This is a genomic window from Paenibacillus sp. FSL H8-0122, assembly GCF_038005345.1.
Lineage (GTDB): Bacteria > Bacillota > Bacilli > Paenibacillales > Paenibacillaceae > Paenibacillus_AQ.
In genome coordinates this window covers 4,324,249-4,381,919 of record NZ_JBBOTB010000001.1, presented here as the reverse complement: position 1 = coordinate 4,381,919, position 57,671 = coordinate 4,324,249, and the positions used below count along the sequence as shown (strand labels likewise).

Here is a 57,671-nt window from a genome sequence, read left to right as displayed (position 1 = left end):
CTTCAAGCTGGAGCATCGCTATACGCATTGGCGGAAATTGGGTGCATCGACAAGGAAGCTCAGGTCATGCGTGAACTGAACCTAGTGATTCATAAGGATCTGATGTGGGTGCTGAAGCGTGAACCGGAAGAGGAAATTACTAGAGACAGAGTAACATTGTCAGCGGCTATGGAGGAGTTATGCCTATGGCTGCAAGCCGTGTAATGATCAGGGGGATCAGGAGATGTCAACAGCGGTTACCACAGTAATATTTAATGGAGCGCACAAGAAAACAATGGATTTGGATATCACCCTATCAATGACCGCAGGGCAATGTCTTGAATGGCTGAAGCAGGCGGGCTGGCTCCCCGGTGACTGGGAATTCAAATGTGAGGTTAGCAGCACTGGAGAAGAGTGGACAGAGCTTGGCCACCAAGTGGTATTGGCGGATGTGATTCAGGGGGACGGGGCGCTTATCCGGATTTGGCCCTATTGAACGGGAGGATTATAGAGGAGGTTACATATGAAAAGCGTACATCTGGTCTGCTCGCCTGATCTCATCATGCTTTTGTCACGGTCACTGGAGCATGAAGGGTATGTGATCTCAGGCAAACATTCTACACTTCACAGCTTTATACGGGGCTTCAGCAGTAAAGAGGTAGATTCTTCTTCCATAGTCATTATAGAAGGCGGAGCAGGTCTTAGCACACCTGTGAAGTCAGCCGAAATTGCCTCGCTCATGACACTGATCCGGAAGTATCTCAAAACTACCCGGCTGATTGTTCAATTAGATCCGGCGCTGAAAACGGATATTGAGTTCATCCGGACGATGGTCAATATGAATATTCACGATTTGCAGTTCACCACGGAATTCCGGGGCGAGGAGCTTCTGAACTGGATCAGGGAGAAAAAAACGACAAGAGATTATTATAGCATCCTTGGCAAAAAGAAGCGCCTGTTCTCATTCAAGGGCTCAACCGCAGCCCCTGCTCCTGTTCAGCCTGTGGAAGAATCTGAACAAGCTGCTGCAAGAACCGTAGATTCGCTTGCCCGTCCACAGCCGGCTGCAAGTCCAAGAACAGCAGCGGCACCGGCTGGTGTCAGGCAGGCTCCTTCCTCAGGCGCTGGCGGAGGAGGGGTAACTCCCCGGCCGAGACCATCAGCCAGGACTGAAGCACCGGCAACTGATGCTGGAACGTTAGAGAGTCTGGAACGGTCTATACCAGTAGAAAGCCAGCAACAACCTTCCTTAGCAGGGAATGAGAGAATACTAGGCAGCCATGTGCCGCTGGTGATTGGCATCTGCGGTGCCGGGGGAGAAGAAGATGTTGGTGCTGCGGCCTTTTTGCTGGCTGCTGGTCTGGCAGATCTCGGCTGGAAGCCGCTGGTATGCGGAGATAACCGGCCGGAGATCAGTTCGCTGGAGCAGATTGTATTTGAGGGCGAGCAAGAGGATTCCACATCGACCATGTTTGAATATGAGGGGGTTACCTTCTATCGCAGGGGTTATACGTGGGATATCTCAGAGCTCTTGGCCAGTGAGTTCACCCATATTATTCTATGGCTGGATATTCATCAGGAGCGTAAGGGAATTAGCGGACTGGAGCTGTGGTGGAATTCGCAGATTCCCATCCTGATCGGTAATGGAGCCATGTGGAAATACGAGCTGCTCAAAGAGAAGCTGAACACGCTTAACCCGTATGAACGCAAGCGCTGCAGACTGCTGCTGGAGAACGGGCATCAGGAGGTGCTGCACATGCTGAAGAAGGACCTCCCGGAGATCCAGGCGATGCTGATGCCTGCACATCAAGATCCGCTATACCCGGATAAGGCGGCTGTGGAATGGGTCATGAAGCTGCTGAGTGTCCAGAAAAAACTCATCCGCAAGCAAACCATGCTCTGGGCCATTGCAGGCACTGTTCTGCTTGTGACTTTACTATTAATAGGCATTGGATTTTCGTTTGTTCCGCAGAGCCGCTAGATTTGCAACAGCAGGATACCTTACCAACTTATAAGGAGGCTGAATATGGATTCAGGTACGGTTAGAGGGCTCGCATTCAATTGTCACCGGCTGTTGTCTCCTGCCCAGGAATGCAAGGATAAAATGACCGCTGCCATAACCGGACTTCCGGGTTATTGGGTGGATCTGGGCGGGGAAGAGTTCAAGAATCATTGCACAGATTGGATCAGAAAGATGGAGACCTTCAAGCAGGCGATTAGCAGCCTGGAGACGGATATGCTGAGATATGCGGATACCCTTCAGGCAGAAGAAAAGGCCGCTGCTGACAGGGCTAAAGAAGCCGCAACAAAGATGACGGGGAAAATGAAATAGCCTTAGAAAAGAGGTCATGAAGTGGCAGTACGCAAACGCAAAAAGATTCTACGATACACGATGATTTCAGGTTCTCTTGTTGCCGTTATTACATCGGGCGTATGGTTTGCAACCTATCGCCACTATAATGCCAAGCTGATTGATGAACGGGCCGCTTATGAGCAGCAGCTGCTGGATAAGGATCAGGTCTTGCAGCGTTACATGGATCAGTCCCAGACCGCTTACGTGCTGATGACCCCTAAGCTGGCGGGTGAAGTTATTGCTGAGGAGGATGTCATCCAGGAGAAGCTTCCGAAGTTCTCCTCGCCCGATAATCTGATCAGTGAGTCCAAAGCGATTGTCGGTAAATATCTCAGGATTGATGTGATGCCGGGCACAGCCGTAACGACAGAGATGGTTCGTGATGAGGCGAGACTCGACCCGTCAGAGCGTAAAGAAGAGACGGAATATATTAAGCTTCCGCTCCGCCTGACGAAGAAGGATGTCGTTGATATCCGGATTGTATTTCCTAACGGTGAAGATTACATAGTAGTGGGCAAGAAGTCGCTGAAGGACGTTGACTTGGCGAATCAGTACACCTTCTTCAATGACAATGAAGAAGAGGCACAATTGCTTAATTCTGCTCTGGTAGATGCTTATATTAACAATGCAGAGCTGTATATGAAGCAGTATGTAGAGCCGGAGCTCCAGCCTGAACCCGTGATTAACTATGTGCCCAATCTGCATGTACTGGGCGTGATCAAGAGTAATCCGTCCATTATTGAACAGGCCAAGTGGGGACTTGCCGAGAAGCTTCGTACAGAGCTGGATAAACGCCTTAAGGCTATTGACGATGGCAACCGAATCCGTATAGGTGCACAGGAACCAAGCGGAAGCGGAGTCAGCAAGCGGAAGTCTGAGCAGGGAGCGGCACTGGAGCAGGCTGCGCCAGTAGATAACTCTCAGTCGGTGAACGGAATTATAGATCAGACCCATCAGGCGCCAATCGACTCAAGTACAGATCAGAATTCAGTGGGCTTAACGGAGGATGCACCGGCAACTGAGAATCAACTGCTCGAAGGAGAGTGACAGCTTTGAATATCGTTGTGGCAGGAGATTGTGAGAAGCATGATTTCATACTTGCAGCAGCAATGCTGCTGAAGAATTATTTTAACAATGAGGTTATGATCATCACGGATAACAACAGGCATTATCAGTATTTAGATGGAGAGGCGTCCGGTATAACGATCACAGATTCCTCTGTTACCGAGAAGCCGGATATTGTGCTGTATGACTGGCATCAGGGTTACCCGGAAGGACTGGTGGATGAGGTTACTGTCTTTGCCACCACATATGAACGTCACGCTATGGAGAACGTAGATACGCTGCTTAATCAGAAGCATGTCCCGGTTGTATTGCTGGTTATTGAAGAAGAATGCGGGCTTGGCCTGAAGTATATAGATCATTACTATCCGGTGATTACTTCAAAGATTAGCTACATTAGCAGCCCAGGCCGAAGAATTGACTGGATTCATGATGGAAGAGTGAACCTGAAGGTTGATAAGGATTTCGCTGAGGCTGTAAATGACTTCTTGATTGAAGTTTGTAATATTCCAAAGCATGAGATTAAGAAGCTGTGGCAGTATGCACGGAAACGGGGGTAGTTCATTGTGCTTGTAGCTTTCTGGGGACCTGCCCAAGGGCAGGGGAGAACGACCTCGAATATGGTCGCTGTTGCGGCAACCATCGCGCTGGATCATCATATCCGGGTGTTGATGACCCATACAGATTCCGAACAAGGCATGCTGGAGTATGTCTTCTCACAGACAAGGTCCCTTGGCCAGACTGTAAGCAGCTCGGGCGGGCTGGATGCGATTCAGCGGCTGGTGCAGTGCGGGATGCTTACTCCTGAAGGAATACGGGATCATGCAGAATCTATTCTTAAGAACCGCCTGGAGCTACTAAGAGGGTCGGTGGGTACGGAGAAGCATGAGCCGGAGCTGTTGCTGCCGCATATTTTTAAAGACTATAGACGCTTTTATGATTTGCTGTTTGTAGAGATTGCTACCGGTGAAGACCCGGAGGTGGCTCAGATGGTTATGAAGCAGGCAGATTTAATTGTAGTGAATCTGAATCAGAGCCAGTCCAGTCTGAATGCCTACTTCACGCAGAAGGGCAAAGCTCCAGTGCCAGACAACAAACCGGTCCTTTATTGTCTGGGTTCTTATGAGCGTAAAGCCAGATTGAATAAAGAAAAAATTATAAAGCAATACGGATTACATAAAAATGAAGTCGGCTTTATTCCACATCATATCAATTATATGGATGCTCTGAACGAACAACGCATCATTCAGTTCCTGCTCAAGACGCGGGAAGCCAGGAAGCGGTTCCTGGACTTCAACGAGGATGTCTACTTCAATGATGCGGCACGTCAAATGGGGAAGCTGATCCTGCAGACCCTCGAGATATTCCCTGTAATGGAATTGGACGCTGCTAATGATTAATATCATCCTGATCATTGTTGTGTTGGCAGCTATTGGAGTATTCCTGTACTTGTGGGTAGGCAAAAGCAAAAAATCAGCGCCGCCTGCCGTTCAATTGAAATATGATATGAACGAAATTGTGCAGTTTCTGAGGAGAGCCTTCGAGGAGATTATTGCTTCTTCCCTCTACGAAGGAAGCCCGAGTGAGGAAGAATACAACCGCCGTAAGGCACGGCGCAGAGAATTACAGAAGGCGCTGCGCTCTTGTATGCACGGGGATTTATCGGCGAAGAGATATGTGAAGCTCTATATGAAGGATCTGCTTTTGCAGACCTATGGGCTGGATGAAGGGAACGCGGATAAAATAATCCCCTTCGGTCATGCCAACCGGCTCACTTCTCAGGACTGCTTCGACATTCTGCTCTATACCTTCAAGAAAGACTATGGGCAGGATGCCTTCAATGAAATGGTTGGCAAATACAATCTGGATACGCTGCATAGATTGCCTGATGGTTCTAAGGGCTACAAGGTCACCGAAGAGCAAATTCGCAGCATCTACAGCGCAGAGCAGCCGGGATTGTCCTTTCAGGACAAGGTTGAGGTCATTGTACAGAGAGCGTACCAAATCTATAAGGGTCTGGGTGTAATCGATGAGCTGCGGGACCAGAATATTGACGGTGTCAACGGGGGGACAAGCGGGATGCCGCCGGATGTTGTCCAGACGACAGACTTTCTGGAGTATACGAAGCAGCAGCATTTCCTTCCGCAATCCTATGATGCTGTCTGGACCTTCTACCGCGGAAAGTCACTCCATCTGGAATTCTTAAGCTTCGGTTCGGAGAAGGAGCTCAAACGGGTCTGTCAGAATATTTACGGCTTCGGAAATCCGGGACAGCTGAACGAATCCAAGGGTTACATTATTAATGACATGGCGGATGGAAGCAGAGTGGTGGTGGTCCGCCCCAAAATGGCGGAGAGCTGGGCTTTTTTTGTCCGCAAATTCAATGATTCCCTGGTAGAACTGGAGCAGCAGATTACAGATGAAGGGGCGCCGCTGGCTATAGAAATGCTGGAATTTCTGATTCTGGGTCACCAGGTTACTGCGATTACCGGCAGGCAGGGCTCGGGGAAAACAACACTGCTGAAGGCTCTGATCAAATATATTGATGCGAAGAACATCCGGATTCAGGAGACATCCTTTGAGATCTGGGCGAGAAAAATGTATCCGGGCAAAAATATTCTGTCCTTCCGGGAGACTCCTTCTGTCAGCGGACAGGACGGGCTGGATGTGCAGAAGAAAACCGATGGTGCGGTGAATATCGTTGGTGAAGCGGCCACGCACAGCGTTGTCAGTTATGTCATTCAGGCAGCCCAGGTGGCTTCCGAATATACGCTCTTTACGCATCACGGCAAAACATTACCCAATCTGATCAGCGCTTTGCGCAACAGTCTTGTCGCTTCGGGAGCCTTCAGCAATGAGAAGATTGCCGAGGTCCAGGTCGTTGAGGCGCTCGGCTTCAATGTTCATCTGGTATTGCGTGCCGGCAAACGGTATATCGAGCGCATTACTGAGATCATTCCGGCAGATTCACAGTACGAGTATCCTCAGGAATATAAGAACCAGGAGACTCCTATGGAGAAGCTGGATGCATTCATGGATACCATGTCCGAATATTTCGGACGGATGACGGACCGGCGTGCTTACAGCTATACAGATATTATCGTATGGGAAGCCGGGGAGTACGTAGCGAAGCAACCGATCAGCAGCCGGAAAAGGGAAGAGATGCTGAAGAATATGGATAAAGATGAGGCGGGACGTTTCGAAGCCTTCATCGAACAATATTGGGGGCAGTCTGCATGAATCTGCAAATGGTAATGCCCATTGTCCTGATCTCGCTGGGCCTTCTGCTGGCTATTCTGCTTATTCTGCTCAGTATCGTGCAGCGCAAATTAAAAGGAACACAGTATCAGGAGCAAAGACGCCTGAAGGCACTGCTGCCAACACGAACCAAGGAGAAAAAATGGCTCGAGCAAGCACATAAAGCCTATCCGGTATTGGATGAGCTGCCGGTGGTGAAGAAGCTTCTGCACCGGATCCGTTCACGCCTGATGATCATCCATGCCGGGAATGAGATCATGGTCAGAAGCCGTTCGGCTGCATTGACGGTCATGATCCTTGCCTGCATCCTGCTGATCTCGCTGCTGTCCTTCTTCTGGACTACCTCTTGGGTAAGCCGGGTGACCATTATGCTGGTCTCCATCTACATGGGAGGGATACTGAGTGATCTCTTCATCGGACGGTTAGTGAAGCAGATGCTGTATGACCAGTCCTCGATGATTCTGGACATCCGGCATGAATATCATCAGACGCATATGGTACAAGTCAGCCTGGAGAATTCGGCGGAGCGTTCTAAGCCGATGGTTGCTGTTCACGCCCGGCAGATTGCCGGAATTCTCGCGGCAGTAGACCCGGAGGATGAGCTGCAGAAATATTATGAAGTGGCGCCGAACCGGTACATGAAGCAATTGGCCGGAGTCAGCTACAAGATAGGCGAATACGGCGATGCGGATATTCATAAAGGAGAACGTTCCATTTACTTATCCATGCTCGGTAACATCAGAGAAGAGATCCATATGGATATTAACCGCCGGGAGCGGATTGACCGGCTGCTGTACGGCATCGTATTTGTGGCGATTTCACCAGTCTTCATGCTGGACCCGATCCGTAACTGGGCGGAGAATATGTTTCCGGTGGTATCTAATTACTATAATTCTGCGTGGGGGCTGTACTCATTAATCCTGCTGTATATCACTTTTATTGTATCTTTTATTGCATTGCGGATTCTCAAAGGTGTGGATGAAGATACCCAGGCGATCAAGGATGAAGGGAAATGGCTGAACCGGCTGCTGAAACGGAAATGGGTCTTCCGGGCAGCAGACCGCATTACTCCGGCAGAGCATGAGCCCGTTCATTTCAAGGTTGCCCGGCGATTGAAGGATGCCAACTCGGGGTTGTCCCAGCATACGTATTATCTGCAGAAAAGCTTAACGGCAGCAGCGGTTTTCCTGCTGGTTCTGGTGCTTCAATTCTCTATTCATGGAAACATCAGGCATAACCTTCTGCATCCTAATGTGCAGATTACGACAGGCGGCAATCAGACCGAATCGCAAAGGATGCTCAGCGAGGAACGGTATGCTTTTGAACAATCATTAATGGGCGAGCTGATAGCAAAGGATATTACACCGGATGAGATGCTGATCTATATTCAGGAGAAAGCGGACAACAAGCATTTTTTGCAGTTCAATACGGATCAGAATGCGTATGCGCAGCAATTGATTCATCGGGTAGACCAATATCATCAGGAATATTTCAAATGGTATGAGCTTCTGCTGGCTTTTTCACTGGCCTTTGCCGGCTTCTACGTGCCCGATCTGTTCCTGCTCATCCGCACACAGCTTCGGAAATGGGAAATGCAGAATGAGGTAGACGGCTTCAATACCCTCTCCATGATGTTATCCCAATTTCCCAATATCAGCGTGTATGAAATGATAGAGTGGCTACACCGGTACAGCTATATATTTGAACGGCAGCTGCTAAGGTGCATGCTGGATTATGAGGCTGGTGGCTGGGATGCCATAGACCGGCTGAAGGAGGATGCACGGTTCGTACCCCTCGAACGACTGGCCGACCGCTTGCAGGTTGCTGCAGATCTGATTCCGGTGAAGAAGGCTTTCGATGACATGGATGCAGAGCGGGCGTTCGCCATGGATCAGCGCAAGGAGCACTATGAGAAGGTAATCAGCAGGAAAAACACACTGGGTAAAATGTTCGGGTTCTTGCCGATGCAGGCAACGTTCACCTTATATTTACTGCTTCCCTTCGTCTATATGGCCTTCCAGCAGCTGGGTGACCTGACTGTTGTAACTGGCAAAATGTGAAGGAGATACAGGCATGGAGAATATAGCAAGCTTCTTGAAGACCACGATATCCATTCTGATTACACTAGCCATCATCTCAGCGGGGCTGTTCCTCTGGGGGAAGACACAGCCTGTAGTCGAGCTGGCCAACAGCCAGGCAGCCGCACAGGCCAGGGAGCTCTCAGAGCAGCAATATGCCGCCTTCGATAATCAGCTGGTCAGCGGATCACAGATTCTGACCGCTTATCGGCGGTATGAATCGGAGCAGAACTTCTGTCTATATGTGGAGCGGCCTTATGTCTATGGTCAGCCTGATTCTAATAGATACATTAGTATGAATCCAAGCGGAGACGGCTATTGCCGTGCCTTTGATTATTCGGCAGAAGCTTTTAAAGAAGGAACGGGGAATGATTCTAACACAGTGAATGACAAGATGATTACGGATGCTTCTGGAGGATTCTATATCAGTCCCCAGTCCAGGTTCAGGGCGACGCTAATCAAAGACCACAATGAGCGGATTGCCGCTATCTACTTCAGGGCTAATTAAAGGGAGGGCACTATGGAAAATATCTCAACAGGACTTAAATGGGTCATCGGGATCATCGTTACCATTCTGATTATCGCAGCCGGAGTCAGTATCTATCTGGTTATTAACAACTACTTCATCCGCGCCCAAGAGCAGACGCTGGCTCAGACCCAGATGATTAACCAAGCGGAATTCAACAGCTATGATAACAAGGATGTCTCCGGCCAGGATGTAATTAATGCGGCGATGCGTTATAAGGGGCGGCCGCAGTTCTCGATCAAGATATATACAGGAGAGAATAAGACAGGGTTCTATGCTGAGAATACGTACGATGTTAATTACAAAGATCTTAGTTCTGGAGTGGTGGATTTGAATGATAAGGGAAGTGAGGCGAGCAAAACTGTTTCTCAAATGCTGGATATAAAAAATGATGATTGTAACGTGAATACGCTGGGACGCTTCCACGCTCAAGTATACAGAGACAAGAACCAAGAAGTCAGACTCATTGTATTTAGACAGCCTTAAAATAACGTGAGAGGAGAGCAACTATGGAGAATATATCAACCGGACTTAAATGGGTGATTGGAATTATAGTAACTATTCTAATTGTTGCGGCGGGTGTAAGTATTTACCTGGTGATTAATAATTATTTCATCCGCGCCCAGGAGCAGACGCTGGCCCAGACCCAGATGATCAATCAGGCAGAGTTCAACAGCTATGATAATAAGGTGGTTTCCGGCCAGGATGTAATTAATGCAGCGATGAAGTTTAGAGGACGTCCGCAATTTTCCATTCTAATTAAAACAGGAGTGAATTTGGAGGGATTCTACGCAGAGAATACTTATGCAACTTATTATAGTATTCCAGCAAAACCAGGGACCACCCCCACCCCCACAGGTACCTCCACCGTTGGTTTTGTAAATAATAATTCGAGTGATCATTATAGTGTCTCCCAAATGCTGGATCAGAGTAAAGAATTAGATGATGAAGATAATTACAATGTAAATACACTTTCACTTTTTAAGGCCACCGTATATAGAGACAAGAATGATGAGGTCAGATTAATCGTATTTGATCAAAATGGAATCAATGAAAAGTAGCACCCAGTTCCTCCTAACCCTCTTTGCCTGGATTTTGTTCGCTATGGGCGGCTTTACGTTTCTGCGGCTGGAAGGGGAGAACTCTGCTGCGGAACTCCGGCAGCCGGAGCAGCGAACAGTTGCATCCGCGCTTTACAGGGGAACAGGTGATTTGAAGCGAATAAGCGGAGAGCAAGTGCTGGGCATGATCCCTGCGGCGCTCGAGGGGGACTATATTTTATATATCGACGGCACGGTTATTAATGAAGCTACAGATCTCACAGCAATTGATTTACGTGGAGTGCCGGGTGCGGCTTATCGGTTAGAGGTTACCCGGACGGATGAGATGATTAAGCAAATCTCTGCCACCCGTTGAGAAAGGAGAGCCTGTATGGCAGATGCACTTAAAGGTGTAATTATCGTAATTCTACTGGCTTTCGTGTTCGGGGTGTATCCGGCATTCCGCCAATCCGAAGTCGTCGAGAGGAATACTAAGCTTGCAGCCAATGCAGCGGTGGTGGAATTCGTCGATACGGTTCGCAGCAAAGGGTATGTGGACGTAGGCGATTATGAGCTGTTCCTTCATTCGTTGGATGCCTCCTACGGTGTATTTGACGTCAAGCTGGAATATTACAAAAAGAACCTGCAGCCCTTATACGGTAATCCGGACGATTACTCCACATTCCAGAACAGCTTCAGTGTACGGTTCGATGGCTATTTCAACAAAGATATACTGAATGTCTTGTATCCGGCTTCAAGCGATTCCATTCCAGCGGATAATCCCCAGAGAAGATTCACTATGCATGTGGGCGACTTATTCAATGTCCGGCTGGAATCCGCAGGAACAACGCTGGCCTCACGGATGCGCTCTCTGCTGTTTCATAGTGAACTGATTCCGGTCAATCTGAAGTACGGGGGGATGGTACGTAGTGAAGCCCCTTAGTGTGGTGCTTATTTTTCTGATTCTGATCATTCCGCTGGTACTTATGAATGACACGCGGGCGGAGCTTCAGTTATCCAATCAGGAGATGTACAAACGCTACTCGGATGACTTTCAGTCTGCGGTGGATGATGCGGGCGGTTATCTGGCACGGCTGGAGAAGCAGCCAACCACCACAGCGGTGCATTACGGGAGGGAACGGCAGCTGCAGATGGATCAGGATGTGCTGAGTGTATTTTACAGCAATCTGGCAATGAAGTTTGGACTGGAGAACAATCAGAGCGCAATCAATAATCTAAAAATACATATACCTGCACTGGTGCTGTTCGGTTATAACGGATATACCTTAGTGACTCTGGACGACACAGCCAGCTACAGCGGAGATAAAGAGCTTACACCCGTCTGTTGGCCTGAGCGGCCCTATTACTATATGCTCCGGAACGGTAATTTGCTCTATTTTACTTTGGATGATCACGCACGGGTGTATGATACCGGGTCTAATGAATTCTATGAGGGGGAGTATGCAGCACTGACTGCGGAGACCAATCTTGACCCGCTTACTTCGATCGATAAATTTCGTGAGGTGAGGCAGAGTACGATCACTTCACTGGTGGAAAAGGATTTGGCCACAGCCATTAACAGGCATCTGGAATTGGTGAGACGGATGGGATTATCCGTGCAGTTCACCCTCCCGCGCGGCTTACACGAGCAGTCCATACAGGACACCGGTATTATGGCATTTATCCAGGGATATCCGCTTCCGGGCGGAGAGCTGCTGGATGCTTACTCTTTGGGCAGCGGGGCGGTCATGCAGCGGAAGGGTCTGGTCGGAACCCGGAATAATGCAGGCAGGCATATCGCTTACGGAGAGAGCTGCGTACCAGCCGGAGCTACTGTGATAGAAAGCCTATTCGACCCTGAGGAGGCTGTGCGGAAGGGGTATTTTATAGAGGATTGTTCGGTTAGGTGAGTCTAATATTTTTTGAAACGAGAGGGTGTTATCTATGAATAATAATCTAGTGAAAAGCATCAAAAAAATAATGCTGGTTCTCGTACTGCTGGCTACAGGCCTAGCTTCATTCCCAGCCTCCGGAGTAAGGGCGGATTCTGTTCCATTTAGTGATATTCCGGCTAATCATTGGGCGAAAGGCGGAATTGACTCAGCAGTAAAAAAAGGCATTGTAGTTGGATATCCCAGCGGACTATTTATGCCGAACGCGAATGTAAGCCGTGCAGAATTTATTAAGATGATCGTGACTGCCACTGGTCAAAATGTGGAGACGACGGAAGGTAAATGGTATGAAGGCTACGTTAATGCTGCGGAACAGGCCAAGCTGTACGTTACCAGTGATTTTGCTAATTCGGAGCTGGAATGGAATGCGAAAATAACTCGCAAGGAGATGGCACGTATTGCTGCCCGTGCGACTGGATTAGAGACAAAAGAAGATGACAAGTGGATGTATCTGGCTACGAAGACGGGCTTAATCTCTGGACTGGGCTCAGGCAAGCTTGGAGAAAAGGAAAATACAACTAGAGCCCAAGCAGTAGTTACTGTGGAGCGCGTATTGACTGTTAAAGGCGGAGGTAAGCTGCCTATAGATAAGTACGCCGTGGGAAGCGCAGAATTGGTCTGGCACAAAACGAATATTTTTACGGTCATGCCGGAGATTATGACGACTGGTGATCCTGTGAAGGATTTAAGTGCAGCCGATCTTTGGAAAGAAGATAAGATGAAAATCACTTCTAAGGATGGTCTTTATAGCGCCGAACTAGATGAACTGCTTGTCATAGACTTAGCTGATAAAAATGATCCGAATTTAGCTCAAATTCCTGATGTAGCTACTTTAAAATGGAAAAATACTACTGATAATACACCGGATGGGATAAAAATTGCTGGGGAATATTTGAATAGTTACTTGCTCTATTCTAAAGGCCATGTAAACTTCAATAATGATACTAAACGTTATTCACCAATGGGTGATTTTACAGCCGAATTCTCAGGTCTTGATAATTATTATGAGCGAGTGGCTTTTGTCAATGGACATTTAAATGCTCAAGCACTTGTATTTCAAAAAATACCTTTCGATTTACCAATGACTATTTTACCTAAAAGTGGGTGGAAGAATACTTCAGGCATATATATTCGTGTGGCCGTTCCGTCTTATTCTGCCTTCTATTCCTTACGAAATGAAATCTTAAAAATAGCAGGCCCTAATCGTACTCAGTATTAAGAGAGGTGGAGAAGCATTGATATTAAAACGATCAAAAATCATAACAATGATAAATATAATATTGTTTATCCACGTTATTTTTTTGATCTTGTTCCTACAATTCAAACCGGTACAAATGAATGCTGCGGGTACGGGCGAAGTTTTGTTTCAAACAAAGGATCTGCAGTATCAGGCGAATAATGAAAATCTGAAACGTGCCTATCAATCCGTGTTCCATAATAATAAAGAACTAAAAACAGTTCCATTCACGCTTAATGTAGGAGCAGGCAAAATAATCACAAAGATTATACTAAAAAAAGATAATCAGGTCTTACAAACTGTTAATGTTAATGCTCAATCTTATAATCAAACTCTAACATTGAACGGAGAACCCGTTGCAGTAAAATCTGAAGGAAATATAGCCAATGGGAGTTGGTTTGCTTGGAGTAGAAGTATTGCTGGAACATCCTGGGTTCCAGGTTTAGGCGGGTCTTGGCATTATGACACACCAGAGAATAGTACTAAAGGTGAGGAAGAAATTGGGGGTATCGTAAGAGATAAATGGCCCGGAAAACGGATTGTCATGGATAATGTCCCCTTTCAGAGAAATAAAGCCTTCAATAGTGTTGGTGCAGTAGATTACGGAAGTTTTGCTACCTCATTAATAGATAATGATGCGGATAGGCTTAAAGCAGCTAATCCTATGAGTATAGGAAATAATGTTAAAATATATAATTTAAGTAAGGTGAAGGGGCCTGATATAGAGGGGTTTACTGATATTAGTACTGTGATCAAAGGTTACAAAGTGACAGATTTAGAGCATGGGCTCGTAACCTATTCGCAAGATTTTGGCCATGAGGGATACAGAGTTAATATTGCCAGCAATGGCTCCTCGGCCATGATGTATTATTTCGCGAATTATGAATTTGATATCAAATCCTTTACTTACCGTTACCCTAATATCTTTGAAGTATATGTGAAGGAGGGACCTGCAACATCGCCTACCCCTACACCGGGGCCAACCCCTGGTAACTCGTCAGTAAATTGCACTGAACCTGTTCCAGCCTCAGTCATTCCGGGTGAGTATCTAGAACCTGGAGTGACTGCCGAGATCCGGGCGGATCAGCGCGGGAATGAGCAGTTTGATGTTCTGCAGGGTATTCCAAGCTCAGAAAGTTTGTATGGGCACACTTCTACCCGAGATTATCTGTATAAGAATAACTTTGTTCAGATGAAAGGAACATGTACTTATGAAATTAAAATCAAAAAAACATATACCTTAAAATGGGACCCGACTAAACCTGCTCCTTCCGGGACAGGGACTGTACCTGCTCCAACAAGTGAACCGAAGGAAGTTGAATACTCCTACAGCATCAATCGTCCGTACTCGTATTGGACAATTGATACTCTGGAAGTCTACTCTCTGGCCAAAGCGGTATTAATGAATGATGCATTTTCCGGCGGGAAAATCATTTTGGAGCCTAATGGCTATACTGCTCCGGTTTTTTCAACGGAAACTACAGGCAAGTATTTTCCTCCAGAGGTCCCCGCGGCTATTTCTTTACCAGGCTCTACTGTGGATGGGGGGACTACCCGGCCGCAACCAAATGATGAAAAAGAAACATTCCGGTCAAAAGCCGAGGAAGCTGCAAAGAAAATCAAAGTGAAAAATGACAGTCTTATCTTCACCGGTCAAACAATAATGAATGGAAACGAAGCTGTTGAAGAGGGGACTCCGCCTACGACGATCCCGAACCCTCTGCCTATTGGGGACAATGTGTTATTTAGTCCAGGACACATCATTGAGCCCACTCATTTGAATGCTCCGTATCTTAGCAGTTCGGGGGAAGTAACCTACACTCCAATGAACGGGAATATTAAGGGCGGGACTGAGGATAAGGTATATTCCATTAGTGGCATTAACTCCGTGACAGTCCATACCCCAGTCGTCAATTACTCACAGCTTCCTGATGATAACCGGCCGTTCGACCAGCGGATGGTGCCGGACATGACACGGACGGTGCTGATTCTGGACCGGCCCTTCACTGTATATTTTACGGAGAGCGGTCAGCATCTGGGGATTCCGGGGTATGGAAACCGGGACTACAGTAAATATACGAAGGACAAACGCATTCAATTTCCGTTCGGGGTTTTTCAGGGCAGTCAATACTATCCGGACAATACCTGGATATCCATCCCGGTGGGCACTCCCGCTATGACTTTTACCCTGCCGACCTGGGTGAATGAAGGGGACTATACGGTGCGTACTCAGTCCTGGGCGATTAATGCCCCGTCAGACGGTGAGTATCTGTGTCAACAGAACCTGAATGGAGATCTTGTCAATTACTGTGCAGCGGAAAGCTTCAATGTGGGTGTGGTGGGCCGGCTGTTTGATTTTAGAATCTGGGATATTGGAGATTTCCGGTTTGAAAAGGTATTTCGCACCGGAACAGGCACTCTTGCGCATAGTACTGCAATGTACTACACCGGCGGCAATGATGAGAATGGAATTCCCACAGCTTTGAGCGGACAGCCACAATGGCAGCTGCCGATCCGCAAGGGTTCTCATCCCACGGAGCAATTAACGGTACCGCATAACGGGTATTCCTTGCTGTTTGATTTTCGGACCATCGGGAATCTGTGGCAGCCGGGCGAGGGGATAAGGATTGAACCCAGCTTCTACTTCATCCCCAAGAACGGAGGTGCTGCGGCCCCTGTAGATCTGTACTATGACATTTCCGGGTCTCAGAATAAGATGATTGGGGTGGGCTCTGCTAAGGACAAGCTTAGCTATAGCCGTACTTACCGCCTGGCAGATGGCTTACGAAATATTGCGGATGGTGAGCTATCCACTTCAGCCAGCTACGAGTATAACTATATACTCACTCAGGAGGAGCGGGAGAAGAGGCCGTGGATCAAATTCTACCCGCAATATCTGAAGCGCAAAACTAACATTGGAGCAGGCTATAATCTCGAAGTGTTGTCCTTCAAATCCCGTACCCTGGTGGGTCCAACGGACATCCCGGCAGTCGTAGATCCAATCACGGCTGTCCGTAGTGTTCAGCATTGGTATGGCGAGTATAACCTGCCCATTGCCCCATATATCCTTCCGAAAGGAACGAATCTGCTCAATCTTGCGAATCAATATGGGGGTTCACTGGACGGACATGAGCCAGAATTCATTACCGGCGGCTATATTCTTGTGAAGTTTGAAATCTACACCCTCAAGAACGGAGATGCAGATACGCGGATTCTGGGCTACAAGGCGCCGATTGCGAATATGTGGGCAATAGAGGGACAGATGACAGGCGCAACAGATGAACAGGGACAGTCCTTTTACTTTTCATCCGGGGATATTATGCTCTTCGAATCGGATTTCTCGGTGCGGAATGACTACCTGGGGCAGGGTAGATAAGTGATTCAATTAATTTCCTCAGTAGTTAAAAATAATATTTAAAGGGATTATATATAAGTTATTTGAGTCCATTGACCGATAATAATAGAAGAGCAAACTGATGCTATATTAATGAATTTGGAATTTCTCATAGACTTACAGGACTTTCCGAATTCATTTTTATATAAAACATTTATTCAAAGGAGCGGTTAATGATGGCAAGCCCTAAAGTAACATTGGACTATGAAGGATTGAAGAAGCAGGCAAGCGTTATCCTGAAGCAAAAGGCGGATTTCGACACCTTAATTAAAAACGTAAAAACTACCACGCAGAATCTTAATCAGGTATGGGATGACGCTGCTGCCAAGAATTTCACAGAAAAGGTTAATGCTATGGACAAAACGTTCAAGCAATTCTCCGAGGCACTGAAGGGTTTGGGAGATCACATGAACAATGTATCCGATAAGTACAAAGAGCTGTCGCAGGCAGTTATTAAGGCACAATCCGGCTTCTAAAAGGTTTCGTTACTACCCATACTCCATGAGCTTTACTACATAAGAAGGCAATTAGCTATGCAGAACGCTGCATAGCTAATTTTATGAGCTGCAATTGGGGAGGAAGCATATGGCTTCAGCAAAGCTTATATTTGATACAGAGCAAGTACGGCGGCTTCAGACGAAAATAGGACAGGTGAGCCAAGATACGAACCGGCTGTATCTGCAGATGAAAGGCCAGGCGGGAAGTTGGAGCGGTATTCCGGTGGGTGACCAACTAATGAAAGCTCAGATGCTGATGAACGAATTAACCGCAGAGGCAGAGAAGCTGGAGGATATCATCCGAACTGCCCTTAAAGGAGTCGAAGGACTCCAGGCGGAGAATGCACGAAATGCGGACCTGTGGGCTCAGCAATTCAGTGCATTCGCAGGGATGCTCGGGAATTATGGGACACAAGAGGTTGTCGGACAGACTCCAATCCCGCCTTTTGCACAAAAGGTAGTTACAAATCTTATTCATTCGTTTGCCTTCCTGCCGGGACGGGATGAGCTGGATAGCGATCCTGCGGTGAAGCAGCTCGGGCTGACCATCCAAACCTCAGGGCCGGGAAGCCTCGGAGCTATTGCTGCTGAGAGTAAGCTACAGGATATCTTTACAGCGTGGGATCAGATTGCGAAGGCACAAATGGCTTATAAAGTATACGAGAGCTTTGGAAACAAGAGTCAGATGAATGCGGTGCATCTGAAGGCAGATGAAGCGCGCCAGACACTGGCTTCGCTGGGGATAGAAGAAGTGCATTATACAGCGGGTAAAGACCTGAGTATGTACTTCAAGCAACCGGCGCTTCAGGCATGTGACTATGATCCATCCATCTTAACAAGGAATGTGCCGTTGCCGAAGAATGAATCCTATCTGCTGCTGCTGCGGATGGCTATGGAGCCTGGAGATAAAGGCGGGTGGGCGAAAGGGCAACTGCAGACTATTCATGCAGGAGGTATCAACCTTCTGATTATGAATCCAAGCGTGGAGGCGTGGCGGGACATCGTGAACAAGGCTTCGGTAAGGCAAGAGGTCCCAGCAGAACAGGGCAGGCCAGATTTGGCGGATTGGGAGAGCCAGCCGGCCAAAAAGGATTTTATCGATAAATACCTGGTGGATCCGCTCATTGAACTATTCACGGGAGAGAAGCCGCAGCCCAAGACGCAACTGGAGCAAGTGCTCTCCGCCCAATTCTATGGTATGCAAATCGAGCAGCAATTCGTACTCAGTGATCTCTCCAGCGAGTTCGAGTCTACCTTGCGCGGAGCAGCCAGTGCAGACCGGATCAGTGAAGTCTTCGGAACGGGAACCGTTAATGTGAAGACCGGAACGCCAAAGAACAGACAAATAGAGCCTGAGGCTGGAATAACTGGAAACTCTTTTGGTAAGATAAAAGCGTTGGATGAGTTAGAAGTTAAAAACCCCGCGAAATCTTTGCTGGATGATTTCGATCCTGGGTTTAAAGGGGTTGGGGATTTTGCTTACGTTCAAAAAGTTGAACTGTTCCAAGTGAGAACACAGGCAATTCGAAATACATTGTCAAATAAATATAAGAATTACGGTAATGTTGCGGTGGCGGATGTGAATATAACCGGGCTTAAAACAGAGTTTAAAGCACATAGTAGGATTCATCAGGATAATCATGATGGATTTTCTTCAGTAACAGGGGAAGGCCAATTTCCTGCAAAATCAGTGAACCAAAAAGGAGAAGTAGACGGGGAAGGAGCTTTTCCAAGGAATAATGATACAGAGCGAAAAATTTTAGAAGATATAGCACATCAATTAGGGAATAACAAGCAAGCTAAAGGTCAAATTGATTTATACACAGAATTACCAGCTTGTAGAAGTTGTTCCGATATTATTATAAAATTCAGACAAGAGTACCCTAATATTAAATTGAATGTTTACTCTGGTGAATTTATAAATTAGATGGGGAGCGGGATCGATGTTAAGTAATTATAAAGAACTTGAACAGTTTATTACAGAAGATTTTGAAGAATTTTTGGAGGAAGGTTTATCATTATCGCAAGTAACAGAAAAATTGCTTGTTGAATATCATCGTGGAATCGTAAGGAGTAACGTTGAAAAACTAGTTGTTTATTTGACAGTTGCTCTTCTTTCTCTTGAAAAAAATTATCTTAGAGAAGATATACAAAGTGAATTAAATAGTATTATTGATATTTCCTCCACAACATTAAAGCAAGAATTAGCAACTGAGGATGCTAAGAAGGTTTTGCAGGATATCGAAAAATATAAACAGAGATCGATGAATGGGTAGAGGAAGGGAAACACATGAAAGATTGGAGTTACAAAGAACTCAGAGAATACATTTGGAAATTTATGTAATCAAAGTTGGTGATAATCTTACAAGCGGTTACCCAACAGGCAAGATAAAAGCATCACGCCCATCAGGTTTTTAATTTATAAATTAATTGGAGACATCAAAATGTACAAAGAACTAGATAACCTTTTATGTGCTGATACAACAGTAGATTCTTGGTACGATGATGGCTGTGTCATTACAAGCGAGATACTCTCGGATTTTGATCCAAGGGATTGGGATGAATTGTCTAATCAAGTGCTTAGTAAACCAATAGATTGGCAGAGGAAATTAGCATACTGTTTGGATAATGAATGCAATGTATATGAACTTAATATTCTACTGTCATTGCTCGCTATAAATGATGAGGAATTATTCGAGATATGCATTGATACACTGCGGAGTTATACAGATCAAGACGGTAAAAAAATGATATTGGATAACCAGGAGATATTTAAACGGGTGAACGATCTATTACTCACTGCTAACCTACCAGTAAAAAAAATCCTTCAAGATTTTCTTGCAAAAATTCATTTGTGATTTTATGATAATCTGCCTATTTTTGTTGTCTTTGCAATAATCGCCTCCCAGCAAGATCACAAGCTATTTAAATTCTATGTGAAGAATTATTAATCAAATACAATCCCAATGAGTTATCAGGATTGGTCAAGAGGAGGTTCAATAGTTATCCGCTTTAAAATTTGTAAATGAGCGAGGTGACGTTAGGTGGGGGAACTACTCAATTATGCTGTAAACCGTATATCCTTAATCGACTTTGATAAGGCAGGGAATAAATTTTGTGAATCGCATCACGTATTAATTAGTGAATATTTTAGAAGGATTAATGTAGTGCTAGATACATTATCTATTAGTACTGATAACTACCCATTAATTCGTATTGCTAGCGTTCTTCAAAAAAGCATTCATATCGATATAATGAAAGCTTGTCCAATTCTCGAAGACATTAATAATTTGTACATAAAAACAATATGTTATTACCATTTGGAAATATGTTCATTAGTAGATGAGGGTGTTGATGAAGCGAACGAATATAGGGATTTGTACGAGCCGATGTTAAAATTGCTAGAACGAGGAGGGAGTTTTTATATTCGACAAGGTGAAATGCTGGTTGGTACATCGTCATATCCTCTAAAGTATTGGCGTGAGTTAGAGGTGAACTAAAGTGAAGTCTTTAATCTTATCAAAAGAAATAAGAGAAGGTAAATTAAACGATAAAGAAATTATTAAGTGTTTAGATATTCAACATAATCAGGTTTTAGTCAGTGCAATAAGTCAGATTATCAGCAGAAAGCGGTGCAATGAAGAGATTATATCTAAGCTTACTTGTATCAGCAAATTCAGAGACCCAAATGTAAATAAACTTTTTGGAATTGACACTATAGGACATTATAGTATAGCGGCACTTTTTGCTTTGGATACTCTGGAATCAAAAAGAAAATATGAGGAATTGATGGCTGATCTTGATGACTGGGATAAGGAAATTGTGAAAAGAATTGTAGAAGGAGTAGCACTTTATGGACAATTGGGAATATGAAGAGTTATTTGAAGCAGTGAATAGAAATTACAAAAATTATCTTGAACAAAGTTTAAGTGATCAACTTGCCCTTGCAAGAACATCCTATGATTTTGAGACAGTTCGAAAAGAAGGGATATTAGAGGATATTATAGTTTCTACAGCGATGGGTGAGATGATTTTGTCGCACCAAAAAGTTTTTATCGGCTATTTAAATTCTATTGAGGAATTATTAATCAAATATAATCCCAATGAGTTATCAGGACTTATATCGATTGAAGATCTTACTGATTTGACTACAAGAATTAATAATGTGTTAATTTCACTTAAAGAATTGCAAGTTGATTATAATTCAAAGATTGAGAGTTAAAGATATGCTTGAGAGTAAGACTTTGAGGTGGAAAATTTGAAAACCAATCTTGAACAAGCCAAAGAAAGAATTTTGGGAATTTACTGGAAAATTGTGTCAGTAGATAAACCGTCACATGTGATCCTGGTAACGGAATTTATCAGAAGAGGTAATATGTTTTTGGATTTTAACTCCAAAGATAATAATAGACGTGCTGTATTTAATGCTTCCGAAATCATTGATTTTAGGATGCCTGATAGCATAAAAGAGGAAAATAGTAGATTGTTAAGTGTTCAGTTAGACTGGACTACAGAATATCTTTGCGATTTTTACCTTGAATGGGCATATGCGATGGACAAAGAAGTACTTATCGCTCATCAATTTCATGATCTTTATGACCCAATTATTAAGTTGTTTGAGAGAGGGGGAAGAATTAGTTATCATCATAATGAGTTAATATGTGGAAATCATGCATGGGGGCGTAGCTCTGGAGCAATAACGCGGGATATTCCTCCACAAGACATAAGTGATGAAGCTTTAGACAGAATTGACGATGATAACGGTGAACATATGAAAGAATGGAATTATACAGAACTTAGTGAATACATACGTGAAGTTTTTAATAATTCAATAAGTGATGGACTAAATACTCTCCAAGCAGGAGGGAGATGCTTGTATGAGTTATCCAATGTTATAGAGGAGGGAGAAGTTGAGAAAATTATATTTTATGTTTGCCTAGCAGATTTACAAATTGATAAAGGTGTAGTCTCACAACGAATCCTCGATGAAGTGAATAATATTATTAAGGATTTTAATATTGATAAATTCGCCAATGAGTTAGAGACGGAAGATATTGAGGATTTGAGCAGACTTGCTCATAAAGTGAAGGGTAAGCTATGTATTTAATTGATGCAAAAAAACGAATAAATAGTATAAACTAGGATTTAGCTTAGGATAGAAATATAATAGAAATATATTTTGAATTTCCCAAAAACAGGAGGACTACCAAATGACCAAGACTGATTTCGCAACGTATCAATGGATGAATGAGGGGAACATCCGGTTTGAGGATGACAGTATTATATTACAAGCCACTGCTAACAGTGATTTTTTCTGTAACAACGGGGCGGTTGCTGAAGAAGGGCTGACGCCTGAGAGTCTGACCAATGCGCCGTTCTTCTATACTGAAGTATCCGGGGATTTCGTGCTGCGGGTGAAGGTGAGTCATGACTTCCGGGACACGTACGATTCTTCTTCCATTATGGTGATGCAGGATCTGTCGGTCTGGGCGAAGGCCTGCTTCGAGCTGACAGATTTCGATACCCATGCGGTGGTCAGCGTAGTTACGAACCAGACCTCGGATGATGCGAATGGCTGTAACATTGACGGCAATGAGGTATGGCTGCAGGCCGCCAGGTCCGGGAATGCCTTTGCTTTTCATTATTCGATTGACGGCGTACGGTTTGACATGATGCGGTTCTTTACTCTTCCGGTGGGAGACACAGTCAAGGTTGGGTTATTGGCGCAGGCCCCTACTGGCGATGGCGGGGATAGAATCTACAAGCATTTCTCACTGGAACAGCGGACGGTGAAAAATATAAGAGCCGGCGTATAAGCCGGCTTTCTTCCGTTGAACCAGCCGCTCCGGCCGGAGCTTAGCTCGAACCTTTGGCCTGTCTGGGCCAGATGAAATAGGTAACAGTGATGATCAGGTCAATACCGACCACCACGGACCATACGGTCAGGATACTTAACAGCGCCTCCGTGCGGGCGGCATCGTCGATCCACAATATCAATCCATACAGAATACCAGCAGCGAGCACAAAAGAGAGCAAGTGCTTCACCCAGCTCTTGAAATAATGCCTGGCATGGTCCATGCCGTAACGCTTGGCCGGCTTCGCCCCTTGCTTGGTAACATAGTAGCGGAAGCGTTCGTCGGCCCAGGCGATCATGCTTTTACCGAATACAAGAGACACAGAAATATACACAGCCGCAAGCGCATGTGCTGTCGTAGCGGTAGCGCCCCGTGCCAAATCCACGCCGGAGATCATTAACAGCAGGATATCGAGGACCGGAGTCATCGCCAGAAAAATCAGTCCCAGCGTAGGGCGCTTGAAGATATAACGTGCTGTAAAGCCTGCAAGAATGACCACCCAGAACAAGACCTCACAGGTAACAATTGCCCATGCAACCAGATTCATATCGCACCCCTTGTTATAGTTGATAGTAAGTATAGTCTAGTCGAAGTATAACAGCGGATTTTAAATAATACAACCGTATTATTTAAATTGTGCTTATCATTTCCGGTATGCTACAATATGGTCATGCCAAAAATTGTAGATCATTCCGAACGAAAATCGAATATTGCCGAAGCCACCTGGCGGGTCATTATCCGGCAGGGAATCAAAGGGGCTACGGTGCGTAATATTGCTGCCGAGGCGGGGGTTTCCTTGGGGGCGCTGCGCCATTATTTCTCTACCCAGCAGGAATTGCTGGAGTTTGCTATGAATCTGGTGAAGGAGCGCGTAACAGCGAGGATTGTGGACATAATGCAGTCGGAGCTTCCTCCACGGGAGCAGATTTTGAAGGTGCTGCTGGAGCTGCTCCCTACAGATGACAGCAGCATGGCTGAGATGGAGGTATGGTTCGCTTTTACCTTCCACCTCAAGACTGCCGGGGAGAAGCCTGCAGAGCTTAATGATGCGATCTATCCGCTGATTGTGCAAATTATTGACTACCTGGATCAGCATGAACTCTTCAAGCAGGGGCTGGATAAGGACGATGAAGCCGAACGGCTGTATGCTCTGGTTGACGGCCTGGCCCTTCATGCCATGCTTGAGCCTGACAGGATGAATAAACAACGTGTGACCCGGGTGCTGAATGTTCACCTGGACTCTATCAGCACAAGTGGAGTGGAACGGTAGATCCGTCCGCTCCGCTTTCTATTTCTACCAAATTGTTCTAGAATGAATAGGTGCATATAGCAACCGGTTGGCGGGACCCGCCGGATTCGGAGAGGAGCAAGGGATTAATGAAATACCGCAGATTAGGTGGAACCGGACTTAAGGTCAGTGAGATCAGCCTGGGAAGCTGGTTGACCTACGGAGGTTATGTGGAGCAGGACAATGCCGTTAAGGCCATTGAAACCGCTTACTCCCTGGGCATTAATTTTTTTGATACCGCGAATGTCTATGAGAAAGGGGCGGCGGAAAAGGTGCTGGGAGCTACCCTAAGCAGCTATCCGCGCGAATCCTACGTGCTGGCGACCAAGGTGTTCGGGGTAATGGGTGACGGTCCCAATGACCGCGGCCTGTCCCGGAAGCATATTACCGAGCAATGCCATGCCAGCCTGAAGCGGCTGGGTGCTGAATATGTAGATTTGCTCTACTGTCACCGGTATGATCCGGAGACCCCGATCGAAGAGACACTGCGGGCGCTGGATGATCTGGTCCGTCAGGGCAAGGTGCTCTATGTGGGAGTCAGTGAATGGACGGCGGCGCAGATGACCGAAGCTCTTGCGGTTGCCGACCGGTATCTGCTGGATCATATCGTGGTCAATCAGCCGGTCTATAATATGTTTGAACGTTATATCGAGAAGGAGATTATCCCGCTTGGGCAGCGCAAGGGAATCGGACAAGTCGTATTCTCCCCTCTTGCTCAAGGTCTGCTGACCGGCAAATACAGCTCGGTCTCCGAGATTCCGGCAGACAGCCGGGCTGCCCGGCTCGACTGGATGCGCAAAGGAATTACGGAGGAGAAGCTTACGAAGGTTCAGGAGCTGGGCAAGATTGCGGCTGAACTGGATATCTCTGTAGGCAATCTGGCGCTGGCCTGGATTCTGCGCCAGCCTAATGTATCCAGTGCCCTGGTCGGTGCGAGCCGCCCTGAGCAGGTGGAGGAGAATGTTAAGGCTTCCGGCATTGAGCTGAATGAGGATATACTGGCACGAATTGATGAAATTATCGGTTAAGAGAGAGGGAGGATACAGATGAAGGTTCTATTTATCGGAGGAACGGGGCTTATCAGTCAGGCGGTTTCCCGGCTGGCAGTGGAACGGGGAATAGAACTGTATCTGTTCAACCGTGGAGAGCGCAGCAGCTTCGTGCCGCAGGGCGCACAGGTGATACACGGTGATATCCGTGACAAGGAGCAGGCAGCGGAGGCGTTGAAGGGGTATGATTTCGATGTTGTAGTCGACTGGATTGCCTTTACGCCGGAGCATGTGCAGACGGATATTGACCTGTTTACAGGCAAGACGCGGCAATATATCTATATCAGCTCGGCTTCCGCGTATCAGAAGCCGCAGCGTAACTATCTGATTACCGAAGAGACTCCGCTGGTGAACCCCTACTGGCAGTATTCCCGGGACAAGATTGCTTCCGAGGAACTGCTTCTGGAAGCGTACCAGAGCAGCGGCTTCCCGGTGACGATTGTCCGTCCCTCCCATACTTACGGAGATACAGCCATTCCGGCGGCGCTGACCAGCTGGAGCCATCCATGGTCCCTGGTAGAACGCATCCGCAAGGGCCAGCCGCTCGTCATTCATGGCGATGGCACCTCGCTTTGGACATTGACGCATAATACGGATTTTGCCAAAGGCTTCGTTGGTTTGCTGGGGCTCCAGGAGGCGATTGGAGAAGCGGTTCATATTACCTCGGATGAGGTGCTGAACTGGAATCAGATCTATGCGGCCATCGGGGAGGCCGCAGGCCGTGAGCCGAAGGTTGTACACATGTCTACGGATTTCATCGCTGCGAATACTCCGGCGGGAACCGCAGACGGGCTGATCGGGGATCAGGCAGTCAGCAGTGTGTTCGACAACAGCAAGATCAAGCGTCTGGTGCCTGACTTCCAGGCTACCCTGACGTTTGCGGAAGGGGTGAAGCGGTCGGTGGCCTGGTTCGAAGCCCGGCCGGAACGCTGCACCTCAGACCATGACTGGTCCAAGATGCTGGACGGATTGATTGCTAAGCACGGAGTTGATGCGAAGCTGCTCAGCTATTATGTATAAGTAGACATTATAGATACAAGTCCTATAGATTACGCTGAGCAGGTGCTGTCCGTTAACGGATAGCGCCTGTTTCGTTTGCGGATCAATCAACCCTGAATCTTGGGGGTTGAGTAGGACGTTACGTCACAGTTTATAATAAAAAACACGGTGCTTATAAATCTGGAGCAGTAATACCTGGGGGGATTATATGGAGCTTACGGTGGGCAAATTCGCCAGCGCAGTCAACACGACGATAAGGACACTAAGATATTATGAGAAAATCGGGCTTCTTGTTCCTGGAAAGAAAAACGACGCTAATCAGAAAATTTATGCCAGAGATGACCTCAAGAAATTCTATAACATACAGTTGCTCAAGAGTATGGGCTGGCCGCTAATCGAAATCAAACAAATGCTTGAAGAGACCACATATTCTTTTGGAGAAATGGTTGAAATGCAGGAGGCTGTGCTTCTGGATAAGCGAAATACAATAAACGAATCCTTGAAAATGATAGCCCGAATTAAGAAAGTAATGAATGAAACGGGCGATTTGAGCAATGAAGATCTGATGTTGCTCATGAATACGATCCGGTTAGAAGAAGATCAAAGAATGATTTTACAACAATACTTCTCTGCAACCACGGTAGATAGAATCATGCCCCAAAACAAACGGCAACAGCTGGCATTCGATCGATTAAACAAGAGGTTATTGTCTTTTTTTCAGGCTTCCATTCACAGCGGACTGCGTCCTGATAGTCAAGAGGTACAACGAGAGCTAGAGGAACTGTTTGCCCTTATTCCGGTATCTAGGAACGAGCTATTTCATTTAGACCGGCCCTTGGACAAACCATCGGAGATTTTGAAGGCTTTGTTGCCTGATGATATGGCTGAATTTTTCGGTGAAGCGATTCAGGTCTTTTATAACAACCAGTTTGAAGGAAGGGGGGAATAGAAATTGGGTGAATTCAATGCCCGGCAGCATAATCAATGGTTGGTCCAAATGGTGTTAGGGTTAGTGCCATTTCTGGTTTTAGGCGCAACACTCATTGCAATTTTCCGGTGGGGTGAAATAACTCCCTATATAAAATCCTTATTTGTTCCAAGCGGGATGTCTTTTCTTGAAGTTACCTTGCTGGGTCTGATCGTCGGTACAATTGTAGTGCTTATCTCTGTGGGGCTTATCATAAAAACCAAAACGGTGCTTCCTCAGTCGGAAAGTACGGAGCTTATACGTAATATCATGAGAACTCCAAGCGGCATTGCCGTCAGTTCACTGGGGGGAGGAATGGTTGAAGAGTTTTTCTTCAGAGGAGTATTAATCGGATTGTTTATCGGTTATAGTCCTATCCTTGATGGAATTGTGATCTGTATAAGTACTTTTTTATTTTGGGTTATTCATGTCCCGCAGTATAAAGGAGTGTATTTGGCTTACGGATTAGTATTTATCAATGGCCTAGTATTTGCTGTATTGTTCTATTTTACGGATTCATTGATTTCTTCCATCCTCGCCCATGCTATTTATAATCTGGGTATAGGGATCTACTTTACGCAGCTTACCAAATAATCTGTATGTCAGGCTGCTGCGAGGTTATAGCATGAAACCGGGATTCGTGAATATACTCTGACTACCGAAATCCCCACGAGTAAAGGAGTCCTGGCCATGCCGACACATCCTTACGTCTCCCGTTTTTTTGTGAATACCGATGCACGCCGTGACAAGCTGGTTTATGATTTGCCGGAAGCCTGGTGGAGCCGTCCGTATGAATACGAATGGTGTACCCATTTCATCTCACCGCATGATGTGGTACTGGACGCAGCCTGCGGAATTTCACACCCGCTCAAATTCTATCTTGCCGAGCATAGCGCTGAGGTCTATGCCTGTGATAAGGATGCCCGGATTCTGTCGCATGAAGCGATGATGCAGAATATCGCCGAGGATATCGGAGCAGCTGCAGCCCGTCAGGTGGAGGCCGGACCTGTGAACAGGCTACACTTGGCCCAGGCTGATCTGACCTCACTGCCTTATGAGGATGAGAGCTTTGATACGGTTTTTTGTATCTCGGTGCTGGAGCATCTGTCTGTGCAGGAAGCGGTCCTGGCCGTCCGTGAGTTTCATAGAACGCTTAACGGAGAAGGACTGCTGGTGCTGACCTTTGATCATCCGACGGTCAACCTGCCGCGGATGAATGAGATTCTGCTCCAGGCTGGATTTCAGTATTGGGGCGAGACGGATTTCAATCTTCCGGCAGATGCCGTGCGTACAGACCAGTGGGGCGGCCTGAGCTGCTTCCGGGCAGTGCTGAAGAAGGCGCAAATCTAGCAAAATTCATCCATCATTTGGTTGTTTCCTTCCCTTGTAGTAGAATAGCTTCAAGGCAGAAGAAAGAAGGAGACAATCTCATGGGGATGATCGGCAATTACCTGGCTGTACATGCTGAATTGCTTCAGTCGATCCGGACGGAAGAAGTGAGCCTGCACGAAATCGGGCCCAAGCTGGATATCGATAAGTCCTGGCAAGCCCTGCATTATATACTGAATGGCGGACAGGAAGGCAATTCTTCGCCCCTGGGCGCTGCTGTCCCTCTGACCAGTCATTATATCGGTCACTATTCGGATGCCGAGGTGTTCGCCCTGGAACCGGATGAGGTGAAGCTGACTGCAGAGGCTCTGGAGGGAATAGAAGAAGCCTGGCTAAGGGAACACTACCCTTTCCGGCAGATGATGGAGGAAGGAGTCTACCCCCTTATGGAGGAGGATGAGGAGGAAGAATTCTTCGATTATATCTATACGTATTTCAAGGCCATCCGGGAGTTCTACCAGCAGGCAAGCGCGAGTGCATCCTGCGTTGTGTTCTATATTTCCTAGTCACAGTCATTATTATATTACATTAGAAAAAGGAGCTAGAGAACTTTGCGCAGATATGCTGTTATATTCATGATTCTGCTTCTGTTGGTCCCTGCCGCGGGGATCAGCGCCAAGGGGGCTGCCCCGCAGGAGGAGATCCGCCTTACGTTTGCCGGGGATATTCTGCTGGACGGCTTTGTCGGCGACCAGATTGCCAAGTATGGCGTGGATTTCCCGTTCGCCAAGGTAGCACCTGTGCTGCAGAAGGCCGATCTTGCTTTTGCCAATCTGGAGACTCCAGTCTCGGTGCGCGGGACTGCAGCCAGCAAGACGTTCGCCTTCCGTTCCAAGCCGGCAGCACTTGCTGGGTTAAGTAGAGCAGGGATCGACGGTGTTACCGTAGCTAATAACCATATTCTGGATTATGGACGGACCGCGATGCTGGACACGCTGATTCATCTGGATAAGAACAATATTGGACACACCGGTGCGGGTGCCAATATCGCTGAAGCCTTCAAACCGTATGTCAAGACCGTCAAGGGCAAGCGGATCGCCGTTCTGGGTACAAGCCGTGTGCTGTCTGACCCTTCCTGGTATGCAGGCAAGAACAGCCCGGGAGCAGCCTCAGCCTATACGGCGGAGCCGCTGCTCAGTGCGATTAAGAAGTCTGCCAAGGATAATGATTATACGGTTGTATATATTCACTGGAATCAGGAATTCAAGGATTACCCGGAAGCGTATGCCCGGAAGCTGGCCAAGCAGATGATCGACAGCGGGGCGGATATCATCCTTGGCGCGCATAGTCATTGTCTGATGGGTATTGAATATTACAAGCATAAGCCGATCTATTATTCACTGGGCAACTTTGTATTCAACCGTTCTACACGGGGCGGAGACAAGACCCTGCATTCCATGCTGGTTAATTTCACCATTAACCCGTCAGGGGTGACCAGCAGCATTACTCCGGTCAAAATCATTGGCGGCCAGCCGAATTTCATGGGGGATGCCTACAATAAAGAGACCATCAAGAAGCTGAACCAGCTCTCCTTCAATGCGAAGATTGCAGTGAACGGGGCAGTCAGTGAGAAGCTGTGAAATAAGCCGGCGTAACAGTTCTTATCAATGAATCTGTATGATCGATCTCTTACAGCCCGGGGAGCCGCTTCCTAATCCTCCCCGGGCTGTTTTTCGTTTTTCCGGTATTCTTCATTTTGTGCTATTCATTCTTAGCATTGTGCTAACAGCGCGGAGTGAATCTGCTCTACAATATGAATATTAGTTCTGCCAAGGGGGATGACGCAGAAGTGGTGCTGCGGTCCGTTTCGGAATAGAATAGCTATAACGAATTCCATGCAGAGGATGTCCAGTGAATGATGCCCAAGCTTAAGAAGTACATGCCTTTCACCTATAAAATGATGATTCCTTATCTGCTGCTGGTTCTCCTCACGGATGTGTTCATCGGCTATATCTCCTATTCCATGCTGACGGATTCCAGGACAGAGATGGCCGAGTCCAACATCCGCACAGGCATGGAGCAGTCGAGGAACAATATCCGCTATCAGATGGATGAAATACAGCGGATGTCGGACAACCTGTTCGGCAGCCAGCCGTTCCAGCGTGCGCTTGAGCTGAAGGGGACACCGTTTGAGATCTATCTGACGATGCTTGACGAGATTATACCCCAGATTACCGCGCCGCTGCAGTTGTTCGGGAACAAGATCCGCTTCATGCTCTACACCCCGAACCCAGATCTGAACATTGTGTCCGGGGATAATCTGGATGAGCCGATCATTACCAGCGATTACTATATACTGCCACTGGATGATATTGCCGGCAGTGAATGGTACCGGTCGCTCAAGGATTCCAAGCGTGATAATCTGTGGCTGCAGATTGATACGGACCAGAAGCTGGGCAACCTCTCACATGTGCGCAGACTCGTCAACTTCAGTGATTACAAGTCGCTGATCGGTTATGTGCGGATTACGGTATCGCTGGAGGACCTGTTCGGCGGCTTCGACACCTTCCCGCTGGAGGAAGGAATTACGCTGCGGCTGGTGGAGGAGACCACCGGGGACGTTCTGTTCCAGCGGGGGCCTGCCAATAAGAGCAGCGGAGAGGAGAATTTCCTAAGGCTGCAGGAACAGATTCCGGGCAGTAACTTCATGATTGAAGCAATGGTTCCGCATAAATATCTAACCCAGGATGCCGGACGCCTGCGCCGTGTGATTATCGCGGTCTGCAGTCTGAGCTTCCTGGTGATGACCTTGATTGGTTATGTGGTGGCACGGATATCGGGACGCAAAATGAGCCGGATCGTAGGCCTGGTGCGCTCCTTCCAGGACGGGAACTTCCAAAAGCGCATCCGCTTCTCCGGCAATGATGAATTCGTGCAGATCGCAGATTCCTTCAATGATATGGCCTCCAACATTCAGGGGCTGATCAACAGCGTGTATGTGCAGGGAATCCAGAAGAAGCAGGCGGAGCTGGAAGCCCTGCAGGCACAGATCAATCCGCATTTTCTATATAATACGCTCTCTACGATCAGCAGCCTTGCCAATCTGGGCGAGATCGGCAAGGTCACGGAGATGGTCCAGGGGCTGTCCCGGTTCTACCGGCTGACGCTCAATCAGGGCAATGTCTATATTGAACTGGAGAAGGAGCTGGACCAGGTGGCTACTTACTTGGAGATCCAGCGGGTCAAATATGCGGATGCCTTCACGCTGCACGTGGATGTGGACGAGGAGATTTTGCACATGCAGGTGATTAAGCTGCTGCTTCAGCCTTTTGTCGAGAATATATTCAAGCACGCCTGGTTCGGTGAGACCATCGCCATCCGGCTGACCGGCAAGCGGGTAGGGGACAATATTGAGCTCAAGGTAATCGATAACGGGATTGGCATGCGTCCTGAAGTGGTTAAGCGTATGATGCAGGGGCCGAGCCAGTCAGGCGGTTACGGTGTGAAAAATGTGGATGAGCGGATCAAGCTCAGATACGGCGATGCTTACGGGGTGAGCATTGCCAGCTTCTATGGAGGCGGGACAACCGTGCGGCTGCTGCTTCCCGCCGGACTTCAGGGACATGAAGAGCTGTAAGACAGACGCTGTATAAGTACAGGAGGACAAGATTGCGATGAGTATCAATGTATTGCTGGTTGACGATGAAGCGATTGATCTGGAATGGCTGCGGCGCAGAGTGCTGGCCAGCCCGCTGGATCTTGCAGTGGTAGGAACGGCGAACAGCGGCTTCAATGCGCTTAAGATCATGGAACAGGAGCGGGTGGATATCATCCTGTCCGATATACGGATGCCCATTATGACGGGGACGGAATTCGCGCGCCGGGCGAAGGTAATCCATCCAAAGGTCAAAATTGTCTTCATCAGCGGCCATGAGGATTTCAGCTATGCCAAGGAAGCGATTGAGATCAATGCCTCAGGTTATTTATTGAAGCCTGTGGAAGACAAGGATCTCTACGACATGCTGGAATCTCTGTCTGCTGCTCTGGAGCAGGAACGGGAGAAGAACCGCTCCTTCACAGAGGCACTGTCTCTGGTGAACAAGGAGCTGATTCTGCGCTGGTTCGAGGATGCATCACCTGAGCCGGCGGAGCAGCATCTGCGCAGTGCCCTGAATCCGCTGCTCATGAAGGGGGCGGCTGCAGCAATTATTGAGATCGATGATCTGGAATGGAAAATGCGAGACCTGTCTGAGGAGGATGCGCGTGTCAAGACGCGGCAGATGGCCGGACTGATTAGAGCATTCGTAGAGAGCACCCAGCTGGGAACACTGATCCCCGTCCATCATCACCGGTTCGTCATTCTGTGCAGCCTTCCGCAGGACAGCTTCCTCAGTCTGCTGGACGAGCTGATTAAGCAGATGGCCGGGAGCTCACCCTGCACCTTAACCATCGGGGTCGGGCGTTACGCCCAGGATGAGGCGGGGCTGCATGAATCCTATCAGCAGGCAACGGCTGCACTCAGTGCGAAGTGGCTGCTGGGCAAGAACCGGCTGATCCGCGATAATCTGGAGTCCTCCCCGCGCGGGACGCCGGGGGCAAGGATTGAACAGACCGTTGTGCAGCTGCTGGAGGCTATCATCCAGTACGATCTGGTGGCGATTGACGATCATCTGCTGGAGCTGTTCACGAATGCCGGCAAGAAGGATGTCTATGAGCTGATTATCCGGATCACCTCCAAGCTGCATGCGGACCTGCAGCAGCAGAATGAGAATCTGTATGAGCTGCTCCAGTGGGAGTCCCATCAGCCGGACATCCTGTTCCAGTTCGAGACAATTCACGATATCCTGTCGTGGATGAGGCGGAGATTCTTCGAGCTGTCGGAGCTGCTGTATGTGAAGCGGCAGCGGCAGAAGCGCAAGCTGATCGACGAGATTATGAATTATGTGGAGGAGAATCTGGAGAAGAAGATCACGCTGAAGGAGGTAGCCGCCCACTTCGACTTCACCCCGAATTATCTGGGCTTCCTGTTCAAGGAAGAGTATGGGGTTCCCTTCAGCGAGTATGTTAACGAACGCAAGACAGGCAGAGTGTTCGAGCTGCTCGGTGATCCAACGCTTAAGATCTATGAGATAGCCGAACGGATGGGCTATAAGAATATTATCTATTTCAACCGGCAGTTCAAGCAGATCACCGGCATGACGCCGGGGGAATACCGCAAGAAGCAGAAAATCTAAGTTGATGATTACCAAACGTTGCCAGTCCTGATTTCCAAATCAGAGGCAACGTTTTTTGTTTTTTTGGAAAGTATATATTTAAACGGATCGTTGAAAAAGTATTACTTTTAGTTGATAGCCCTAATCCACACCGGAAGGACGCTTATTTATAATAAGGCTATAGAGAAATGGGAATGGGAAAGGGGATTCAAGATGAAACAGAAACAACACGGATTCTGGGATGACGTCAAGAAATACAGATCCTTGCTTCTTATGCTGACACCGGCAGTATTGTTCTTTCTGCTATTTGCTTATCTGCCCATGTCGGGCATAGTGCTGGCATTCAAGCAATTTGATTATACGGGCGGGGTATTCGGCAGTCCGTGGAACGGGCTGGATAACTTCAAATTCTTCATAGATTCCGGTGACGCCTGGCGCGTAACCCGAAATACAGCGCTATATAATATCGCATTCATCGTTGTGAACAACGTGCTTCAGATCTTCGCAGCGATCCTGCTGTTCGAGGTAGCGGGCAAATGGTTCCGCAAGCTGACCCAAACGGTATTGTTCCTGCCTTATTTCATCTCCTGGGTTGTTGTGGGCGCGATTGCGTACAATCTGTTCAACTTCGATGTAGGTACGGTCAATGTGCTGCTGAAGGGACTGGGGATGCAGCCAATCGATATTTATAATACGGCAGCCTACTGGCCGTTCATTCTGGTCGTCGTATCTGCGTGGAAGACACTGGGTTACGGAACGATCATGTATCTGGCCGCGATTACCAGCATTGACACCGAGATGTATGAAGCCGCTGAAATTGACGGCGCGAATATATTCCAGCGTATTATGAAAATTACGGTTCCGAACCTGATGCCGACCGTCATCATTCTGGTGCTGCTGGCGATCGGTAATATCTTCCGCGGAGACTTCGGGATGTTCTACAATATGGTCGGCAACAACGGCCTGCTGTTCTCATCCACAGACGTAATCGACACCTTCGTCTTCCGCTCGCTGACCACATCCAATGAAATCGGAATGTCTGCGGCAGCCGGCTTCTACCAATCTCTGCTCGGCTTCGCAACTATCATGCTGGCCAACTATGCAGTACGCCGATACGACAAGGATCGCGCTCTATTCTAGGACAAGGAGGTAATGCCCGATGAGTTCAACCACTGCTAATATTCAATCACCGGAAGTACGCAGAAAGTCTGCAGGCCGGGACAAAATGGTACTATCCATAATCGGATACGTAACCCTAACGGTACTGGCTATCTTCTGTATCTTCCCGTTCATTCTGGTGATCTCTTCCTCTCTGAGTGAAGAGAGCGCGATTATCGAGAAAGGGTTCCAGATCTTCCCGACCGCCTTCTCGACAGAGGCGTACAGCCTGCTGTTCAAGTATCCGGCTGAGATGCTCAGAGCGTATGGCGTGACGATCTCCGTTACAGCCATCGGTACTATTGTCGGATTGTTCCTGACGTCAATGACAGCCTACGTGCTGTCCCGGAGAGATTTCAAATGGCGCAGCCGCTTCTCCTTCTTCTTCTTCTTCACTACATTGTTCAGCGGCGGTCTGGTTCCATGGTATCTGATGATCATCAACTATCTGCATCTGAAGGATACGCTTCTGGTACTGATTCTGCCGATGATGATGAACGTCTTCTATATTATTGTCATGAAGTCCTTCATGAGCAGCATCCCGGATGCGATTACAGAATCCGCCAAAATTGACGGAGCCGGCGATTTCCGGATCTTCATGCAGCTGATTGTACCGTTGTCCAAGCCCGCCCTGGCGACCATTGGTCTGTTCATTGCCTTGGCCTACTGGAATGACTGGTATAACGCATTGCTCTTCATCTCCAAGTCGGAGCTGATGCCGCTGCAGTATTATCTCTACAAAATGTTAGGCAATATGGATGGAATGCGTAAGGCGATGATGGCTTCCGGTGCGGTGGTCAACACGGACCTGCCAACCGAAAGTCTGAAGATGGCCATGACGATTGTGGCTACAGGGCCGATCCTGCTGGCGTATCCGTTCATCCAGAAGTATTTTGTAACAGGACTTACGATTGGTGCAGTCAAAGGATGATCACAGGGTAACCTGGTTATCAATAAAAGACTTAAGCAACTATTACTTAAGGGGGAAATACAAGTCATGATGAACAAGAAAAAGAAACTTACAGTAACGCTTGCAACGATGATGGCATTAGGGACGGTCCTCAGTGCCTGCGGCGGCAATAATAACGCTAACACAGGAGCGGAGGCCACTAAGGCTCCGGCGGCATCGGAAGGCGCAACAAATTCCGGCGCTCCGGACACCTCCAAAGAAGTGAAGCTCAAAATGATTCTGCTTGGGCCACAGCCCGGGGATTATGACAAGGTCTTCGGAGAGCTGAACACCAAGCTCAAGGAAAAAATCAATGCTACTGTAGAAACCGAATTCCTCGACTGGTCTGACTGGACCCAGAAATACCCGCTGAAATTCGCAGCGAATGAAGACTTCGATCTCGTATATACAGCGAACTGGGCCTTCTATAACGATCAGGCGCTGAAGGGCGGATTCCTGGAGCTAACGGATGATATGCTGACCAAATACATGCCACAGACCTGGGAAGCGATGCCGAAAGTGAACTGGCAACAAGCCAAGGTGGACGGCAAGCTCTACATGGTTCCTAACAACAATGTTGAAGTTACCGACAAAGTGGTGCTGTACCGTGAGGATCTGCGCAAAAAGCATAACTTGCCGGAAATCAACAGCCCTGAATCGTACGCGACTTACCTGAAGGCGATTGCCAAGGACGAAAAAGGGATTACTGCCTATGGAGCCAAGCCGGCGGACGGCTGGAAATTCCATGAGCTGGATCAGACGCTGCTGGAGCAGAACAACAACTTCAACCTGGTAGATGCAAGTCTGCTGCCGCTGGCGTACAAGCTGGATGATGCATCCGGTAAAGTCTTCAATATCTATGACACACCGGAATTCACTTCCCTGCTTCAATATTACAAAGACCTGGCCGATAACGGTGCGTGGTCGAAGAACGTAGTCAGCAACAAAAACGATGTATGGCAGGATGTGAAAGCAGGCAAGGTATCCTCCTATGCACACAATCTGGGTACTGTAGCTGCTAACCTGGCTGAAATGCGCCGTGACAAACCGGATGTGGAGCTGGGCATTGCCGACCTTACGCCGGACAAGAAGAAAATTGCTGCGATCTCGACGCAGAATGGGATGTCGGTTCATGCAACCTCCAAGAATCCTGAGCGCGCACTGATGCTGCTCGATCTGCTGCAGAATGACAAGGAAATTCACGACTTGACTATGTACGGCATCGCCGGAAGCAACTACAATCCGGAAGGTGACAAGAAGTTCACCGCAGGTCCTGCTGCCGCTAACTACACGGGCTTCTCGAACTGGGGCTGGAACTCCCCGTTGAACCGTCAGGATGCAGCGTATCCTAAGGAAGCGGACGATATGTTCAACACTTGGCAGTCCAGCATCTATCACTTCCCGCTGGAAACCTTCGTCTTCGACACTACGCCAGTGAAGAACGAAGTGGCTAACATCGGTAACGTAATGCTGCGTTATGCGATTCCGCTGGAATACGGCTTAATCGATGATCTGGCGAAAGGCCAGGCAGACCTGATCAAGCAGCTTAAATCAGCTGGTCTGGATAAGGTGCAGACTGAAATGCAGAAACAAATCGATGCTTTCCTTGCAGCGCAAAAATAACAGAATAAGCTTACGGGCTGCTCCAAAGCAATAGCTTTGGGGCAGTTTTTGTGAAAATATAAGTATAGGTTGTACACGGAGTATACAATATTGCAAAGGAGCAATTCTCATGAAATATACGATACAGGCCCTAAGGGCCGCCAAAGAGATCTACCCGTCCACCCTGCGGCTGGGCGGGAGCAATCCCCAAGGGGATGAGATCCGCTTCACGAATTATTATATGGAGATCAGCGGCAAGCCTTATTTCGCCATCTGCGGGGAATTCCATTATTCACGGTATCCCGAAGCGGATTGGGGGAGTGAAATCGCCAAGATGAAGCTGTCCGGCATCAATGTGGTGGCGACCTATATCTTCTGGAATCATCATGAAGAGGTGGAAGGAGCGTTCGAATGGGCAGGCAACCGCAATCTCCGGAGATTTGTGGAGCTGTGCCGGGATAATGGCCTATACGTCATCCTGCGTGTCGGTCCGTTCTGTCATGGCGAGGTCCGTAACGGCGGACTGCCGGACTGGCTGTTCGGCCGGGAATTCGATGTGCGATCCAATGACGAGGGCTACCTGAAGTATGTGAACCGCCTGTTCAAGGAGATCGGCAATCAGGCCGATGGGCTGATGTTCAAGGATGGCGGACCGGTGATCGGGATTCAGCTGGAGAATGAGCTGAATGCTGCGGCCGCTCTCTGGGAAGAGACCGCCAAGCAGGGTGACGAGTATCTCAGCGGCGGAGCGAGCGGTGAAGCGGGATCTGAGCATATGCGTCTGCTTAAGCAGTATGCGGTGGATTCCGGTCTGATCGCTCCTATCTATACCAGCACGGGCTGGGGCGAGGCGCCGTTCCTGGAGGATGAGGTGCTTCCGCTCTACGGAGGGTATGCCTATACTCCGTGGAGCATCAGTGACCCGAATCAGGTCCAGAAGCCGACGCCGGAATACGTATTCGTGAACTTCCATGATGACAAGGCGCCGGGCGGCGAATTCAATCCGCCGTATGCGCGGACGAAATACCCGTTCGCCTGCTGTGAGATGGGCGGCGGGATGCAGACCTGGTATCTGTCCCGGTTCCAGGTGGAGCCGGAAAGTGTCATCGCCATGACCTTAATGAAGCTTGCCGGAGGCTGCAACTTCATCGGGTATTATATGTTCCATGGCGGAACCAATCCGGTGGGAAGAACGGGATACCTGAATGAGAGCACTACGCCGAAGCTGACCTATGATTTCCAGGCGCCAATTGGTGAATTCGGCCAGATCCGTGAGTCGAATCACCTGCTTCGTCCGCTTCATTATTTCCTGCGCCGGTTCGCAGACCGGCTTGCACCGATGGCAACTGTGCTTCCTGAAGGGGCAGAAGCAGTTACGCCGGAGGATGCGCACACACTGCGTTATGCAGTCCGCACGGACGGCAAGGCTGGCTTCCTGTTCGTCAATAATTATCAGGACCATGTGGAGATGGATACGCACGAGGAGGTTGTGTTTGCGGTAGAACTGGGAGAGGAGACGCTTCGCTTCCCGCAGCGCAGCAAGCTGACGGTTCAGCCCAAGGCTTCCTTCCTGCTGCCGTTCAACTTCGCGCTGGATGGTCTTAATCTTAAGGCAGCTACGGCCCAGCCTGTTACGGCTATTGAAACGGAGGAAGCAGCCACCTACTTCTTCTCTATGCCAGAGGGTGTCGACGCTGAGTTCCAGATTGACGCAGATGCCGGTATTCTGGAGGTGAGCGCGGAGACCGGGGACGTAGCAGAGAATGGCGGCTATAGTGTACTGATTCCGCATCACCAATCTTCTATGATTGTGATCCGGCGGGAGGGAGCCAGAGAAGTCCGTATCTACGCAATGAGTGCCTCTGAAGCCGCGACCCTGTGGGAGCTTGAGGAGAACGGCTGCAGCCGCATCATCTTCTCACCGGCTCCTCCGGTTCAGACCGTAGGCGGAATTGAATTCATCAGCCAGGGACATCATGCATTCACATTCCGTGAATACACAGGCGGAGCAGAGACGGCAACGCAGTGGAATACGGCACAGGCTGATGCTACGGTCAGCGGACGACAGGATGGCTGGTTCCAGGCTTATGAGGTACAGGTACCGCAGAAGGAAATCACGGTTACGATGCGCCGGATTCAGGACCACAAGGTTGTCCTCCAGTTACCTGAGGAAATCCTGGAGAGCACGGAAGAAGTCCTGCTGAGCATTGATTATACAGGGAATGTGGGCTATGCCTTCGCTGCCGGGAAGCTGTTCCACGACCATTTCTATAACGGCTTGCCGTGGGAGATCGGCCTATCCCGGTTCCGGGAGGAACTGCGCCGGGGCGAGATCGTTCTGGAAACGACACCTCGCCGGACAGGTGCTGTTAAGCTGGCCGACGATGCCGCCATGGCTGTGGAGAAGGTATTCGAGGGCGAAGCCGTTGCCGTGTTCCATAGTGTGACCGCTACGCCGGTGTACCGGATCGGGCTTAGACGGTAAAGAAGTAACTAAGTAACTTCATCGTCCCATGGACCCTCTGCTCCCGTCGACCATCGTCCCATGGACATCGCCCCATTGCTTTCGCAGGGAGGCTGGTGCGGTACTTCGCGGTTCTATGCGGACTGGGAGGCCCTTATTAGTCCTGAAAGGGCTGGATTCGCCGAACTTGCGGACTCAGAAGACCTTAAGCTGCTTATTTGCAGTCATTGCGGGCCCGAAATTGCAAAATAAGTGCTTCTGAGTCCGCAGGCGCGAAAAACAGGGCAATATCAGCGAAATAAGGTCATCTGAGTCCGCATCTCCTGGGGGAATCCGGGATGGGTGGCAGGTGGTGCGTAGATTTTGCTAATTCAGAAGTGACTGCGAACGTCTAATTTTTAAGTTGGTTGGAAATTTTTTTGAATTTGGTTGTGAACTACTTATTGTTTTATAAAACGATTCAAGGGTGAAGGAGCGGAGGGGATTTTGGAACTGGAGGAGCGAATAGCGTCCGCCTTTAGGTTTGGATTTCTACTGCGGCCAGCAGTTTGAATCGGGAAATCCAAACCTAACAGCGGCCGGAAGTCCAAAATCACCGCAGTGACGATTAGACCCGTAATCAAAACTGAAACAGGCACGGCCCAAGCAAATTTGCTCAGGCCGTGCCTTTCTTTATTTCCAGCTGGTAAAAGAGAAGGGAGAGGCGCAGGTTAGCGTCACCCCTTAACCGCCCCAGCTACAACGCCCTTCACAATGTATTTCTGCAGGAAGATGAATACCACGATCGATGGAAGCACTGCCATTACCATAGCGGTCATGGCATACTGCCAGTCCGAAGTATATTGGCCCACGAAGGTATAAGCCGCCAGCGTTAACGTCTTCGTCTCCGGCGAACCATTGACCATCAATAGCGGGAGCAGGAAGTCATTCCAGATCCACATGACATCGATGATGATAATGGTCGTGGTGACCGATTTCAGCAGCGGGAAGATCACGCTGAAGAACAGGCGGAAGCCGGAAGCGCCGTCAATCGTCGCACTCTCGTCAATCTCTGTCGGGATACCCTTCACGAAGCCGTGATAGATGAACACCGCCAGCGGAGCGCCGAAGCCCCAATACAGGAGACCCAGTCCCCAGGTGCTCTCCGACAGGTTGAGATTCTTGGCGGTCTGGAGGACCGTCAGCATGATCGACTGGAACGGGATCAGCATCGGCATAATGCACAGGAAGTACAGGACACCGCTCCATCTGGTTTTGGTCCGGGCCAGCTTATAGGCGGCGATGGAGGAGATGAATACAATACCGAGCAGGCCGACACCGGTAATGATGAAGTTGTTCAGGAACAGCCGCGGATAGTTGATGAACTCCCAGACGTAGGAGTAGTTGCTGAAGGTCAGCTTCTGCGGGAGGGCGATGACATCGGTCATGACCTCGCCGAAGCTTTTGAGCGAATTGATTATGGTTAGAAACAGCGGATACAGGAACAGCAGAGACAAGAGGACCAGAATAACCTCCAGGATGATCTTGCCTGCCTTGTTGTGTTTGGTTGTCATTAGGCCTCTACCTCTCTCCGTTTGAAGACGGTCAGCTGGATGATCGTCACGACAAGCACAGCCAGGAACAGGATAAGCGCTTTCGCCGTGCCGTAGCCGTACAGATTGTTCTGGAACGTATCCCTGTAGATATCATAAGCAATACTGTAAGTAGTTCCGCCGGGACCGCCGCCGGTCAGCGACAGGATGACGTCGAACACCTTGATTGAATTGGTGAGCGCCATGAACACAGAGATCGTGATCGATGGGGCAAGCAGCGGCAGCGTAATGCTGAAGAATCGTCTCATCGGTCCGGCACCGTCTACTGTAGCGGCTTCCTTGAGATCCTCAGGCACAGACTGCAGACCGGCAATGTAGATGACCAGATAGAACCCGATCGACTGCCAGATGGATACACCCAGGATGGAGATGAAGGCCAGTCCCGGTGTCCCGAGCCAGCTTAAGTCGAAGATTGCCCAGCCGGTACTCTCGCCCAGCGAGTTGAAGCCCTGCATGAAGATGAACTTCCAGATGAAGCCGACAATGACCAGACTGAGGATATAAGGGATGAAGAAGGCCGCTCTCAGCCAGGAGGTGCTTCTCAGCTTCATGTCCAGCAGCACGGCCAGCAGAATCGCCAGCACATTGACTATGACAATGTAGAGTACTGCATATTTAATCGTGAACCAGGCGGCATCGGAGAAGTTGGTATCGCCCGAGAAGATCTGCTTGAAATTATCCAGCCCGACGAACTTGGGGTGCTTGGAGATCCCGTTCCATTTGGTCATCGAATAGCGGATGGTCATGGCGAAGGGGATATAGAAGGCAACAGCGATACAGATCAGAACCGGGAGAGTAAAGATACCGAATTCGAATTTCTCGCGCCATTGTTTTCCGAGTGTTTTTAACATGGATGCACCTCTTCTTGAGTTATAGGGTGGGAGTATTAGGCCTGGCTTGCCACACTTAACCATTCCGGTTAGTCTATATTGTGTATTATAGAGCAGACCCGGATCGTCAAAAATGGATTTAAGAGTACAGTTAAGGGTAAAAAGGTGAACGGACTGCGGAGGCCGGAAAAGTCCCCAAACCGGCAGCGGGGAGAGCGGAGAGCATCATGAGAAAAGTGTGGAGTAAGCTGATAGAGCCACTGCTTGCGCGGGTATCCCGCCGTCTGGCTAACAAGCTGATTCTGTTGTTTACGATTATTATCATCCTGGTGGTCAGTTCACTCACCTACATATCCTATAGCATGCTGCAGCGGGAATCGGTCGATAACAGCATTGCCAGTACGGGCAATAACCTGCTCCTGGTCGGACGGAATCTGGAGAGCTACCTGAGCGGGGTTGAGCAATTGTCTCTGCCGCAGATCTCCTACGATGAGTTCAATTATGCGCTTCTGCATGAATCAGAAGATTACAGCTCCCGGATGTACGTGGAGGATTATCTGCGGAATTTGTATTTTTCGCGCAATGATCTGGAGGCTGTATATCTCTATGTAATCAAGGAGCAGAAATATTATTATGTCACCAAGGAGAACTATAACATCACCGTCCGGGTATCCGAGCATCCGCCTATTGATGACCTGCCGTGGTATAAGCGGGCGCTGAAGAGTCCGTATAACCGTTCCTATCAGTCGTTCGTGGAGGAGCAGACGGCCAGCGTGAACAGCGCCGATTACCCTGTTAACCATAACAATGTGTTCATGGGCTACCACCGGCTGATCCGCTCCATCGTGTCACGCGAGCCGCAGGCGGTATTATCGCTATATTTGAACGCTTCTGTGACCGATGAGATTATGCGGGATATCCCGTTCAGCACCGGAGAGCATCTGATGTATATCAGCCCGGACGGGGAGCCTTTCAAGGTGGATGACAAGGAATTCTACCGGGAGAGCAAGGAGGCGGGACTGGCGAAGCTGCTGACACCGGAGCAGAAGGGGCGCGTAACCTGGTCTGATCAGGGGCAGAAGTACCTGGTAATCTATGATATCAGCCAAAAGGAGGGCTGGAAGCTCGTCAAGCCGATTCCCTACACTCAAATCTATGAAGCAGCTACAACGACGCGTACGTTAAGTGTGGCGATTGGCCTGCTGTTCCTGATCGTCTCTGTGGTGCTGGTCAGCTTCACCTCGAACCGGATTACCCATCCGCTGAAGAATCTGTCGCTCCAGATGCAGCGGTTCAGTACCGGGAGCTTCGATGCGCAGGCTTATGTTGCAGGCAAGGATGAGATCGCCTACCTGTCGCGCCATTTCAACAAGATGGTTGAGAAGACGAATGAGCTGATCAATGAACGCTATAAAATGAAAATCGTTGAAAAGAACGCCGTCCTTAAGGCCCTGGAGGCTGAAATTAATCCCCATTTCCTGTACAATGCGCTCCAGGCGATCTCTACCAAGGCACTCAAGAACAACAATGACGATATTGTCGAGATGGTGGACAACCTGGCCCTGACCCTGCGCTACTGCATTAGCGGCAAGGATGTTGTGCAGGCAAGGGAGGAGCTGCGGCATATTGAGCGGTATCTGGCGCTGCAGAAGGCGCGGTTCGGGAGCCGGATGCAGGTGGTGTACGACTGGGATGAGAGCCTGATGGAGCTGCGGATTCCCAAGCTGTCGATCCAGACACTGGTGGAGAACTGCATCAAGCATGCGCTGGAAAAGGTATCGAGTACGGTTACCATCACCATTGAGGCGCGTATCACCGGCACACACAGCGTCATCTCTGTGCTGGACGATGGTCCGGGCATCAGCGGAGAACGGCTGGAGCAGGTGCTGAGCTCCCTTCAGATGCAGTGGGAGGACCGGGCAGCGGACACGGCCGAAGAGGACGGTATGGAGAGTATCGGGCTGAAGAATCTGAATACCCGGCTGAAGCTTTTGTATGGAGAAGAGTCGGGTCTGGTCATTCATAGCACAGAGCAGGGAACACGAATGGATATGCGGCTGCCGCGGGGAGGAGTAGGACAACATGTATAGAGTGCTGATTATTGATGATGAGGAGCCGCTGCGCGAAGCGATTCACATTCTGGGGGATTGGGAGGGTCTCGGGGTCAGCGAGGTGCGGGAGGCGACAGACGGGAAGGCGGGACTTGAGCTGCTGCGCCGTGAGCGGTTCGATCTGGTGCTGGTGGATATGAAAATGCCGGAGCTGAGCGGAGCCGAGCTGCTGCAGATTGCCGAGCAGGAATTCCCGGACCTGCTGCTGATTGTGATCAGCGGCTATAATGATTTCGAGTATACGCGCCAGGCCATCCGCTCGAAGGTGGTGGATTACCTGCTGAAGCCGGTGAACCGCACAGATCTTAACCATGCGCTGCGCAAGGCGGTGGGGGTGCTGGAGGCCAAGCGGAAGCGGGAGAGCGAGTTCATAAGCCGCAATATTACACTCAATATGTCGCTGCCGAAGCTGAAGGAGAAGATGTATCTGTCCATCATTGACCGGAGCTTCAAGACCCAGTCCAATGAGGCTTTTCTCCCGCTGATCGGGGCGGACGGGGCGGCCAGCCACTTCGCTGTCGGCCTGCTGCGGATGCTTAATCTGGAGCAGGTGCGTAAGGAAAGATTCCATGGGGACCGGGATCTGCTGCATTTTGCCGTAACGAATGTGATGAACGAGAACACGGACGGGCAGTTCGAGTCGTTCAGCTTCGCCAGCCCCAAGGGGGAGCGCGAGTTCATTGCCATCTTCACCATGAAGGGCGGGTATGAAGCGGATGCAGCCTTCCTGTCGCTGCACCATATGAAGAAAGCAGCCTCTACCTTGAAGGAGCTGTTCGGGATCATCTGTGCAGGCGGAATCGGGGAGCCTTACAGTGATTCGCTCAGCATTGCCGCTTCTTATGAGCAGGCCAAAGCATCACTGGATACGATTGACCTGCTCAGCCTGAGGGGCAGTCTGATTGTGCAGGGCATCGTGATGAATCCCGCAGCGAAGGATATTCCCTCCCTGACCGGGCGGATGCCGCAGATCCGCAGTGCGCTGGAGGGCGGGAATGTGAATCATGCCCGCAGCATCCTCAGCGAATTCATCCGCAACTGCCAGGAGACGGAAGGGTTCACGCTCGGGGAAGCGGACCGGACCCTGCAGGGCTTTCTCTTGCTGCTGGGCGAGATTGCTGCCCAGCTGGATGCCATGCCGCCGCAGATCCGCAGCGGGAAGGACAGCAGCCTGGCATCTCTGGGCATCCTCAGCGACTTCTCTTCCTTTGAGCAGTTTGCGGGCGTGCTTAACAATATCTTCGACCGTTATGCGGGCGAGATCAGCCGGACAGTGGCCGGAGACCGCAGCAGCGTGCTGGAGAATATTAAGGCGTATATTGATAACCATTATTTCGAGGACATTAAAATATCGATGTTCACGGAACAATATTTCCTCAGCAGAGAGTATCTGATGAAGCTGTTCAAGGGACAATACGGCTACGGCATTCACGAGTATGTGCAAAAGGTAAGGATGGACAAGGCCAAAGCGCTGCTACGCGACCCTGCCCTCAAAATTCAGGATATCTCTGAAATGCTGGGATACAAGGACAAGAACTATTTCAGCAAGGCTTTCCGCAATTACTATGATTGCTCCCCTTCTGAATTCCGGCTGCAGCTGCCAGGGGTAGAAAAGTGAAACGGTTACATGGACACTTTTTTACCCTCATCAGTTCACTTATGTACATTCTTATCCTTTTTCTTTTTATTTAGAATGATGAGCAAGACCACAAGATGCATAAGGAAAAAGGGGGCAACATCATGTTAAAACGATTCATGGCATTATCTGCGAGTCTGCTGCTGGTGGGCGGACTGCTGGCCGGCTGCGGCGGAAATAACACCAATAATGCCGCTAACAACACGGGTGGAGCAGCAGGTTCAGGCAATACACCAACGGATTCTGCTAAGCCCGTCACGATTAATATGTTCACCGCCTCTCCCGAATACACGGATGCCTTCAATGCTTATATTGCGGAATACAAGAAGGTTAAGCCGAATGTTACGATCAATCTGGAAATCATGCAGGCAGACTACAATACGGTGCTGAAGTCCAAAATTGCCGCCGGCAGCACACCGGATGTGTTCCAGACCACGGCGGGCGGGGATATCGATACTTTTGCCGAATACAGTGCCGATCTTACCAATGAACCGCTGGCCGCAGCGATGACGGATGCCGTCCGCTCCAACATGAGCTCTACCGATGGCAAAGTCCTCGGACTGCCGGTGAAGGGCAACCTGTTCGTCCTGATGTACAACAAGAAGCTGCTGGCCGATGCCGGCATCACTGAAGTGCCTAAGACAACTGCTGAAATGGACGATGCGATTACCAAGCTTGAAGCCAAGGGCATCACCCCCTTCGCCAACGCCTACAAAGAGTGGTGGGTATGGAAGCATATCTTCCAGCACTTCGTAGACGCCGCAGCGACCGATGCCGGAACGGATGCCAAGACGCTTGTAGCGGACTTCATCGCCGGGAAGACGACCTTCAAGGATCATCCGGTGCTGAGCGATAACTTCTTCAGCTTCATTGATACAACGGTTAAACACGGAACAGACAAGCCGCTTGAACGCGACAGCAATGCTGAGGTCAGTGATTTTGCTCTGGGCAAAACAGCCTTCATGACCGGTAAAGGCGCGTGGGATGAAGAAGCGATTAAGAAAATCACCCCTGACTTTGACCTCGGCATCGCCGGGTATCCTGTCAGTGACAAACCGGAGCAGTCCCAGATCATCACTGGTGCTGACCAGGCACTGCGGATCAACAAGGATTCTGCGGTAGCGGCAGAGACGATTGAGTTCTTCAACTGGCTGTATACTTCCGACTACGGGAAGAGCTGGTTCTCTAACGTAGCCAAGGTCATTCCTCCAATCAAGGATGCGCCGATGCCTGACCTGCAAATGCCTAAGGAAATGGAAGAAATCCTGAAGACGGAGAAATCCGGCGACCTGTCGGTCAACTACTCGCTGGATACGTTCCACCAGAAATTCGGTGAGCTGATGCAGGCTTATATCGGCGGCAGCAAGACGAAGGATCAGGCGATGGATGAAATTCAGAAGGCCTGGATTCAATTCGGGTCTGCGGAATAAAATTAAGGATTAAAGATGGCCTCTGAGGATTGCTGAGAGGCCATCTTTCTATGTAACACGGATTATTCGGCGGGGGAGGGGGGAGTGGCTGGACGTAACTGCAGGAGCTTTGGATTTCCGGCCGCTGTTATGTTTGGATTTCCCGATTTAAACTGCTGGCCGCAGTAGAAATCCAAACATAAAGGCGGTCGCTGCCGCTCCTCCAATTCCAAACCTCCCTCCGTTACTTCGCCACTTACACGAGAAACGCAGGGAAATAAGGAGTTACGAATAGAAGAGAAGGTCTCCTAATCAGGGGAGGCAGAAAAAGAGGAAACCAGGAAAGCAAGGACAACATCCTTTATAAGGAGGGTAAATCAGATATGCAGAGCAGGCTAATAGACATAGCCGAGAACGGGCTTTATCTTACAATAGAAATTACAGCGGAGCAGGATGTGCGGCTGCTGCATTTTGGCGCAGCGCCGCTGGAAGCAGGGAGCATAGAAGACCAGCACAAGGCAAGCTTCCGGCTGCTGGAGCTGCAGCTGTCGGGGGAAGACCGGGCGGAATATCACGGGCGGACGCACCGTGCATCTTATCCGGGATTGCGCATGGTGTATGACGGGCACAGGGACACGGTGAATCCGCTGGGACGGAAGCTGGAGCTTACGCTGGCTGACCCGCTGACGGGTGTGAAGGCAGTACAGCATTATCAGTTCTATACTGGTGTGCAGATTGTCCGTTCCTGGACAGTGGTTCGAAATGAAGGCGGTGCGGAAGCGGCTGTGGAGTATATCTCTTCATTCGCACTCACTGGGGTGGACAAAGAGGGCAGCGGAGACCGCAATGACAAAATCGAAGTGAGTATTGCTCACAGCGGGTGGCAGAGTGAGCTGCAGTGGAAAAGCTACAGCCTGCCCGAGCTGGGCATGTCCCATCTCGCCGATCGTGGCTCGAAGCGGGTTGCCGCCAGCAATACCGGCTCCTGGTCGGCGGCTGAGCTGTTGCCAATGGCCGTGCTGCGCAACAAGGAGAGCAGAAGCAGCCTGTTCTGGCAGATTGAACATAACGGCTCCTGGCACTGGGAGCTGACAGATCAGGCAGATCAGCTTACGCTGCTGGTCAGCGGGCCTACGGAGCATGACAATCACTGGTGGCGGAGGCTCGCCCCCGGCGAAGCATTCACCTCCGTGCCGGTGGCCGCAGGTGTAGTAGAGGGCGGGTTCGGAGAGGCGGCAGAGCAGCTTACCGCATACCGACGGCTGATCCGCAGACCGAATGAGGATAATGAGCTGCTGCGGGTGATTTTCAACGACTACATGAACTGCCTGTGGGGAAGCCCTACAACGGAGAAGTTGCTGCCGCTGATTGCTGCTGCTGCCGAAGTCGGCTGTGAATACTTCTGCATCGACGCGGGCTGGTATGCTCCCGGCGAGTGGTGGGACGGGGTCGGGGAATGGGAGCCTTCGGCTGAACGCTTCCCGGAAGGCATCAAATACGTGCTGGATGTGATCCGCAGCAAGGGGATGATCCCCGGCCTGTGGCTGGAGCTGGAGGTGATGGGCATCAACAGCCCGAAGCTTGCGGAGACCGATGACAGCTGGTTCTTCATGCGCCACGGCAAGCGGGTCAAGGACCGCAGCCGCTATCAGCTCGATTACCGTAATCCTGCGGTTATTAAGCATGCCGACAGCGTGATTGCCCGGCTGGTCGGGGAATACGGCGCCGGGTATATCAAGATGGACTATAATATCAATGCAGGCATTGGCACGGAGACGGCGGCGGACAGCTTCGGGGACGGTCTATTGCAGCATAACCGCGCTTATCTGGCCTGGCTGGACAGCATCTTCGCCCGTTATCCGCAGCTCGTCATCGAGAACTGCTCCAGCGGCGGGATGCGGATGGATTACGCCATGCTCAGCCGCCACAGCATCCAGTCTACCAGTGACCAGGAGGATTATGTGAAGTATGCTGCCATTGCTGCAGGCTCTCCGGCTGCACTGACTCCCGAGCAATCGGCGGTCTGGTCGTATCCGCTGCGCGAGGGTGACGATGAAGAGGTCATCTTCAATATGGTTAACTCGCTGCTGCTTCGCGTTCATCAGAGCGGCCATCTGGCCGAGCTGACGCCAAGACGCCGGGCGCTGGTGAAGGAGGCGCTGGATTATTACAAGTCTATCCGCGCCTGTATTCCGCAAGCCTTCGCCTTCTGGCCGCTCGGTCTGCCTGACAGTGGAGGGGAATGGGTCAGCTTCGGCCTCCGTCATGGAGACATCCGCTATATTGCTGTATGGCGGATTGCCGGAGAAGCGGCTGCGGTTACGCTGCCCGTTCCTGAGCTGAGGGGCCGCGAGGCGGAGGCCCGGTGTGCGTATCCTGAGGCGCACGGGTCGAAGTGGGGCTGGGACGCTGTGAAAGGCAGCTTGACCGTTACGCTGCCCGCTGGCAAGATTGCCAGGCTCTTTGAGCTTCGTTCATAGGGACAGCTTCGCACATCTGGAAGAGGCTGAACAGCTGATACGGAGTGATTCGCATACAAACAGGGGTATTTCTGCACCGGAGAATGGCTGCTGAAATACCCCTTTTTTGCTACTTGTTTAGGAAATTATGATTTTCTTCTGATGTGGATAAGTGGCACATAGGCGCATGGCCCGAATGTATGCGAAAAACAGCATACATTTGCTGGCACGCAGGCGCATGGCCCGAATGTATGTGAAAAACAGCATACATTTGCTGGCGCGCAGGCTTGTGGCCCGAATGTATGCGAAAAACAGCATACATTTGCTGGTACGCAGGCAAGTGGCCCGAATGTATGCGAAAAACAGCATACATTTGCTGGCACGCAGGCATGTGGCCCGAATGTATGAGAAAAACAGCATACATTTGCTGGCGCGCAGGCTTGTGGCCCGAATGTATGCGAAAAACAGCATACATTTGCTGACGCGCAGGCTTGTGGCCCGAATGTATGCGAAAAACAGCATACATTTGCTGGTACGCAGGCATGTGGCCCGAATGTATGCGAAAAACAGCATACATTTGCTGGCGCGCAGGCAAGTGGCCCGAATGTATGCGGAAAACAGCATACATTTGCTGGTACGCAAGTAATCTTATTCACCCGTAAGGGTGATTTGGCTACCTGATGAAGCTTAGGCTTTTCAGCAGCAAACGGCGGGTGTAATAAAAGGATAAGAGAAGGAGGAAAGCGAGAACTAGGCTGAAGGGCAAGCTGAGAAAGACCGGGACCGAATAGGACGGGGTCAGATTCATCCCTATGGCACTGACTCCGAAGGTCCGCAGCAAGCCGGCTATCGGAGCGATGATGGCACAGATGAGGCTCCCGGCCACCCAGACGCCCAGCACGGGCAATGCAAAGAGGATGACGAATCCTTTTGCCAGATAGTTCAGCAGTATAGGCATTGCACCAGAAGAAGATTTCATGTCGAGTACCTCCATCGTTATGTATTCATCTGAATAATCTTGCCTACCTGGGAATGTGGATGAATCGTCAGCGTCTCCCGGTAACGGATCTCCCGGATGGAGCATCCCGGCCCGAGCGTAACATTCTGTCCGCACACAAGGTCTGCCTGCGTCCGGTATAGGGTAAGGTCAGCCCCTTCAATGATCCCGCAGCGCAGCTTGCGGAAAGGGCTCAGCGGAATAGGGAGCAGCCTGGAGGAGGGCGACACGATAATATCACCTTCTGAGGTCATGTGCCTGATCTTGCACAAGGCCCCCGGCTTGATGCGGATGGTTCCCGTGCAGGACAAGCGGTCTATACGTACGCAGCCCTCAGCTTTGAATTCTTCTGCGGCAACCTCACCGGTAACAGACAGGTATCCATTGGCCGTGATGCTCACGCCCCTGAGTTCAGGAACGCGCAGACTGCCGAAGCTGCTGAGCTCCTGCGTATTGCAAGATACCCCTATGGAGCATTCTCCTCTAAGCCTCAGGCGTGCTGTGGTTAAGCTCCCGCTGACATGCAGGTGGCCCAGCACCTCCACTTGGGAGGCGTTCATATCCCCCCGGCAGATCCGGGAGCCGTTGATTTTAAGAGGTGTATTGGCCGCAGGTGTCGGGTTCAGTGCAGGCATAGGTTCATTCACCGCCGTTTTATACTATTTTAGTAACTATAATATATATTAAATGAAATATTTAATCAATAGATGTTCTTCAACAAAAAAACTGCACTCCCCGATGGGAAATGCAGTCTGTGCTTAAAGGATAGCCGTTGATGCTACTGTAACATTCCGCCCATCAGCTCATCGATCCTCTGCAGGGCTGCCGATATGTTGTCAAGGTCAGTCAATGCAAAGGTGTCGAAGAGAGAAAGGATGTGCTGCTTGCCTGATCCGGTGAGAACAATATTGACGACTCTGCGGTCTTCCTTCGTGCGCACTCTCTCGATGTATCCCAGATCCTCCAGCTTATCGCACATGAACGAAGCGGCTCCCGGCGTAATGACTAGCCGCTCTGAGATATCCGTAATGTTAAGCGAGCCGGTGAGCTGCAGCAGGAACAACAGCATGATCTGATTCTGCGAGAGTGACCCTTTTTTCGTAATCCGGTCTATGAACGCCTGTGACTTCTGCTGCACGCTGGCCATATGCTCCATGACGGTATAGACGGCTTGCTCTTTCTCAGCTTCTTTGCTCATGGAAACACTCCAATATAGTATATTACGTAAAATATATAGATTGTATATCTTTCTTGTCAAGTAAAGGAAGAGCATAGTTCCTAAGGAGCAGCCGTAAGTTAAGGGGAGAACTGCTTCAACCATACCCCTACAGCATTACGGGCAAAAATTGAATGAAAAGAATAAAATGGATATAAAACGGTTTCGGTTATAGTTTTGTCGAAAAAACTCTAAACTTTGTCGAATTTTTTGTCGATAAATATCAAAAGATGTAGAAATAAAATTGACAGGAAAGAAATAGCACTTTACAATGCAATTATAGAGTAATCATTTCTACTTATTAGAAGCTTTGATAGCTTTTAACACGCAATGATGATCCAAGTGTTATTTCAAGGGAGGATGCATAATGATGAAAGCAACTGGCATAGTAAGAAAAGTAGATGAACTGGGACGTATTGTGATTCCGATTGAGCTGCGCAGAACAATGGGAATTGACATAAAGGATCCGCTCGAAATTTTTGTGGACGGCGAAAAGATCATTCTCAGAAAATATGAACCTACTTGCATCTTCTCCGGAAGCTCCGAGAACCTGATCAACTTCAAGGGTAAAATGGTCAGCAAAGATGTTCTTGATGAACTGATCTCAAGCTTCGACAACGTATAAGTTAAGGCTCTGAGGCAGTAGGCAGTATGAACAGAAGGGACCGCAGTGTAAGCACGCTATGTGTTTGCACTGCGGTCCCTTTCTGTAATTAGGGGTTCGTAGACAACATCTGCTGCTTCCTATATCATTAGGGCGTGTGACCGAAGAACAATTGGGAAGGGATGATTCACCTCATGAGCAACGAAGAACAGACACAGGCGGGGAACAGACCGCTGCCGAACTTAAGCCAGCCGGAAGCCATCGTATTTGATATGGATGGTACGCTGTTTCAGACAGAGAGCCTGTTATTGCCCGCCTATCATAAAATGTTTGATATTCTGCGGGAAGAAGGCCTGCATTCCGGCCCGACTCCGCCGGAGGAGCGCATTCTGGGCAGTCTAGGCATGCTGCTTGCGGATATCTGGAAGAACGTAATGCCGGAAGCGGATGAGGCGGTACACCGCCGGGCGGATGAACTGCTCCTGCAGCTGGAGATTGAGGGGCTGGAGGCCGGAGGGACAGTCCTGTACCCTAAGGTAGTCGAGACGCTGCGTGCGCTGCACGCGCGCGGAGTGAAGCTGTTCGTAGCCAGCAACGGGCTAGAGGATTACATCCATAGCATCGTAGTCGTGCACGAACTGAAGGACCTGTTCGAGGGGCTGTACAGCGCGGGCGGCTCGGGCACGGCAACGAAGACCGAGCTGCTCGGCCTGCTGCTGGACAATCACAAGATCGGCAGCGCCTGGATGGTCGGGGACCGTTCCTCCGATGTACAGGCGGGCAAGGGCAACGGACAGACCGTTATCGGCTGCGCCTATGCCGGCTTCGGGCGGCAGGATGAGCTGAAGGGCTCGGATGTCATTATCTCATCATTCGATGAATTGATTGCGCTGTATGATAACAGCACAGCGCAAAGCCTGTAATCAGCCAGGCCAGAAGCGGGCTGTGTATATACAAGCAAGCAGAACCGGATGTCATTTCCGCCGTACTACAGGCGTGAAGGGCATCCGGTTTCATATCTTGCGGAGCGCAAGCGGATACATCTCGAAATTTCATACCTTTTCTCGAATGAGGACCGTTTCATTGAAGGTGCTCAAATTTTATACTGGTACTGTAAGCGTTTCACCAGGAATGAGCCTCAGAAGCCTGGCGAAGCGCAGCGGCGGCCAGATGCTGTATTTGGAGGGATAGGGTTGCACAAGCTGTTTCTGGTTGAGGATGAAGCCCTGATCCGTGCGGGCCTCAAGCATTTGATTGAGGAGGTCATCGGCGGCTTTCAGGTGGTGGGTGAGGCAGAGAACGGAAGAATTGCACTGGAGGCACTCAAGAGTGTGAAGCCTGATGTCCTGATCTCGGATATACGGATGAATGAAATGAACGGCCTGGAAATGATCCGGCGGGTTCGTGACCAGTACCCTGAATTGTATATCCTGATTCTGAGCGGGTATGCCGACTTCGAATATGCAAAGCAGGCCATCAAATACGGCATCAGCGACTATCTCCTGAAGCCGGTTGACCGCACGGAGCTGGCCCAGGCCTTAGGGGAGTTCAAGCGCAAGCATGGAGCCCGGAATGCTCTGCCTGGCCAGCCGGAAGAGGGGGAGACCGACCAGAAGGGCAGGCAACTGATCCGTAAAGTGAAAGAATTGGTGGCCCAGCGGCTGGATCAGGAAATTTCGCTGCAATATATGGCGGAGCAGGTGCATCTGAATCACCAGTACCTGTCGGTGCTGTTCAAGACGGAGACCGGACAGAACTTTACGGATTATGTCTCCCGGTGCCGGATGAACCGGGCCAAGCAGCTGCTGAAGGAGACGAATCTCAAAATCTATGAGGTTGCCAAATTATCCGGCTACCTAAGCTCGAAGCATTTCATGGCGGTATTCAAGGACTATACCGGCTGCACCCCAACGCAATACAGGGAGCAGCAGTAATGTAACCGTTCACTTTAGAAGAAGAAGGAGGAGCAAGGATGCGGAAATATGAAGTGATTGTGGCGGGAGGCGGGGTGTCCGGCTCCATCGCGGCTATCGCAGCAGCAAGAGCAGGCGCCCGGACGCTGATTATCGAGGCGGGGGGGTTCCTGGGCGGGACCCTGACTGCTGCGGGCGTAGGACCGATGATGACTTTTCACGCGGGGGATAAGCAGGCTATCCAGGGAATCACCGATGAGCTGATTCAGCGGCTCCGGGCGCTCGGCAAATCGCCGGGGCATATCCCGGATGCGACGAATTACACCTATTCGGTGACACCGTTCGATGCCGAAGCGATGAAATACGAGCTGGATCTGATGCTGCAGGAGAGCGGAGGCGAGGTGCTGTATCATACGATGCTGGCCGGTGCTGAAGTCTCCGGCAGACGCATTACATCGCTAACCTTGTGCAATAAAGCCGGGCTTAGCAGGGTCTCGGCGGATGTATTCATTGATGCTACGGGGGATGGTGATCTGGCGGCCTGGTCCGGCGTCCCGTTCACCAAAGGGCGCGAATCCGACGAGCAGTCGCAGCCGATGACCCTAAAGATGAAGATGAGGGGAGTGGACACGGAGAAGATCAAGGCGTATATCCGGGAGCACCGTGAGGACTTTCCGCGCATGAATCTGGATATTACGGTGATGGACTCGGCGGCCAGACTCTCTGTCGTCGGCTTCGACAAGCAATTCCGTGAAGCGAAGGCGCGCGGTGAGATCAGTATTCCGAGAGAGGATGTGCTATTCTTCGAGACGAGCAATCCCGGTGAGATTATCATGAATACAACGCGCATTCTCGGCAAGGACAGCACAGACCCGTGGAGCCTCAGCGAGGCCGAGATTGAGGGCCGCAAGCAGTGCCGGGAGCTGGAGCTTTTTCTGAAAAAGTATATTCCCGGCTTTGAAGAATCAGTGGTCGTCTCCACAGGCCCGTCCATCGGCGTACGCGGCTCCCGTCAGATCAAAGGAGTGTATACACTGACTGCGCAGGATATTCTCTCCGTGAAGCCCTTCGAGGATGTGATTGCCCACTCCGGGTATCCGATTGATATTCACAGCCCGGACGGCGAAGGAACGGCAACGGATCATCTGGAGTGGGGCGCGATGTACGGCATCCCTTACCGCTGCCTGATCACCAGCGAGATCGACAACCTGATCGTGGTCGGACGATGCCTCTCGGCTACCTTTGAAGCCCAGGCGGCTGTGCGGACTACACCGACGGTAGGCGCAATCGGGCAGGCGGGCGGTACGGCGGCGGCGCTGGCTGTCCGGGAAGGAGTTCCAGTGCAGCAGGTGGATTATAAGAGCTTGCAGGAGATGCTTGTGGCGCACGGTGCTTATCTGGAGGTGTAAATTAATTCGTATAACAACGATAATCAGAGTAATTGTAGCAGGGAATATTCATTGATTTAGGATGTATCACTCACACGATTTTAGGAGGAATTGGTTTGGAAACCGTGCAAATTATCGGGATTTTACTTGTATTCATTGTGTTTGTGGGCCTGATGATGACCCGCAAGCTGACCACGCTGCTGGCTTTGCCGATGATGGCAATTCTGCTGGCGGCGATCGCGGGTATCCCGCTCCTGTCTGATAACCCGGATACCTTCACCATCACGAAGGGTGTGCTTGCAGGCGGAGCCATGAAGCTGTCCACCGCCATCGCCGGACTGATCTTCGGCGCCTGGTTCGGCCAGATTCTCAGCAAGGTCGGCATCACGAAGACCATTATCCGCAAGGCAGCAGAGCTGGCGGGGGATAAGCCGCTGGCGATTGCCATTATCTTTTTCCTCGCCGCCTCTGTAATCTTCTCGGCTGCGAATGGCCTGGGTATGGTTATTCTGGTCGGGACCATCGCTATCCCTATTATGCTGACAGCCGGGCTTAAGCCCTTTGTAAGCGGCCTGGTAGTATTGCTGGCCAATGCGGTCGGCGTGGTGTTCAACGTCTCCACCTGGGCGATCTATACCGATGTGCTTAAGGTACCGACGAACACGATTGCTTCTTATTCGCTGGTCTGTGCTGTCCCGCTGATTGTGATTGCCCTGATTATGATCGTCTATTATACCCGCAAAGACGGCAAGGTCCGCCGTGCCTGGGCGATGCCGCTCAAGCCGGAATTCCAGGCTCAGGACAACAAGAATGTAAGAGCGGTTGCGCTCATCAGTCCGCTTGTTCCGGTGCTGCTCGTGTTTTTCCTGAAGGTGGATATTGTCTCGGCGGTCTTCATGGGGGCTCTGGTCACCCTGCTGCTCGCCACCCCTAAGCGTCCATTCCATGTGTTGTCGAGTGCGCTGGTAGAAGGCATTCAGGATGTAGCCGGTGCGCTGGGTCTGATGATCGGCATCGGGATGCTGCTCAGTGCGGTAACCGCACCTCAAGTGGCTTCATTGATTCAGCCGCTGATCGAAGGCATCATTCCAACCAGTCCGCTGATGTATATTCTCATCTTCACCCTGTTGTCTCCGCTGGCGATTTACCGTGGACCGCTCAACGTATGGGGACTGGGCAGCGGTATCGCGGCATTGATCGTGGCTGGTGGCATGGCCCCTGTGGCAGCGATGCTCGCACTGCGTATTGTGAGCAATCTGCAGGCCGT

56 protein-coding genes (2 of these 56 only partly in view) are annotated in these 57,671 nt (G+C 49.7%); 50 read left to right on the top strand and 6 right to left on the bottom strand.

What is annotated here, in order from left to right; all coding sequences use genetic code 11:
• The 26 genes from NSS64_RS19020 to NSS64_RS18895 form a co-directional block, all read left to right on the top strand.
• A protein-coding gene (locus tag NSS64_RS19020; RefSeq protein WP_341141149.1) for a hypothetical protein crosses the window boundary here: on the top strand, positions 1 to 204 show its 3' end. The gene continues 507 nt to the left of window position 1, outside the view; the window shows 204 of its 711 coding nt (coding positions 508-711); the start codon falls outside the window, past its left edge; the stop codon is at positions 202 to 204.
• A 19-nt stretch (positions 205 to 223) separates the two neighbouring features.
• Positions 224 to 475, top strand: coding sequence for a hypothetical protein (locus NSS64_RS19015; RefSeq protein ID WP_341141148.1), 252 nt, complete (start codon positions 224 to 226; stop codon positions 473 to 475).
• 27 nt (positions 476 to 502) lie between these two features.
• Positions 503 to 1,960 carry a hypothetical protein gene (locus tag NSS64_RS19010; protein WP_341141147.1) on the top strand — a complete coding sequence of 486 codons (1,458 nt, stop codon included), beginning with the start codon at positions 503 to 505 and terminating at the stop codon, positions 1,958 to 1,960.
• Positions 1,961 to 2,005: 45 nt separating this feature from the next.
• Positions 2,006 to 2,311, top strand: a complete 306-nt coding sequence (locus NSS64_RS19005; RefSeq protein WP_340942368.1) for a hypothetical protein — start codon at positions 2,006 to 2,008, stop codon at positions 2,309 to 2,311.
• A 21-nt stretch (positions 2,312 to 2,332) separates the two neighbouring features.
• Entirely contained in the window at positions 2,333 to 3,379 is a 1,047-nt protein-coding gene (locus NSS64_RS19000) for an SAF domain-containing protein (RefSeq protein WP_341141146.1), read from the top strand.
• Positions 3,380 to 3,384: 5 nt separating this feature from the next.
• Positions 3,385 to 3,954: a hypothetical protein gene (locus tag NSS64_RS18995; RefSeq protein ID WP_341141145.1), complete on the top strand. Its 570-nt coding sequence runs from the start codon at positions 3,385 to 3,387 to the stop codon at positions 3,952 to 3,954.
• A 6-nt stretch (positions 3,955 to 3,960) separates the two neighbouring features.
• The gene (locus NSS64_RS18990; protein ID WP_341141144.1) at positions 3,961 to 4,794 is read left to right on the top strand and encodes a hypothetical protein; all 834 of its coding nucleotides are present in this window, start codon (positions 3,961 to 3,963) and stop codon (positions 4,792 to 4,794) included.
• On the top strand, positions 4,787 to 6,634 hold the full coding sequence (locus NSS64_RS18985) for an ATPase, T2SS/T4P/T4SS family (protein WP_341141143.1): 1,848 nt from the start codon (positions 4,787 to 4,789) through the stop codon (positions 6,632 to 6,634). Before NSS64_RS18990 ends, NSS64_RS18985 begins: the two co-directional genes overlap by 8 nt.
• On the top strand, positions 6,631 to 8,712 hold the full coding sequence (locus NSS64_RS18980; RefSeq protein WP_341141142.1) for a hypothetical protein: 2,082 nt from the start codon (positions 6,631 to 6,633) through the stop codon (positions 8,710 to 8,712). Before NSS64_RS18985 ends, NSS64_RS18980 begins: the two co-directional genes overlap by 4 nt.
• 13 nt (positions 8,713 to 8,725) lie before the next feature.
• Positions 8,726 to 9,238: a hypothetical protein gene (locus NSS64_RS18975; protein WP_341141141.1), complete on the top strand. Its 513-nt coding sequence runs from the start codon at positions 8,726 to 8,728 to the stop codon at positions 9,236 to 9,238.
• Between the two features lie 12 nt (positions 9,239 to 9,250).
• Positions 9,251 to 9,742, top strand: a complete 492-nt coding sequence (locus tag NSS64_RS18970) for a hypothetical protein (protein ID WP_341141140.1) — start codon at positions 9,251 to 9,253, stop codon at positions 9,740 to 9,742.
• Between the two features lie 23 nt (positions 9,743 to 9,765).
• A complete protein-coding gene (locus tag NSS64_RS18965) occupies positions 9,766 to 10,317 on the top strand; it encodes a hypothetical protein (protein WP_341141139.1) in 552 nt (183 codons plus the stop codon).
• A 151-nt stretch (positions 10,318 to 10,468) separates the two neighbouring features.
• A complete protein-coding gene (locus NSS64_RS18960) occupies positions 10,469 to 10,672 on the top strand; it encodes a hypothetical protein (protein ID WP_341141138.1) in 204 nt (67 codons plus the stop codon).
• A 15-nt stretch (positions 10,673 to 10,687) separates the two neighbouring features.
• A complete protein-coding gene (locus NSS64_RS18955; protein WP_341141137.1) occupies positions 10,688 to 11,239 on the top strand; it encodes a hypothetical protein in 552 nt (183 codons plus the stop codon).
• A complete protein-coding gene (locus tag NSS64_RS18950) occupies positions 11,226 to 12,206 on the top strand; it encodes a hypothetical protein (RefSeq protein ID WP_341141136.1) in 981 nt (326 codons plus the stop codon). Before NSS64_RS18955 ends, NSS64_RS18950 begins: the two co-directional genes overlap by 14 nt.
• Before the next feature lie 34 nt (positions 12,207 to 12,240).
• A complete protein-coding gene (locus NSS64_RS18945) occupies positions 12,241 to 13,467 on the top strand; it encodes an S-layer homology domain-containing protein (protein ID WP_341141135.1) in 1,227 nt (408 codons plus the stop codon).
• A 16-nt stretch (positions 13,468 to 13,483) separates the two neighbouring features.
• Complete coding sequence (locus NSS64_RS18940; RefSeq protein WP_341141134.1) at positions 13,484 to 16,861, top strand: DUF5704 domain-containing protein; 3,378 nt, start codon at positions 13,484 to 13,486, stop codon at positions 16,859 to 16,861.
• 194 nt (positions 16,862 to 17,055) lie between these two features.
• Positions 17,056 to 17,355, top strand: coding sequence for a WXG100 family type VII secretion target (locus NSS64_RS18935; protein ID WP_076079049.1), 300 nt, complete (start codon positions 17,056 to 17,058; stop codon positions 17,353 to 17,355).
• 109 nt (positions 17,356 to 17,464) lie between these two features.
• A complete protein-coding gene (locus tag NSS64_RS18930) occupies positions 17,465 to 19,303 on the top strand; it encodes a deaminase domain-containing protein (RefSeq protein ID WP_341141133.1) in 1,839 nt (612 codons plus the stop codon).
• A gap of 16 nt (positions 19,304 to 19,319) precedes the next feature.
• On the top strand, positions 19,320 to 19,652 hold the full coding sequence (locus NSS64_RS18925) for a hypothetical protein (protein WP_340992029.1): 333 nt from the start codon (positions 19,320 to 19,322) through the stop codon (positions 19,650 to 19,652).
• Positions 19,653 to 19,820: 168 nt separating this feature from the next.
• Positions 19,821 to 20,234, top strand: a complete 414-nt coding sequence (locus NSS64_RS18920) for a hypothetical protein (RefSeq protein WP_340992030.1) — start codon at positions 19,821 to 19,823, stop codon at positions 20,232 to 20,234.
• Between the two features lie 186 nt (positions 20,235 to 20,420).
• Entirely contained in the window at positions 20,421 to 20,876 is a 456-nt protein-coding gene (locus NSS64_RS18915) for a hypothetical protein (protein WP_341141132.1), read from the top strand.
• A gap of 1 nt (position 20,877) precedes the next feature.
• Positions 20,878 to 21,249 carry a hypothetical protein gene (locus tag NSS64_RS18910; RefSeq protein ID WP_341141131.1) on the top strand — a complete coding sequence of 124 codons (372 nt, stop codon included), beginning with the start codon at positions 20,878 to 20,880 and terminating at the stop codon, positions 21,247 to 21,249.
• Positions 21,230 to 21,598 (top strand): Imm3 family immunity protein, encoded by a 369-nt coding sequence (locus NSS64_RS18905; protein WP_341141130.1) that lies wholly within the window; start codon positions 21,230 to 21,232, stop codon positions 21,596 to 21,598. Before NSS64_RS18910 ends, NSS64_RS18905 begins: the two co-directional genes overlap by 20 nt.
• A 36-nt stretch (positions 21,599 to 21,634) precedes the next feature.
• Entirely contained in the window at positions 21,635 to 22,483 is an 849-nt protein-coding gene (locus NSS64_RS18900; protein WP_341141129.1) for an Imm3 family immunity protein, read from the top strand.
• A gap of 103 nt (positions 22,484 to 22,586) precedes the next feature.
• Entirely contained in the window at positions 22,587 to 23,192 is a 606-nt protein-coding gene (locus NSS64_RS18895) for a DUF1349 domain-containing protein (protein ID WP_340992032.1), read from the top strand.
• A 40-nt stretch (positions 23,193 to 23,232) separates the two neighbouring features.
• On the opposite strand, the gene NSS64_RS18890 is transcribed toward NSS64_RS18895, so the two are convergent.
• Positions 23,233 to 23,778 carry a hypothetical protein gene (locus tag NSS64_RS18890; RefSeq protein ID WP_341141128.1) on the bottom strand — a complete coding sequence of 182 codons (546 nt, stop codon included), beginning with the start codon at positions 23,776 to 23,778 and terminating at the stop codon, positions 23,233 to 23,235.
• A 123-nt stretch (positions 23,779 to 23,901) separates the two neighbouring features.
• On the opposite strand from NSS64_RS18890, the gene NSS64_RS18885 reads away from it, so the two are divergent.
• The 14 genes from NSS64_RS18885 to NSS64_RS18820 all read left to right on the top strand — a co-directional run bounded on the left by NSS64_RS18885 (position 23,902) and on the right by NSS64_RS18820 (position 40,270).
• Positions 23,902 to 24,501 carry a TetR/AcrR family transcriptional regulator gene (locus tag NSS64_RS18885; RefSeq protein WP_340942332.1) on the top strand — a complete coding sequence of 200 codons (600 nt, stop codon included), beginning with the start codon at positions 23,902 to 23,904 and terminating at the stop codon, positions 24,499 to 24,501.
• Positions 24,502 to 24,608: 107 nt separating this feature from the next.
• Positions 24,609 to 25,547 (top strand): aldo/keto reductase family protein, encoded by a 939-nt coding sequence (locus NSS64_RS18880; RefSeq protein ID WP_341141127.1) that lies wholly within the window; start codon positions 24,609 to 24,611, stop codon positions 25,545 to 25,547.
• 18 nt (positions 25,548 to 25,565) lie between these two features.
• Positions 25,566 to 26,588, top strand: coding sequence for an SDR family oxidoreductase (locus NSS64_RS18875; protein WP_341141126.1), 1,023 nt, complete (start codon positions 25,566 to 25,568; stop codon positions 26,586 to 26,588).
• A 187-nt stretch (positions 26,589 to 26,775) separates the two neighbouring features.
• Positions 26,776 to 27,516: a MerR family transcriptional regulator gene (locus tag NSS64_RS18870; RefSeq protein ID WP_341141125.1), complete on the top strand. Its 741-nt coding sequence runs from the start codon at positions 26,776 to 26,778 to the stop codon at positions 27,514 to 27,516.
• Between the two features lie 3 nt (positions 27,517 to 27,519).
• Positions 27,520 to 28,128 (top strand): CPBP family intramembrane glutamic endopeptidase, encoded by a 609-nt coding sequence (locus NSS64_RS18865; RefSeq protein WP_341141124.1) that lies wholly within the window; start codon positions 27,520 to 27,522, stop codon positions 28,126 to 28,128.
• 96 nt (positions 28,129 to 28,224) lie between these two features.
• On the top strand, positions 28,225 to 28,884 hold the full coding sequence (locus tag NSS64_RS18860; RefSeq protein ID WP_340942326.1) for a class I SAM-dependent methyltransferase: 660 nt from the start codon (positions 28,225 to 28,227) through the stop codon (positions 28,882 to 28,884).
• Positions 28,885 to 28,964: 80 nt separating this feature from the next.
• Positions 28,965 to 29,429: a YfbM family protein gene (locus NSS64_RS18855; protein ID WP_341141123.1), complete on the top strand. Its 465-nt coding sequence runs from the start codon at positions 28,965 to 28,967 to the stop codon at positions 29,427 to 29,429.
• Positions 29,430 to 29,498: 69 nt separating this feature from the next.
• A complete protein-coding gene (locus NSS64_RS18850) occupies positions 29,499 to 30,503 on the top strand; it encodes a CapA family protein (RefSeq protein WP_445667843.1) in 1,005 nt (334 codons plus the stop codon).
• Positions 30,504 to 30,778: 275 nt separating this feature from the next.
• Positions 30,779 to 32,500 carry a sensor histidine kinase gene (locus NSS64_RS18845; protein ID WP_341141121.1) on the top strand — a complete coding sequence of 574 codons (1,722 nt, stop codon included), beginning with the start codon at positions 30,779 to 30,781 and terminating at the stop codon, positions 32,498 to 32,500.
• A gap of 37 nt (positions 32,501 to 32,537) precedes the next feature.
• Positions 32,538 to 34,097, top strand: coding sequence for a response regulator (locus tag NSS64_RS18840; RefSeq protein ID WP_340942316.1), 1,560 nt, complete (start codon positions 32,538 to 32,540; stop codon positions 34,095 to 34,097).
• 192 nt (positions 34,098 to 34,289) lie between these two features.
• Positions 34,290 to 35,216: an ABC transporter permease gene (locus tag NSS64_RS18835; RefSeq protein WP_340942315.1), complete on the top strand. Its 927-nt coding sequence runs from the start codon at positions 34,290 to 34,292 to the stop codon at positions 35,214 to 35,216.
• Positions 35,217 to 35,235: 19 nt separating this feature from the next.
• Entirely contained in the window at positions 35,236 to 36,165 is a 930-nt protein-coding gene (locus NSS64_RS18830; protein WP_340942314.1) for a carbohydrate ABC transporter permease, read from the top strand.
• Between the two features lie 69 nt (positions 36,166 to 36,234).
• On the top strand, positions 36,235 to 37,806 hold the full coding sequence (locus NSS64_RS18825) for a DUF3502 domain-containing protein (RefSeq protein WP_445667842.1): 1,572 nt from the start codon (positions 36,235 to 36,237) through the stop codon (positions 37,804 to 37,806).
• A gap of 109 nt (positions 37,807 to 37,915) precedes the next feature.
• Positions 37,916 to 40,270 (top strand): beta-galactosidase, encoded by a 2,355-nt coding sequence (locus NSS64_RS18820; protein ID WP_341141119.1) that lies wholly within the window; start codon positions 37,916 to 37,918, stop codon positions 40,268 to 40,270.
• 695 nt (positions 40,271 to 40,965) lie between these two features.
• Here the strand turns inward: NSS64_RS18820 and NSS64_RS18815 are convergent.
• Positions 40,966 to 41,802 carry a carbohydrate ABC transporter permease gene (locus NSS64_RS18815; protein ID WP_341141118.1) on the bottom strand — a complete coding sequence of 279 codons (837 nt, stop codon included), beginning with the start codon at positions 41,800 to 41,802 and terminating at the stop codon, positions 40,966 to 40,968.
• The gene (locus NSS64_RS18810) at positions 41,802 to 42,692 is read right to left on the bottom strand and encodes a carbohydrate ABC transporter permease (RefSeq protein WP_340942311.1); all 891 of its coding nucleotides are present in this window, start codon (positions 42,690 to 42,692) and stop codon (positions 41,802 to 41,804) included. The genes NSS64_RS18815 and NSS64_RS18810 overlap by 1 nt, the downstream gene beginning before the upstream one ends.
• 206 nt (positions 42,693 to 42,898) lie before the next feature.
• On the opposite strand from NSS64_RS18810, the gene NSS64_RS18805 reads away from it, so the two are divergent.
• From NSS64_RS18805 to NSS64_RS18785, 5 genes are all read left to right on the top strand, one after another.
• A complete protein-coding gene (locus tag NSS64_RS18805) occupies positions 42,899 to 44,761 on the top strand; it encodes a cache domain-containing sensor histidine kinase (RefSeq protein WP_341141117.1) in 1,863 nt (620 codons plus the stop codon).
• Positions 44,754 to 46,400: a response regulator transcription factor gene (locus NSS64_RS18800; RefSeq protein ID WP_340942308.1), complete on the top strand. Its 1,647-nt coding sequence runs from the start codon at positions 44,754 to 44,756 to the stop codon at positions 46,398 to 46,400. The genes NSS64_RS18805 and NSS64_RS18800 overlap by 8 nt, the downstream gene beginning before the upstream one ends.
• 122 nt (positions 46,401 to 46,522) lie before the next feature.
• Positions 46,523 to 47,848 (top strand): ABC transporter substrate-binding protein, encoded by a 1,326-nt coding sequence (locus NSS64_RS18795; protein ID WP_076079030.1) that lies wholly within the window; start codon positions 46,523 to 46,525, stop codon positions 47,846 to 47,848.
• A 362-nt stretch (positions 47,849 to 48,210) separates the two neighbouring features.
• On the top strand, positions 48,211 to 50,307 hold the full coding sequence (locus tag NSS64_RS18790; RefSeq protein ID WP_341141116.1) for a glycoside hydrolase family 36 protein: 2,097 nt from the start codon (positions 48,211 to 48,213) through the stop codon (positions 50,305 to 50,307).
• A gap of 175 nt (positions 50,308 to 50,482) precedes the next feature.
• Positions 50,483 to 50,932 (top strand): hypothetical protein, encoded by a 450-nt coding sequence (locus tag NSS64_RS18785; protein WP_341141115.1) that lies wholly within the window; start codon positions 50,483 to 50,485, stop codon positions 50,930 to 50,932.
• Between the two features lie 27 nt (positions 50,933 to 50,959).
• On the opposite strand, the gene NSS64_RS18780 is transcribed toward NSS64_RS18785, so the two are convergent.
• From NSS64_RS18780 to NSS64_RS18770, 3 genes are all read right to left on the bottom strand, one after another.
• Positions 50,960 to 51,265: a hypothetical protein gene (locus NSS64_RS18780; RefSeq protein ID WP_341141114.1), complete on the bottom strand. Its 306-nt coding sequence runs from the start codon at positions 51,263 to 51,265 to the stop codon at positions 50,960 to 50,962.
• 17 nt (positions 51,266 to 51,282) lie between these two features.
• The gene (locus NSS64_RS18775) at positions 51,283 to 51,918 is read right to left on the bottom strand and encodes a hypothetical protein (RefSeq protein WP_341141113.1); all 636 of its coding nucleotides are present in this window, start codon (positions 51,916 to 51,918) and stop codon (positions 51,283 to 51,285) included.
• A 143-nt stretch (positions 51,919 to 52,061) separates the two neighbouring features.
• On the bottom strand, positions 52,062 to 52,481 hold the full coding sequence (locus NSS64_RS18770; RefSeq protein WP_341141112.1) for a MarR family winged helix-turn-helix transcriptional regulator: 420 nt from the start codon (positions 52,479 to 52,481) through the stop codon (positions 52,062 to 52,064).
• Positions 52,482 to 52,866: 385 nt separating this feature from the next.
• On the opposite strand from NSS64_RS18770, the gene NSS64_RS18765 reads away from it, so the two are divergent.
• From NSS64_RS18765 to NSS64_RS18745, 5 genes are all read left to right on the top strand, one after another.
• Positions 52,867 to 53,124 (top strand): AbrB/MazE/SpoVT family DNA-binding domain-containing protein, encoded by a 258-nt coding sequence (locus NSS64_RS18765; RefSeq protein WP_036721536.1) that lies wholly within the window; start codon positions 52,867 to 52,869, stop codon positions 53,122 to 53,124.
• A gap of 173 nt (positions 53,125 to 53,297) precedes the next feature.
• Positions 53,298 to 54,026, top strand: coding sequence for an HAD family hydrolase (locus NSS64_RS18760; protein ID WP_341141111.1), 729 nt, complete (start codon positions 53,298 to 53,300; stop codon positions 54,024 to 54,026).
• A 270-nt stretch (positions 54,027 to 54,296) separates the two neighbouring features.
• Positions 54,297 to 55,037: a response regulator transcription factor gene (locus NSS64_RS18755; protein WP_341141110.1), complete on the top strand. Its 741-nt coding sequence runs from the start codon at positions 54,297 to 54,299 to the stop codon at positions 55,035 to 55,037.
• A gap of 38 nt (positions 55,038 to 55,075) precedes the next feature.
• Complete coding sequence (locus NSS64_RS18750) at positions 55,076 to 56,425, top strand: FAD-dependent oxidoreductase (RefSeq protein WP_341141109.1); 1,350 nt, start codon at positions 55,076 to 55,078, stop codon at positions 56,423 to 56,425.
• A gap of 104 nt (positions 56,426 to 56,529) precedes the next feature.
• Positions 56,530 to 57,671, top strand: the 5' portion of a protein-coding gene (locus tag NSS64_RS18745) for a citrate transporter (RefSeq protein WP_340944638.1). The gene runs 142 nt beyond the window's last position; the window shows 1,142 of its 1,284 coding nt (coding positions 1-1,142); it begins with the start codon at positions 56,530 to 56,532; the stop codon falls past the right edge of the window.

Coding starts and splice junctions, on each gene's coding strand:
- NSS64_RS18810 (WP_340942311.1), bottom strand. CDS start 42,692: ATGTTAAAAACACTCGGAAAACAATGGCGCGAGAAATTCGAATTCGGT.
- NSS64_RS18760 (WP_341141111.1), top strand. CDS start 53,298: ATGAGCAACGAAGAACAGACACAGGCGGGGAACAGACCGCTGCCGAAC.
- NSS64_RS18855 (WP_341141123.1), top strand. CDS start 28,965: ATGGGGATGATCGGCAATTACCTGGCTGTACATGCTGAATTGCTTCAG.
- NSS64_RS18930 (WP_341141133.1), top strand. CDS start 17,465: ATGGCTTCAGCAAAGCTTATATTTGATACAGAGCAAGTACGGCGGCTT.
- NSS64_RS18880 (WP_341141127.1), top strand. CDS start 24,609: ATGAAATACCGCAGATTAGGTGGAACCGGACTTAAGGTCAGTGAGATC.
- NSS64_RS18785 (WP_341141115.1), top strand. CDS start 50,483: ATGTATGCGAAAAACAGCATACATTTGCTGGCACGCAGGCGCATGGCC.
- NSS64_RS18815 (WP_341141118.1), bottom strand. CDS start 41,802: ATGACAACCAAACACAACAAGGCAGGCAAGATCATCCTGGAGGTTATT.
- NSS64_RS18920 (WP_340992030.1), top strand. CDS start 19,821: ATGTACAAAGAACTAGATAACCTTTTATGTGCTGATACAACAGTAGAT.
- NSS64_RS18800 (WP_340942308.1), top strand. CDS start 44,754: ATGTATAGAGTGCTGATTATTGATGATGAGGAGCCGCTGCGCGAAGCG.
- NSS64_RS19005 (WP_340942368.1), top strand. CDS start 2,006: ATGGATTCAGGTACGGTTAGAGGGCTCGCATTCAATTGTCACCGGCTG.
- NSS64_RS18860 (WP_340942326.1), top strand. CDS start 28,225: ATGCCGACACATCCTTACGTCTCCCGTTTTTTTGTGAATACCGATGCA.
- NSS64_RS18805 (WP_341141117.1), top strand. CDS start 42,899: ATGAGAAAAGTGTGGAGTAAGCTGATAGAGCCACTGCTTGCGCGGGTA.
- NSS64_RS18765 (WP_036721536.1), top strand. CDS start 52,867: ATGATGAAAGCAACTGGCATAGTAAGAAAAGTAGATGAACTGGGACGT.
- NSS64_RS18875 (WP_341141126.1), top strand. CDS start 25,566: ATGAAGGTTCTATTTATCGGAGGAACGGGGCTTATCAGTCAGGCGGTT.
- NSS64_RS18975 (WP_341141141.1), top strand. CDS start 8,726: ATGGAGAATATAGCAAGCTTCTTGAAGACCACGATATCCATTCTGATT.
- NSS64_RS18750 (WP_341141109.1), top strand. CDS start 55,076: ATGCGGAAATATGAAGTGATTGTGGCGGGAGGCGGGGTGTCCGGCTCC.
- NSS64_RS18925 (WP_340992029.1), top strand. CDS start 19,320: ATGTTAAGTAATTATAAAGAACTTGAACAGTTTATTACAGAAGATTTT.
- NSS64_RS18835 (WP_340942315.1), top strand. CDS start 34,290: ATGAAACAGAAACAACACGGATTCTGGGATGACGTCAAGAAATACAGA.
- NSS64_RS18775 (WP_341141113.1), bottom strand. CDS start 51,918: ATGCCTGCACTGAACCCGACACCTGCGGCCAATACACCTCTTAAAATC.
- NSS64_RS18780 (WP_341141114.1), bottom strand. CDS start 51,265: ATGAAATCTTCTTCTGGTGCAATGCCTATACTGCTGAACTATCTGGCA.
- NSS64_RS18850 (WP_445667843.1), top strand. CDS start 29,499: ATGATTCTGCTTCTGTTGGTCCCTGCCGCGGGGATCAGCGCCAAGGGG.
- NSS64_RS18970 (WP_341141140.1), top strand. CDS start 9,251: ATGGAAAATATCTCAACAGGACTTAAATGGGTCATCGGGATCATCGTT.
- NSS64_RS18770 (WP_341141112.1), bottom strand. CDS start 52,481: ATGAGCAAAGAAGCTGAGAAAGAGCAAGCCGTCTATACCGTCATGGAG.
- NSS64_RS18980 (WP_341141142.1), top strand. CDS start 6,631: ATGAATCTGCAAATGGTAATGCCCATTGTCCTGATCTCGCTGGGCCTT.
- NSS64_RS18905 (WP_341141130.1), top strand. CDS start 21,230: ATGGACAATTGGGAATATGAAGAGTTATTTGAAGCAGTGAATAGAAAT.
- NSS64_RS18830 (WP_340942314.1), top strand. CDS start 35,236: ATGAGTTCAACCACTGCTAATATTCAATCACCGGAAGTACGCAGAAAG.
- NSS64_RS19010 (WP_341141147.1), top strand. CDS start 503: ATGAAAAGCGTACATCTGGTCTGCTCGCCTGATCTCATCATGCTTTTG.
- NSS64_RS18945 (WP_341141135.1), top strand. CDS start 12,241: ATGAATAATAATCTAGTGAAAAGCATCAAAAAAATAATGCTGGTTCTC.
- NSS64_RS18885 (WP_340942332.1), top strand. CDS start 23,902: ATGCCAAAAATTGTAGATCATTCCGAACGAAAATCGAATATTGCCGAA.
- NSS64_RS18965 (WP_341141139.1), top strand. CDS start 9,766: ATGGAGAATATATCAACCGGACTTAAATGGGTGATTGGAATTATAGTA.
- NSS64_RS18825 (WP_445667842.1), top strand. CDS start 36,235: ATGAACAAGAAAAAGAAACTTACAGTAACGCTTGCAACGATGATGGCA.
- NSS64_RS18890 (WP_341141128.1), bottom strand. CDS start 23,778: ATGAATCTGGTTGCATGGGCAATTGTTACCTGTGAGGTCTTGTTCTGG.
- NSS64_RS18870 (WP_341141125.1), top strand. CDS start 26,776: ATGGAGCTTACGGTGGGCAAATTCGCCAGCGCAGTCAACACGACGATA.
- NSS64_RS19015 (WP_341141148.1), top strand. CDS start 224: ATGTCAACAGCGGTTACCACAGTAATATTTAATGGAGCGCACAAGAAA.
- NSS64_RS18790 (WP_341141116.1), top strand. CDS start 48,211: ATGCAGAGCAGGCTAATAGACATAGCCGAGAACGGGCTTTATCTTACA.
- NSS64_RS18955 (WP_341141137.1), top strand. CDS start 10,688: ATGGCAGATGCACTTAAAGGTGTAATTATCGTAATTCTACTGGCTTTC.
- NSS64_RS18845 (WP_341141121.1), top strand. CDS start 30,779: ATGATGCCCAAGCTTAAGAAGTACATGCCTTTCACCTATAAAATGATG.
- NSS64_RS18820 (WP_341141119.1), top strand. CDS start 37,916: ATGAAATATACGATACAGGCCCTAAGGGCCGCCAAAGAGATCTACCCG.
- NSS64_RS18895 (WP_340992032.1), top strand. CDS start 22,587: ATGACCAAGACTGATTTCGCAACGTATCAATGGATGAATGAGGGGAAC.
- NSS64_RS18840 (WP_340942316.1), top strand. CDS start 32,538: ATGAGTATCAATGTATTGCTGGTTGACGATGAAGCGATTGATCTGGAA.
- NSS64_RS18985 (WP_341141143.1), top strand. CDS start 4,787: ATGATTAATATCATCCTGATCATTGTTGTGTTGGCAGCTATTGGAGTA.
- NSS64_RS18795 (WP_076079030.1), top strand. CDS start 46,523: ATGTTAAAACGATTCATGGCATTATCTGCGAGTCTGCTGCTGGTGGGC.
- NSS64_RS18935 (WP_076079049.1), top strand. CDS start 17,056: ATGGCAAGCCCTAAAGTAACATTGGACTATGAAGGATTGAAGAAGCAG.